Origin of the sequence: Pontibacter aydingkolensis (assembly GCF_019443125.1) — a bacterium.
GTDB lineage: Bacteria > Bacteroidota > Bacteroidia > Cytophagales > Hymenobacteraceae > Pontibacter > Pontibacter aydingkolensis.
In genome coordinates this window covers 346,030-401,411 of the sequence record NZ_JAHYXK010000002.1, presented here as the reverse complement: position 1 = coordinate 401,411, position 55,382 = coordinate 346,030, and the positions used below count along the sequence as shown (strand labels likewise).

Here is a 55,382-nt window from a genome sequence, read left to right as displayed (position 1 = left end):
TTGTAGATGATCGAGTAGGTATGGTGACACCGCGTATGATCTGTATGATCATTAATGAAGCCTTTTATACGTTGCAGGAGAAAACAGCCGGCGTTCAGGATATTGATCTGGGCATGAAGCTGGGTACAAATTATCCGAAGGGGCCTTTTGAATGGGCCAGCCAGATTGGAATTGCCAATGTGTATAAAGTACTGCAGGCTGTTTACGAGGATACGAAAGAAGAAAGGTATAAAATCTGCCCCTTGCTTAAAACAACATATTTGAAAGTTGAGGAAGTAGCATAAACTACAGAGAAATAAAAAAGGGAGCCATTTGGCTCCCTTTTCTTTTATACATATCAGCTATTACTCTACTGTAACAGACTTTGCCAGGTTACGTGGCTGATCTACGTTACAACCGCGCATTACTGCAATATGGTACGATAGCAACTGCAATGGAATAACAGACAGAAGCGGCATCAGGTGCTCACTTGTTTCTGGTATCTCAATCACATAGTCGGCCATAGAAGGAATTGTGGTATCGCCCTCGGTTACAATAGCAATTACCTTACCCTTACGGGCTTTTACCTCCTGCACATTCGATACAATTTTATCGTAAGAGCTGTCTTTTGTGGCAATTACCACAACCGGCATCTGCTCATCGATCAATGCAATCGGGCCGTGCTTCATTTCTGCGGCAGGGTAGCCTTCAGCGTGTATATAAGATATCTCTTTTAATTTAAGAGCTCCCTCTAGTGCAACCGGGAAGTTATACCCACGGCCCAGATACAAGAAGTTGGTAGCATCTTTAAATATCTCAGATATCTCTACAATTTGATTATCCAGCTTAAGGGCCTTTTCAACTTTAGCAGGTATACTTTCCAACTCTGCCATCAACTGGTGTAACTTGGTGGTTTCTAAAGTGCCGCGCTTTGTGCCAAGTATCATTGCAATAAGCGTAAGCACTGTAACCTGCGCTGTAAAGGCTTTTGTACTTGCTACTCCAATCTCAGGACCAGCGTGGGTATAGGCGCCCGCATCAGTAGCACGTGCAATAGAAGAACCTACTACATTACAGATGCCAAAAATTGTAGCGCCCTTAGACTTTGCAAGTTCTAATGCAGCCAAAGTATCTGCTGTTTCACCTGACTGCGAGATTGCAACAACAATATCTTTTTCTGTTATGATCGGGTTACGGTAACGGAATTCAGAAGCATACTCTACCTCAACCGGAATGCGGGCCAGGTCTTCAATCAGATACTCAGCTACAAGGCCGGCATGCCACGATGTACCACATGCTACAATTATAATACGATCAGCATTAGCAAACTTATTTTCATACTCACGCACGCCGCTCATCATCATGTGATTGCTTTCTGCAACCAGACGGCCACGCATGCTGTCAAGTATAGAGCGAGGCTGCTCGTAAATCTCTTTCAGCATAAAGTGCTCGTATCCGCCCTTTTCGATAGACTCAAGCTCCATCTCCAGGCGTTGCACATAAGGTGTTTGTTTTACGTCCTCTTTTGTGCGTATTTCCAGTTCACCATCCTTAATAACTACCAGCTCATAATCGTTTACATAGATCACATCGTTGGTGTATTCAATAATTGGGGTGGCATCAGAGGCTAAAAAATACTCTCCCTTACCTACGCCCACTACCAATGGGCTACCTTTTCTGGCTGCTATAAGCTGGTTAGGGCTATCTTTAGCTAGAACAACAATAGCATAAGCTCCTACAACTTCATGCATAGCCAGGCGCACTGCCTCTGGCATAGTGCAGTTGTTGTTCACTCTGATATCCTCAATCAGGTTTATAAAAACCTCAGAGTCTGTATCCGATTTAAAAGTATGGCCTTTCTCCTGTAGCAGGGTTTTAAGCGCTGCATAGTTCTCAATAATACCGTTGTGGATTATAGCGATATTGCCGGAGCTGGAATAGTGGGGATGCGCATTTTTGTCATTCGGCTCGCCGTGCGTAGCCCAGCGTGTATGGCCCATGCCAATATTACCATGGGTATCTTTATCGGCTAGGAATTCCTCCAGGTCAGTTACTTTCCCTTTTTTCTTATAAATGCTCAGGTCGCCGTTCATTAAGGCAACTCCGGCACTATCGTACCCGCGGTACTCTAATCTTTTCAGTCCTTTAATTATAACGGGGCAAGCCTCTCTGTGGCCCACGTATGCTACAATTCCACACATGCTCTTTAGATATTTTAAATAAAATAGGTACCCCGTAAAGGTACCTATCAGGATATTAATAAATAAGTTATTTACTTCAATTTTGAATAGTATACTACCAACTGCACCTTGTTATTATCTGTATTCGTGATAATAGTTCTATAAGGTCTGATTTCTGGAGTAATAGAATTGCCGCCTTGTGAAGGAACCACAGTTGCTGTAGCTAACAATAAGCCTGTATTTGGCTTCTTGTCTAGCAGCATTGCCTGGAAGTATGATGTAATATTAAGGGTATACCTGCTGCGCTTAGCGTCATAGAATAGTGCCGCCGGAAAATTAGTGCCGTTTAACTGCCCAACTCCATTTTGTTGTACAGCTATAGCGCTACCGTTCACATCTTTTAAAATGCGGTTTGTACTATTAGTTTGATATGCAACAAGTTGTGGCGGTGCCGGAAGTACAGAAGTAGAGTTTGCCTTTATAGGTAAAATTAACTCAGCACGGTTAATAATAATAGAGCCGGTTGCTTCTTTAAATTTCTGTAGGTATGGCAGTGTAAGCTTAGTAACAAGCTGCGTATTGTTCTGGATGTAACTTTCCTTGCCATTTTCTTCAGTTGCCGGCAGAAAATCTCCAGCCTGGTTTAACGATTCTACTACGGTACCAGCGCGATTGCCTTCAAAGTTTGTGAAGTAGCTAACAGCTGGGCTTTGCGCAAATCTGAAAATGTGCTTCTTCTTGTTAGTGCCGTTCCTGTAGTGCATCACAATTTTAGAACTATCCGCGGCCAGGTTAAGTGCCAGAATACTAGATGGAGCTCCTTCCGGTGCAATAGCCAGACCTTTAAAGAAAGCCTCAAAATTATCCTGCGATTTAAGAGGGCTTTGGCCCGACTGAGCTACGAACTCATCGATCAGGCTTTGCGGAAGCTTGATTTTAACCAGCCTTTTTGCTGCAGTAGAGTCTACATCAAACTGCTTTTTCTTTTCGTAAAGCAAAGGCACCAATGTAGCAGAGCCAAGTGGGGTTGCCTCTTTTGCCAGTGTTGTACTTGTAAAGTAAGACGCTTTTTCCTGGAAGCCTTCCGTTAAACGGAAAACATTGAGTTTCAGGGGCTGAGTTTTGTTGCCGTAGATAAAGCTATAATCCAGTGTCAGCACAAGAGAGTCAACTTGCGGGTTTTCACCGAAGCTAAGATCAGAGCCATTAAGGGCAACTTCTGTATAAGTAGTAGCCTTTAATGTGCCTAATACAGGGTCCGACAAAATGCCTGCTTGAGCAGGAGTAGTCTTAAACGATAGTATAGAGTCGGTTAAAAGTACCGTTCCTGTATTAATAGTAATCGTATCTGTAAAATCTGTGCCTATCTGGTTTTCATCCTGCAGGTCAATTCCAATGTCTGTAGGGTCGTCGCAAGATGCAAGGGTGGCAATAGAAAAGAAGAATAATAGAAATCTTCTAACGGCTGAGTTCATTATACAGGTTGTAGTAAGAGTCTAAAAGGGTATCGTCGGCGCTAACGGTGCTAATGCTTTTGGTTTGCATATAGTCGTTAAACAGCGCGTTTATATTTTCGCTAAAGTTCTCATTTGTCTTGATAACAGAGTCAGCGTACTCCATACCAATTTTAATAAAGCTGTCCAGATCCGTAGACTTTAGATGCTCCTGCATACTTTCGTCAATATCCAGCATTTTAACTTTCTCTAACAGGTCTCCCTCAAACTTATGCTTATAATCGTGGTTGTACACTGTAAACATCGACTTTGAATCCTTAAAAATAGGGTCCTTCTTATAAGTCGATTTCAGGTACATTGGTATTAAGCCTGTCATCCAGTCGTTGCAATGCACAATGTCCGGTGCCCAGCCAAGTTTCTTCACTGTTTCCAGCACGCCCTTGCAGAAGAAGATCGCGCGCTCGTCGTTGTCTTGATGAAACTTGTTGTTCTTGTCAACAAAAACGGACTTTCTGTGAAAATAGTCTTCGTTGTCGATAAAATATACTTGCAGTTTAGCATTCGGAATAGATGCCACCTTGATAATCAGCGGTTTCTCGTCGTCGCCAACAGCAATATTTATACCTGACAGGCGTACTACTTCGTGCAAACGGTTTTTACGCTCGTTTATTAAGCCAAAACGCGGAACAAAAATACGGATCTCCATTCCTCGCTCCTGCATTCCCTGTGGTAACGTTTGTAAAAATTCGGCTACTTTAGTGGTTTGTAAGAAAGGATTAATCTCTGTGGCGGCGTAAAGAATTCGCAATTTTGACATGAATAGTAAGTTAAAAATTAATAAGCAACAGTAATGGGACGTGCAAAATTAGTATTTTTTATTCTAATTTTCAATTTTATGCGTTATAACTTACATTTGCCGGCCTTAACAAGACATACCAGGCATTCAGATTAAATGGAAGTTATAAAGCAGGTTAGCACCATCCGCGAAAAAATGCAGGCCCTGAGGTGTAGCGGCAAGCGTATAGGCTTTGTGCCCACCATGGGAGCATTGCATGAGGGGCACCTGCAGCTGCTTCGCGCTTCTGCCAGAGAAAACGACATAACAGTTTGCAGCATTTTTGTAAACCCCACCCAGTTTAATAACCCAAACGACTATAAACTGTATCCCCGTACTTCAGAGCAGGATATCCGATTACTACAGTCTGTTAACTGCGATTACCTTTTTCTGCCTGATGCACAGGAAGTATACACACAACAGTCGCTTTTGAAGTTTAGTTTCGGAGAGCTGGAGACGGTGATGGAGGGCGAGCACCGTCCGGGGCATTTTAACGGTGTGGCTACTATCGTGAGCAAGCTTTTCCACTACACATTACCCCATAAAGCATACTTTGGTCAAAAAGACCTGCAGCAGGTTGCCATAGTACGGCAATTGGTGCAGGCGCTGAGTTTTGATCTTGAGTTGGTATGTTACCCAACTGTGCGGGAGGAAAGTGGTTTAGCTATGTCGTCGCGGAACGAACGCTTGAGTAGCGAGCAGCGCCAAATTGCGGCGGACTTGTATAAAGCCCTGAAGATGGCAGCAGCCATGTTGCCTGAAAAGCCGGTGCAAAGTGTAAAAAAAGAGGTGGCCGACTATCTGAAAAGTAGAGACCAAATAGAACTGGAGTATTTTGAAGTGGCAGACCCCGCGACACTGCAGCCTGTGCAAGATGTTAAAAATGCAAAAGAAGTAGCGTTATGCCTTGCTGCCCAGGTTGGTCCGGTGCGACTTATCGATAACCTGCTGGTGAATTTAAACGAAGAGTAGGTTGTTGACTAAGGTGTGGAAAGGCTGCTTATACTTTGATAGTTAATCTGCGGGCAATTGTCTAACTTTGCGCTTTATTACAAGATACACCATGTATATTGAGGTTTTAAAATCCAAAATCCACCGTTGTAAGGTAACACAGGCCGAACTGCATTATGTTGGCAGCATCACTATTGACGAAGACCTGATGGACGCCGCAAACGTGGTGGAGAATGAGAAAGTACAGATCGTTAACATCAACAACGGCGAGCGTTTTGAAACTTATGTGATCAAAGGCGAGCGCGGAACCGGCACAGTTTGCTTAAATGGTCCGGCGGCGCGAAAGGTGCAGGTAGGCGATATCGTAATTGTTATTTCTTACTGCAGTATCAAATTCGAAGACGCTAAAACTCACACGCCTACACTAGTTTTCCCGGATCAGCACAACCGCCTGGTGTAAACCCCTCGCATGAAACAGCTGCTCTCTTTTCTGAAATACGCGCTGCTGCTGGGTGTATCCGCATTTCTGATGTGGTATGCACTAAAAGAGCTTGATTTTCAGAAAATGTGGGCCGAGCTGAAGAATACTAACTATGTTTGGATCGGTGTTTCGCTGCTGATGGGTATAGCTGCCTACATGAGCCGTGCTTTCCGGTGGCATATGCAGATAATGCCAACAGGCTATAATCCATCGCTATTGCATACCTATCGTGCTATGATGGTGGGCTACCTGGCCAACCTGGTGCTTCCGCGAATGGGGGAGGTGGTTCGCTGCAGCGTCCTGAAGCGTTCTGATAATGTGCCTGTCAATACAGGATTTGGAACGGTGATCGCTGAGCGTCTGATCGACATGGTCATGCTGCTGCTGGCCATTGGCATCACATTTTTGGTTGAGTTTAACCGTATCCGCGATTTCTTCCTGGGCCTTTTTACAGATAAGTATACCGGTCTGGAGCATGCCATGAACTCTCTTTATTGGGTGTTCTGGGTTTTATTGGGCGCGGCCGCAGTTATACTTTTCATTTTGCTGCGCTACCTTAGCCGCCTGCGTAAGAATGCATACTTTAAAAAAGTGGTTAGCTTTGTAAAAGGTATGCTGAAAGGCGTTTTCAGTATAACTAAGCTCGATAACCAAGTTGCGTTTTGGGGACACACGGTTTTTGTGTGGCTGATGTACTACGGCATGAGTATGGTAGTTTTCTTTGCTTTGCCTGCTACAAGCGATCTTGGTTGGGGAGCTGGTTTATCAGTGTTGGTGATAGGTAGTTTGGGTATGGCCGCGCCGGTACAAGGCGGAATAGGCGTATACCATTTGTTAGTGCAGGCAACATTGCTGCTGTACGGTGTGCCCAAAGAAGCCGGTATGGCTTATGCTTTGCTGGCGCATACTTCACAAACACTTTTGGTCGTTATAATGGGGGTGCTTAGTTTTGTAGCAAGTATGCTGCACCGGCCGCAACACACGATGGCAGAAGAAAACACATCAATCCATGAATTCAAGCGATAAGATATTTACGCTGCCTCAGTTACAGGAGCAGTTAGAAGCATGGCGCGCGCAGGGCCAGAAAATTGTTTTCACGAACGGCTGCTTCGATCTGCTGCACCTAGGCCACGTAGATTACCTTGAAAAAGCACGACAACTTGGCGATAAACTGGTACTCGGGCTTAACACGGATGCATCAATCAGCCGTATAAAAGGGCCAAGCCGTCCGTTACAGGACGAAATGTCACGTGCGCGGGTAATGGCATCTCTTTTGTTTGTGGATGCAGTAGTGCTCTTTAACGACGACACTCCATTAGAACTGATCAAAGCTGTGCAGCCGGATATACTGGTAAAAGGTGATGACTATGCAGTGGAGCAGATCGTGGGCCATGAGGTAGTAGTGGCTAAAGGCGGAAAGGTAAAAACAGTTCCGCTTGTTAAAGGTTACTCTACTACAAACATTGTAAGTAAAATAGAAAATCAAATTAACGAAAATAGATAATTATGATCTGGATAATAATGATTGCCATGATGCTTGCAAGTTGGCTTGTAAGTTGGCGGTTAAAAAGCAAGTTTAAAGAATATTCCCAAACTCCTTTGAGCTCGGGGCTTAGCGGCCGCGAGGTGGCAGAAATGATGCTGCGCGACAATGGCATTACAGATGTAAAAGTAATGTCGGTTGCAGGTCGGTTAACTGACCATTATAACCCAACTGACAAAACTGTTAACCTAAGCGAGTATGTGTACGAAGCGCGTAGCGCCGCCGCAGCAGCTGTAGCAGCCCACGAATGCGGCCACGCCGTGCAACATGCCAAGGCGTATGCATTCCTGAAATTCCGTTCGGCTATGGTGCCAGCATTAAGTATAGCTTCGCGCTACATGCAGTGGATTTTACTTATTGGTATCTTTATGATACAGTCTACGCCTGTGCCTTTGGCGATTGGTGTGGCCTTGTTCGGTTTAACTACTATCTTCAGTTTTGTAACGCTGCCGGTAGAGTTTGATGCCAGTAAGCGTGCATTGGCTTGGATAGATCAGCGCGGTATTGTAACCACACAAGAGCATGGTATGGCAAAGGATGCATTAAAGTGGGCTGCCTTAACCTATGTAGTGGCTGCGCTTGGCTCACTGGCAACGCTGCTTTATTACGTCTCTATACTAATGGGTCGCCGCGACTAAAATGTTAGCAAGAAATATAATATAAGTATAAACGCCGTCTGCACATGTGCAGACGGCGTTTATTATTTAAATAGGCTTATAATAAGTATAGGTAAGCAGATAAAGTATAAAAATAATCGGCTAGCATAACAATTAATGTTATACTGGGTTGATTTAATTGCACTGTATTTCATAGTTTTGTACCCGTAAAATAATTGTTTCAACAGAATCCTTTATATACACAAGTATGAATTTTCAATTAACAGAAGAGCATCTGGCAGTACAGGCTGCTGCACGTGAGTTTGCACAGACAGAGTTGTTGCCGGGCGTTATTGAGCGCGACGAGCACCAGAAATTCCCTGCTGAGCAAATCAAGAAAATGGGCGAGCTTGGCTTTATGGGTATGATGGTAGACCCGAAGTATAACGGCGGCGGCATGGACACCATCTCTTATGTACTGGCCATGGAAGAAATCTCCAAAGTAGATGCTTCTGCTTCTGTTGTAATGTCTGTTAACAACTCGCTAGTTTGCTGGGGCCTGGAGAAGTATGGCACTGAAGAGCAAAAGCAGAAATATTTAACAAAGCTTGCTACAGGTGAGATCATCGGAGCGTTCTGTTTGTCTGAGCCGGAAGCTGGTTCTGATGCAACATCGCAGCGTACCACCGCTGAAGACAAAGGCGATTACTACCTGCTGAACGGCACAAAGAACTGGATCACAAACGGAAGCACAGCATCTGTATACCTGGTAATAGCGCAGACTGATCCTGAGAAGAAGCACCGTGGTATTAACGCCTTGATCGTGGAGCGTGGCATGGAAGGTTTTGAGATAGGCCCCAAAGAAAACAAGCTGGGTATCCGTGGCTCTGATACGCACTCTTTGATGTTTACAGATGTTAAAGTACCAAAAGAGAACCGCATCGGCGAAGACGGCTTCGGCTTTAAGTTCGCGATGTCTACGTTGGCAGGAGGTCGTATCGGTATCGCGTCGCAGGCACTCGGTATTGCTTCTGGCGCTTACGAACTGGCTGTGAAATACTCTAAAGAGCGTAAAGCGTTTGGTGTAGAGATTGCGAAGCACCAGGCTATACAGTTTAAGCTGGCTGACATGGCTACCAACATTGAGGCTGCCCGTCTGCTTTGTCTTCAGGCTGCACATGATAAAGACACGCATTCCGATTATGGTAAGTCTGGCGCTATGGCGAAGCTTTTTGCATCAAAAGTGGCGATGGAAACAACAGTAGAGGCGGTACAAGTTCACGGCGGTTACGGTTTCGTGAAAGAGTACCATGTAGAGCGTTTGATGCGCGATGCAAAAATTACACAAATTTACGAAGGTACTTCTGAGATACAGAAAATAGTAATTTCAAGAGAACTGCTTAAGTGAAAATAGCCTTAAAACATTGTCTCCATGCTGTTTAAGCTAAGAATAGTGTTTCTCTAATTAAAATTTATTTTTTAAATTTATTTTGAATTTTATAAAGATTAATCTTAGCTTTAGGCCATAATTAAAGGGTTTATAGTATAAAAGTTAGTTGGTAACACACATGGAAGATTACAATAAGATTATTGAATCGCTTGGGGTGCGGTTCATTAAAGCAAAGAATCTGGTGTTGCAGCAGCCATTTACGGTTCGCAACGCTTACGATGTAGGCAATAACTTGATCCTGCTTCATAAAGGTAGCATCTTCTTTGGGGACGAAGAGCAAATGGTTGAAGAGGGAGAGCTGTTGTTTATACCTGGTGGCCGCAGCACGAAAGTAGCTTACGGACCTGCCGGGGAAGGAAAGACGATCTCTAACGATGACTTGATCACGAACAAAGAGAAGTTCTTCAAAAATAACAACGATCTTGATCTGATCGGTGATGCAGAGGAGAGCCATAGCTTTGTGAGCTTTGAGGCAAAGGTATTTGACTCGGTTAACTTCTTCGCGTCATTGGATCTGCCGGCATTCCTTATCTCTAACAACAACAAGCTGGCCAATTTGGTTATCAAAGTTGTAGAGGAGAGCATGCAGGAGCTGCCAGGTAAAGAGCGTCTGATCAATATCTACACCGAGAATATCGTGGTAGAGATCGTTCGTCATATCCTGCGCAACAGAATGTTTGTGGAGCAGCTGGCAACAAACAGCACATACTTCAAGGACCCTCGCCTTATAGACCTGTTCAACTACATCAAGGAGAATTTGGGCGGCGATCTGTCTAACAAAGTGCTTTCTAACGTGGCAAACGTGTCTGAGGATTATGTTGGCCAGTACTTTAAAATGCTGACGGGCATTAACCCGCAGGATTACATCGAGTACCAGCGTATGGAGCGTGCTGTGTTCTTACTTAGAACTACTAAGAAGAGCATCCGCGAGATTGGTAAAGAAGTTGGTTACAAAGATACCGCTTACTTCTGCCGTCGCTTTAAGATGATGTTTGGTATACCTGCCGGTAAAATGCGTCGTCGCGAATCAGCGATGAACATCTAAGGCAACGTTATACGAAGCGATAAGATTAGAAACCTCGGCCAAAAAGCCGGGGTTTTTTTCTATGTGATTACCGACTACAATCACATCAGCGCCGGCATCCAATGCAATTTTTGCCTTTGCTGTAGTATCTATACCGCCACCAACAATTACCGGCGCTTCCACGGCCTCACAAACTGCTGCAATCATCTCTGCTGATATAGGTTGTTGCGCTCCGCTGCCCCCATCCAGATACATATACTGCAAACCCAGCATTTCGCCGGCCAGGGCAGTGCAGGCAGCAATGGCTGGCTTATCGTAAGGCAAAGGGGTGGTGCCGCTCATGTAAGAGGCTGTAGTCTGGCGCCCGGTATCAACAAGCATATAGCCCGTAGGGTAAATATCTAACTGACTTGCTTTAAGTATAGGCGCCGAGATAACATGCTGGCCTATCAGGTACTCCGGGTTGCGACCGGATATAAGCGACAATAGTAAAATGCCGTCGGCTTGCTTATCTATGTGCAGGCTGTTGCTCGGGAAAAGTATAACCGGTATATCACTATGCTCTTTTATAAGACGGATAATACCGGTTTGGTTTTGGGAGGTGATCAGGCTGCCTCCTACAAAAAAGAAATCAACCTGATGGGTTTCGCTTAGAGATAGCAAGTTCAGGCAGGAGGCCTCGTTGAGGTTGTCCGGGTCGAGCAGTACAGCAAAATGCTTCCTGCCTGTTTTATGCTTAAGTGGGCGAAGGTTTTTAAACAGCATCCTCTTTTGGAACAATAATCTCAGTTGTCTCTACTACAGTAACCTCTTCTACAGGGGCTGCTGCAATATCGTCATTTTCAGAGATACTATTCAGATGGTCGCTAACCTTTTTCGTGATATACATCATTAATAAAGCCGCCGCTTGCGAGGTGATGACCTTTACCACATTAGAATCCAAAAAGCTTTTAGATTGCTTGTTGGATATGTGGTCTGCCTGGTCTTGCATAGGCTCGTTAAAGAAGCCATAGCCTTCTTGGTGCTGAGAAGCAGCATCGCGCTCTGGCATTACAGGAATGCCAGCCGAATCGTAGGTTCTGGACTGTTTTACTGCTTTCCCTTTTTTAGTTTTTTTTTTATCGCCGCCGCTTACCATGCGCTTCAGCAAGTAGCCAGCTAAAAGCACTCCACCGGCAACAGCCACTTTCTTACCGATTTCCTGGCTTTGTGTCTTAATGTTGTCCACATCGCCCAATAGTGCGTGCCTGTACTCTTCTTTTTGCCGTTCTAAAAAGTCCCGCTCGTTATCAAACAACGGGTTGGTTAGTTCGCTCATATGCTTTTTTCTCTTTTATCAGATTTATAGATCGTGTTATCCAAAGACTTATCGGCCATGTCCTGAAAAACTTTTTTATCCAGGCCAACCACTAGTACTACCAACAGTATAATATAAATAAGCGCTACAATGCCGAAGCCCCAAAATGAGCTGTCAAGCAGGTGATTAAGCAAAAGACCCAAAAAAATACTTACAAAAATAACGCACATCAGCCCAACAAAACCCAGCAGGATAGCATGTATTGTATTTACCAGTGCAGCTTTTAGTTTTTCTTGTATTTCTAATCGTATGATATCTATACGGGTATCAATATAACCCATCAGATTATCGATGAGATTAGTGCTTTTTTCGCGTGTGCCGTTCTCAGGAATAGTCATAGTTTTAAAGTGCTTTTTTGTTGCTTTTACTGTATACGTGGGTAAACTTAAAAATTTACGCCGAGTATAGCCGATTAAAAGTGTAGTACGGAATTTGATGTATATTGTCCGTTTTTAGTTAAATTTAACATCAATCTTTTTTAAGATCCTGTCTGTTTGGAGCGTAACTACTATAGCATTTTAGGCATAAGCCCTACAGCCACCATGCAAGAGGTAAAGGCTGCTTATAAGCGCCTTGCTATAAAATACCACCCTGATAAAAATCAGGGCAATGTGCTGGCTGAGGAAATGTTCAAACAAATAAACGCCGCTTACCAAACCCTCTCTAACCCGAATAAAAGAGCACGTTACGATCTGCGCCTGCAATATATGCGTGAGCGCCAGCGTGTACTGCACCAGCAGCAAGCCTATCAGGCAGACCCGCGCTATTACCAGACACGACCACCAGCCGGCGTTTCGGAGCGTTACTACCGCCCCATTAATCGCGAAAGCTATAAATTCTCCCGCAAAGATTGGTACATAACTATAGCCTTTATAGCAGGGTTGCTTACGTTTAGTCTTCTGCTAAAAGTTGTTATGGACTATGTAACAGGTGAAGATAAGTATAAAACTGCTTTAACCTATATAGCGGATGGAAGATATAGCAGCGCACACCGCCTCTTGTCTGATGCCATACATTTTATGCCTGAAAATGCCGATGCCTACGAAGCCCGCGCCATGATAGAGCTGGATGTCTACGAAAATTACCCGGCAGCCTTGCACGATCTGAACAAGGCACTAAAGCTGCGTGATAGCCCATCAGCGCAGGTGTACTTTATGCGGGGGCGCAGTTATCAGCAATTGGAGCAGTACCAGCAGGCTGAAAAAGACCTGACCAGGGCGCTGGAGCTAAACAAGAATTTGTGGAGTGCCTACCTGGCTCGTGGTGAAGTACGCCTTTTCTTTTTGAGTAAGTATGAAGATGCGATCTCAGATCTTACAGTATATCTTAAAAATAACAAACCCGGCAGCGAAAAGTGGATAGCTGCTCTTACTTACAGGGGCTTTGGTTATTCCAGGCTGAAAGATTTTTATGCTGCAGAGCAAGATTACCGGATGGCATTTGAACTGGATAAGCAAAATGGCCGTGTGCTATACTTGCTGGGCCGTAACGAAGTAGAGCAAATGAAGTCAGACTCGGCGTGCACTCACTTCTACCAGGCTTACCAGTTAGGGTATTCTGCAGCTATTTTTGAGATGCGGATGAACTGCCAGGAAATGTTGCCAAACTAAAATACTATAGCTATCCGGTGTGCATCTTTAATCCGGAATTAAAGTATAAAGCGATTGTTGCTTAGTGCAGCGTTGATGGTTTCGGAACAGGAGCCTGCTAAAACAAAAAACCCTCACCGTTGTTTTAGTGAGGGTTTCCAGTGGTGATGATTGGAATCGAACCAACGACACAAGGATTTTCAGTCCTTTGCTTAAAATGTTGGTTTCAAGCTGAATAAAGCACATTTGCAGGATTCATTTTTAGGGTTCTTAATATTCCGAAGCAGGTTTGCCATACACAGAGTTATACACATAGCTATACATATTTTTAGCATTATGCCGCAGTGGTGTCGCGGGATTCGGCTACACTCGCTAAAAAACAAGCGAGAATATGACCACAAAAGCTTACCTAAGAAAGCCCAACTCCAAAGGGCTTAGCCCCATTTCCATCTGGTACACACATCGGCACAAATGGTTTGCCGTTTCAGTAGGGATTTCTGTAGAACCCGACCACTTTGACAAGGAGACTGGAAGAGTAAAAAGGACACACGACTCTTACAGTCTTATGAATGCTGCTATAGAACAGGTGAAGACGAGATTGATGAATCACGCCTTAAAGCTACTCATCAATGGGGTAGACCCTTCTGTGGAAGCCGTAAGCAAGCTGTATGGAGGCAAAGTCTTGTCTACTGAGTTAGATGCTGTCAATGAGATAAAGCGCGACACACAAGCCCATACGCCCCCAATTACAACTACTAAATTCGACTTCCATAAGATACTCGAAATCTACTCTAAAGGGAATCAGGACATAAGTGTTAACACCACCAAGCAGTACAACCTGCTACGAAACAACCTCCTGAAGTTTGAAGAAAAGAAATCATACCCTTTGAGTTTTGAAGGCATGGACGATGATTTCTTTGAAGCCTATTCTGATTTCTTATTATTCGATTTAGACTACTATAATAACAGTTGGCATAAAAGTGTCGGCCTGCTGAAGGGCTTTCTTAATTGGGCACAGGACAAGCACTCTGTTAGTACAGTCAATCCAAGGTGCAGCAGGTGGAAGTCTTACAATGAAGAGAAAGACATCATTTACCTGAACCTAGAAGAACTAGACAAGCTTTACACTTTTAATTGGGATGATGTCAAAAGGAAGTACGTCGATTTGTTTGTGCTGGCCTGTGATACAGGATTCAGGATTTCCGACTTGTTTAGGAGTCGCCTGTGGCGTTTAGAGGATGGAATGATTTATACCACTACCAAGAAAACAAAAGGCGCTGCGAAAGTCCCAATCACGCCTAGGATAGCAGAAATACTGAAGCGATATGACTCAGACATGCGGGTGGCTTCTGAACAGAAGGCGAACAAGTACATCAAGGAGTGCATTGATGAAATAGGGCTGAATAATGATGTTACCATCTTAAGGTATAAGCGGAAAAAAGAATTTGAATCCGTGCGCAAACGTTGCGACCTGGTTACGTTGCATTGTGGCCGACGGTCATTTATATCCAACTGCTTTGCTAGGGGCTTCACCGAAACCGAGATTCTTGAAATGATAGGTTCAAAAGACTTAAGGACCATGAAGCGCTACCTGAAAATCGAGACTGAGAAGCTTGTAAGCAGGATGGCATCATAATTTGGAATATAGAAATAAAGTTATAGATTAAATAAAGTGACTGACGTATTTATGTTAAAATCGGTTAACTTGCCCAAAATATAGACTTGAAAATGATAGACGAAGAACTAGTATCAATTGATGATGCCGCCAAGATTTTAAATATAACTAGGCAGACGGTTTCTAAATATATAAAGGACAATAAGTTAAATGCTGTTAAATTGAACAAGAATTATAGGATTGCAAGTGCAGACCTAGAAAGCTTCATTAACTCCGGTGCCACCAATCACCCAATAGAAATTCCTGCCAAAAGGAAAGGAAGAAACTGCACATTAGAGTACGAAGGGAAAGTCGCCGAAACGCATGTGCTTGCAACCCCTGCGGCAGGCAGATTAGAATTGGTAAGAAATGAAATTGCGGTAGACTATAACAACTTTTATTTCGGGGACAACTTGAAGGTGCTTCCCCTTCTCTTGGAGAGGTATAGGGGGAGGGTTGATTTAATCTATATTGACCCGCCGTTCGGGACCGGGCAGAATTTTGCTGACATAGATAACGACCATGCTTACAGCGATAAATTAGTTGATAAAGATTTCTTAGAGTTCATCAGGGTTAGGTTGATACTGCTTCGCGAGTTTCTTTCTGAACAGGGCAGTATCTACCTGCACATCGATAAGAAAATCGGGCATTACGTGAAAATAATAATGGATGAAGTCTTCGGTTACAAAAACTTTATCAACGACATCACCCGAATAAAATGTAACCCTAAGAACTTCGCGAGGAATGCTTATGGCAATTACTCAGATATGATACTTTTCTATGCAAAGAATACAGAGAAGGTATTATGGAATGATGTAAAGGAACCACTAAGCGCTGATAAGCTTAAAGAACTTTTCCCTAAGAAGCATAAAATCTATGGGGCATATACGACGCACCCGCTTCATGCACCAGGTGAAACTAAAGACGGTGATTCAGGCCGTGAGTGGATGGGTATGATGCCGCCTAAAGGCAGGCATTGGAGACACAGCAGAGAAGAACTGACCAAGCTGGAAATGCAGGGCCTGATTGAGTGGTCTGACAAAGGCAATCCTAGAAAGATGGTGTTTGCTAAGGACCACGTAGGAAGCAAAGTGCAGGACGTTTGGGAGTTTAAGGATAAGGGCATGTCCTTTGTTACATACCCTACCCAAAAGAATCACGACTTGCTGAAGCGTATAATCTTGAATTCATCGAACCCAAACAGCATTGTCATGGACTGCTTCTCGGGGTCGGGCGGAACCTTGACGGTAGCAGCCGAATTAAAGAGAAAGTGGATTGGTATTGACCAGTCTGAAAAGTCTTTGGAGGTTGTACAAAGCAACCTCCAAAGTAAAAAGATACCTTATAACCTTTACAGATTTGTTGCAAGCCTATAGGCTTGCAACAAAATCCCCTAGTAGAAGTGCACTCATTATGCCGTAAGATGAATCTTTCACCTTTTTGTGCATTTTGTTGTTGGCTTCAATCCAAACTACACCATCTAGAACTGCAATACTAACAGCTTTTATTGCCTTTGCATTATCAACTAAGTTGTAGGCGTCGTTGAACTGTGCATTTTGGTGTCCGCCGAAGTCAGTTAAGAATTTAGACTCACCAATTACGTAGGTATTATCTTTCTTCAGGATAAAGTCCAGTCCCTTCTCAATCTTATAGTTTAGGTGTGTTTCAGCGAATGCAAGCAAAGCTGCATCTGAACCCTGCAAGCCAACTATACCTGTTGTTGAAGCAAGTACACCATGTTCGTCAAGCATCTGTACCCAAGTTTGGGTGTTAAGCCAGTTTCTGAACATAGGACCAATCTGACGGTTAGTCTCTTTTGGCTTGCTGCATTCAGCCATCATTGCATCAAAGCCCATGATGTAAAGACGCTGTGCCAAGCGGTTAATGGTTGCTGGGTTTCTCTTGATAGAAGGTTTGCAGCGTTTCAGATAAGCTACATAGCTGTCTTTTAGCGGGAATAATGGCAATGAAAGCAATTCTGTGATTAAACCTTCAGAGTCCTTTTTGTCAAAAAGGGTTTTTAATTTCTTAACCTTTGCGTCCGCTATCTCCCTCTCAGTTTCGGGATTCATTGGATATATAGCAAGCAGGTTATCCAGGTATCCGTCGGCACCGGCCAGCTTAATGCTTTTATCGACCCAAGGGTTTGTTTTCGTAGTGCTTGATACTACTTGGTTTTTGGTATTTGTCATCTATACAATTTTAAAATTCAACATATCCTTATATAGGAATATTGCTGCAAAATTAAAGAATTGTACAGTGTAATCCAATTAGACTGATTCTAATTAACGCTGGCGTAAAATGAGTTGACGATTATTCGATGATTAGGGCTTCTGTACTGCGCCCAGTCTACCGGTAAGTAGTTCATATTAGATTAAAGTACGGACGCGATATGGGTCTCCTGTGGACTCCAAGGGATAAAAAAAGAGGGACTAATTAGTCTCTCTTTCTCATTTGTACCATTCCTGTGTAAATGGCTTCGTGTAAATCGTCTAATGTGATGTGCTGTAGCCTTAAAGTGCCTTTAGCATGCCTTTGAAAGTGTCCTTGTTGGTGTAGGTGCATTATTACATAGTAGAAGTATCTCGGCACTAAGAACTCCCTGTTAACTTTAACACCGTAGTATTCTTTGGAATATTCGTCTGTTGGCTGTCCTACTGTCTTTTCCGCACCTTTTCTTTTAATGTAGAAGTCAGCATCAGGCATACCAAGCCTGATGGTAACCAGCCCCTGAAGCTTGTTCATGGCTAGTCAAGTTGTGGCTTGTGGACTTCGATAAAGGCGTGTAGGGCTAACTCGTAGATGTCTTCATCATTACGGTGGCACCAAACAAAGCATAACTCTAAGATTGATTCTAAGTAGTCCGATTCGTCTAAGGTGAAAGTGATGCCGCCATCTTGGTTCACATAATCATAAAAGGGATTATCAGGATGGAAACTTAAATCAAGGTCATTTATCAGATACACAAAAAAAGCAGAGATGTCTTCCCTGCTGTTGATGCTAAACTCTTTCATCTTCATTAGTATGTGATTAGAAGTTGAAGTGGGTAGCACTTGTCTTGATGAATCTCTATGATGAGTTCTTCAGAAGTGGTGTAGTTGATAACTCTATCGCCTTTGTGGTTAGTGAGGTGCATTAAAGCATTAGCTATTCTGCCTACTTGTTGGGGATTTGGTTTGTGGTGGAGTTCATAGGTGATGTAAATACAGCCTTTGGAGTGATAGCCTACAGTATCAGGGGTTACATCATAAACTCTAGTAACAGCCTTTTCAATTTGTTCAGCGGTAAAGCGTAGCGTTTCTATTGGCTGTTTCATCATTTTAAGAAGGAATTCCTGTTGCTTTTTCATTTGCATTTTTCTAAGTGGTTATTGAATAACTCGAGTATAGCAAGTGCGGAATTCCCATGACATCTTTTTGCTAATTATTTTAGCAAAGGCAATAAAAAAGCCTACCTCTTTTGGAGATAGGCTTTGTAAAGTGGGGGAGGGTAAGTTAAGCTGTTTCTAAAGCAGCTTCTTTAGTAAGCTGAAACTTGTAGTTGCGCATTGCTTTGTAAATGATGATTACGCCACCATCAAAAGAGTCAAAGCTTACTTGTCTGTACTCACCAACTTTCTCACCTAGCCAAGCAGAAAGCACTCTTCCCTGTGTTGCAGCAACGAAAGTAAAACCTGCTTTAACTCTGAACTGAATAATCAAGTCCCTGTTGTCATTGGTAAGGAAAGCTAAATCATATTTCAGTTCAGGATAAGCAGCGAATACATTTTTGAATGTAGCAGCATTTACTTGTGTGGTCGTGATGTTCTTAGCCATTGTCTTATCGTTTATGTGTTTATAATTAAATGATAAGCGAGTGTAAGAGTAACCGACGAAACCGCTGCGGACTTTTGCTAATTATTTTAGAAATATTTTTTTCAGGTATTAAAAAAGCCCCTCGCTAAAGGGGCTTTCTGTTATTCCGTGAAGTACTTTCTTGCTGCTTCTGTTTCTTCTGCTGTTAACTCAGCTTGCACACTTGGGTAATCTCTTGACACTACTAAATTTGCTGTAGAACCTTGTAAAGCTTCAAGTACCATTTTCTTTGTATCTTCTTTAGATGCTGGTATCGGCTGTACTTGTACTTGCTGTACTTGTAAGCGGTGTTGTATTTCCATTACGGCATGATACATCTCTTCAAAAAGGCTTGGTTCATCATTTATATTAACCAGGCGCTTATGAGGGTTGTCTTGAAGATACTCTTCTATAGTAAAGTATTTCTTTCTTTCAGCTTTCTCTTTCTCTATGCGCTTATTGCTTCTGTATTCATCAATCCACATTAGCAAAGGAATTGCTAAGGCAAATGCACCTACTGTAGCTAATGCTACGATTACTAATTCTAAAAATGTGATTTCCATTATTTGTTATCCTCTTCGGATTTTGGCCCCATGTCAGGGGTATTTAATTTAAGTTGTTTGCTTAAAGCTTTCGCTTCTGTTATCAGGAGTTCAGTCTCAATCTCCTTTAGTGTCTCTTCAGGTAACTCGAAGTCTTCACTTGGTTCGATGGTAAACTCTCTCAACTTGCCATCGATTTCTAGTTGTACCTTCATTTCGTTTCATCCTCAGTTACTGCTTTAAATAAGCCATACAATAATGAAAGCTTCACTGAAATCCAGAATAGAGTAGGGTTGTAGTTATAGAAGTCCTTGTAGACAAAGTAAAGCCCAATTAAACAGGCTATTGCTATGATAAATTTTATTAATGGCATCAAAGTATTGTAGTGATTAGTCTTACTAGGTTTAAAGCAGCTAGTACTGCTACAACCAGGAACACGCGTCCCCAGGTTGTTTTTGTGGCTGTCTGCCAGAGTGTAGGTGTCTTTTTCATTCGTTGTTGTTTTGATTTATACTATATAGTTCGTCCGAAGTCCTGCATTTTGCGTTTTTGAGAATTATTTTCGACTTTTTTTCTATGGACAAGATTAAGCTGAGAGACTACAGGCAGAAAAATGCTACCAGGTTATTTATGATAGGCGGTAAGGTGAGTGAGGATATGTACCCGAAGAAAAAGGAGATTCGCTTGGCAATGGCCGGTAGACCTTTTGAGTTTGTTTATGAAGGACCTGTGTCCAGGGCGAAGCCATTCCAGGTAAAGCTGTGGATTGAACAGGCACCAAAAGAGGATAACTATACAGGGCATGGTTACATGGACTACTTTAACCCAACCAGCAGGTTCGGCCTAGATGTGATGCAATCTTTCGAGTCCGCCTGCAAGTTTTACGAGAAAGAGTTTGGTTACTACCCCCAGCAGATACTTTTGGTGCGAGTATAGATACCAGATGCCTATTGCTTTAAATTTTTTTAGAAATTTTTTTATATTAATATTTTACGATTAGTATAATTATAAAATACATATTTCAAAAAATATAAAATTTAAGAAAGCTGCAAATATGCTTTGTGTAGGCTGATAATGCGGTCTTTTCATAGTCGGACCGTTAAGTTGTATATAATGTATAGGGGCGCTTTAATTGTACTCATGCTAGAATCGAGACCTTTGGAAATGGTGAATTATCTGTCTTACTTTGCCTCCGTTAAGTCGATACGTTGTTTGAAATATTGGAATAGAGAATTGGTGATGGGCGCGCCGTGTCCAGTCGTGAAAGGACACGGATAAAAAGTAAATAATAGACGTAAAAAGATGTTTAACTTTTAAGTAACCGATAATATGGAAGACGAAATACAAGAAGAGTGGTCCGATATTCCTGGTTACGACGGAAAGTACCAGGTGTCGAATTTAGGCAGAGTGAAAAGCCTTAAAGGTAAAAAAGAACGGATTCTGAAACCGCAGCGAACGACAACCTATAATACAGTCAACTTAAGTATCAATGGTAAGCACCAAACCGCCTATGTACATAGAATGGTGGCGGAAGCATTTGTGCCGAATCCAGATAATTTAAAGTTTGTGAGGTTTAATACTGACAACGGAGACTGTCGTGCTAGTAATTTGAAGTGGGCGTATTCTCAGTCGTGGGAAAAGGTGGACTATGAAACTTACATGACGCAACTTGATGAGGACATAGCCAGAATACAGGCCGAAACCAAGAGATATGACGAGAGAATAGCTGTTAATAAACAGACTAGACTATTGCATCAAAAAGCGTTAAAAGAACAAGAGAAGCATGATAAGGCCGAAGCTAAACTACAGCAGAAACTCGACAAAGAAGCTGCTAAAACTGCTGCTAAAAAGGAAAAGCTTCGGCTGGCAGAGTCAGCAAAGCAGATACGTTTAGAACTCGCTAAGAAGAGGGGTAAACTCAAATAGGAGGGACAACTGCGTCCTTTCTATTCCATTAGTAAAACCACACGATTTTACTGGTAAGTGCAAAAAATCTTCGGAAAATCCGAGGAAGGGATAACTATGCCCAATTTTTTAAGAAATCAACCAACCTTTTAACTATTAATAAAATGAACACATTATTACAAACACCAAACACAATTAAGCCATACACTGGCAGAACTATTGAGGTTAAAGTAGACCTAGAAAGCGAATATTATTATAGTCAATGTGAGTATCGACCATTTGACCATACTAAATATCGTAAAGGCTTATCAGTTGAGGTTAACGGAAGAACCTTTGCTTCCTTGAAACACCTTAAAGATTACTCAAATTACCTCCTTACTAATTCTAATAGCGGTAACTGGGTAGGGGTTAGACTTAATAAAATTGCTACAAACCACTTCAAGGGCTTATTCAAATTAGCAAATGTGGAAGTAGATAGTTTTAAAGACCTTGTCTTATGGAAAGCAGAATGGCCTGCAATGCCTAGGCGTATTGGCAGCTGGTCCGGTGTGATGTTTATCAGGGAAAACTTACCCGATATGCAAGTATTTACTGTGGAAGGGCTGATTACTGCAATATCTAACATACTGCACCCTTTCGCGCCGTCAAAGATACAAGGCATGATTCAGCACCTTAAGAGGTGGAGTAATTTGCCCAAGGAGTACACCGAGGAACAAATTCTTCGGGTGATGAAAGGTGAACCTGAAGAAGTTGTTTTCAAGGGCCAAGAAATGTACGATTGGCATGGTGAAAGGGTGGCAAAATACTATCAAGAAAACGGTTACGAGGCAGTTTATGACGGCGAGTTCTTTATGAGTATGAAAAAGAAGTCTTCAGATGTAGACGAACCGCTTCCATTCTAAAAACCAAAACTGACTAATCTGTATGAGGGGATATTGCTGCCGGTGGCCGAGACGCCACAAAAAATAGCATATCCCCTTATACCTTAACTTTAAACTTAACAAGATGAATAATTTAGAAAACGAAATCTGGCGAGATATACCAGGTTTTAATGGACGTTACCAAGTATCAAACTTAGGGCGGGTGAAAAGCCTGAAAAAAGGTAAAGAACTAATCAGAAAGATATACCAAAACAATGTATACCTCTTTAAAGAAAGGAGTATTAATTACAATGTTCCAAGGCTAGTAGCTGATGCGTTTATACCTAACCCCAATAATTTACCAGACATCATTCACATTTCAGGTGATGTAAAAGACAACAGGGCAGAAAACTTGCAAAGAGTTTTATTGCCACCGGTAACCACTTTGCCTGCGCATGCTATTAAAAATCTATTAGGGCCAAAATGGGGAACTACTTCTAAATATAAAGGTGTAACTCATTATCCTCAAAATAATCGATGGTTAACTACGATTAGCGTGTACGTACCAGATGGTAAAAAAGGGTATAAACAAGTTAACAAGAACCTGGGAGTTTACATAAATGAAGAGGATGCTGCCAAAGCGTATGACAACGCTTTAGCTGAACTAGGTTTTAGTCCAGTCAATAGAGTAGCCTAAATCCAAAATTGGGGATTTTGTATGACAGGGCTATGGACACCGCCGTCCCAAACGCCACAAAAAATGACCTTCCGCTTACACTGCCATAACACAGGTCGCACAGGCAGAATTGTACTCTTGCTTTTGTACTTTCTTGATGAGGTGGCTAAAACTGGCCGAAATAGCGCCATATAGTACAAATTAGGGGAATAGTCCTGCCCTGTTACGCCCCATAACTGCCATTATGTTAGGTAGAAACCACATTTACCCGAATAGTACAGTAATATGCGCAGTTATGTGGGTATTGTGCAGTAGTTTGGCTTAAATAGCTGTATTACTAGCAGTTAGGTAGTCGGAATGTAGTGTACATATGAGGAGTTACCCATATGTTCATACGTATTACTATGCCCACATTACTACCAAAATGCTTGTTTAGACGCAACCGGGGCACATTTCTGTAGCTTCGCCGCTGCTGGTGCCCCTGTCTGCGCTACTATATAGGTGGGTTATTGATGGGTTTTATGGATGTTTATCTGAGGTTTTGCACCTATCAATCAGTGTATCGGCATAAGTAATGTAGACATCTAATTACATACTTACTACTCTTTACTCTCCTACATATTCAGTGTATCGGCATAAGTAAGGCAAGCCTTCCTCTTGAGGTAATGAACGCTTATTTATTACTGCTTATCTACAAATAATCTGTAGGGAGAGGGATTCTTGTGCATATATAATGTCATAGTAATTCAGACTTTCTTGTCCTCTTGTGATATAAGAAGCGAATCACTCTCAAAAAATATTACTACCACAATGTTTAACACAGATGAACAACTACAATTCTGCATACCTAGCAATGTAAATGTTAGGCAATTATTAGTTGATGCTGGCAAGAATGTACGCTACATTAACTGCAACATAGACAAGTATCATTGGTTCTTCAATGCTTTGTTTGTGCGTTCCACTCTTAATAAGAAGTATCAGCAGGGCGATTATATTCCGATGAATACTGAACTGATGGTGTCTGTCCTGGGTGCCAGATATGTTGCCGACATCAAGAAGCTATTATCTGACGCTGGCATCATTGAGACTAATGAGGTACTTACAACTGAGGGTGGCAAGCATAATCTTAGGGGCAGGGAATCTATCGGCTACAGGCTGACTGAAGCTTACCAGGTACGGCACGTGAAGGTGTTGGAGGATTCTGACTCTACGTTTATACAGAACCTGAAGCAGGGACCGTCTAATGCTATCAAGAACATGGATTTCGTGACCCGTACCAGCACTTATCACTTAAATGACTTAGGTATCTACAAGGATGATGCGGATGCTTACATTGAGTCCTGGTACGCCCAGAACCTAGCTGTTGAGAATCCTTTGCTTAAGAAGGAACTTGACAAGGACAACAGGAAACGCACTAAGGAAGCTAACCGGCTTAAGAAAGCAGGGAAGCCTACCACGCTGAAGACGAAGACTTACAAGGAGATGCTGGAGGATAAGCGCCAGGCATACTTGCAGCAGGTGGACGCCATTTACAGAAAGGCGTGGTTGCCGATGAGAGACAACAAGGGCAGAAGGCTGCACACTTTCATCTCTAATATGTGGAAGGGTTTGCGCCAGTTTCTGTACTACAAGCCGAATCCTTCTTTGCAGCTGGTTGGACTTGACTGTTCAAACTCGCAGCCGTTTACGCTGGTGAAGATTATACTGGACTACTTCGAGGGTATTGACGAGATGCCAGCCGATGCGGAACACTACATCCACCTGGTTAGCAGCGGCGAGTTGTACAAGTACCTGTGGCTTGAGATGGGCAGGTGCATAGCCGAAGCTGAGTTCCAGGCGTTCAAGACGGACTTATTCGCTTTGGTATTCTACAGTTCAAACCAGTCGGGCTACTTCTCCAGGGAAGCGGAAACTTTCAGGCAGCGCTTCCCGACCGTGTACCAGATTATCATGAGTGAGAAGAAGTACCAGTACCAGCAGCTTAGCGTGGAAATGCAAAGGGTGGAGACAGAAGCGGTGCTTGATGGCGCACTTACTTACCTGTTCCAGAAACACCCTGACACTTTCTTTGCAAGCATCCACGATTCTGTGCTTTGCCCTGATTTTATGCAGGAAGAGGTTAGAGAGGTGATGCTTGCATATTACACTAAAGTGGTTGGCGTTACGCCGCACATCAAACCGGCAGAGAACATCAACACACTGAAGAATGACAACCAGGGAGACGAACTGAGACGCCTTTATGTGGCTTGGTTCTCTTCCATACTGAAAGATGAATTAATGGCAAATGCCGCTTAAAAATTTAAAAAGACAACCAAATGGAAAACCCTAAAGAATTAACAGAAGAGAGATTATTCTACGCCCCTGAAGAGGATGTTAAAATCGTTTACATCGATAAATTCGGTAACACGGAATACGGCCCGTATGATACTTACGAGGACATGATGGAAGCTGAGTTGGAGAGGATAATGGATGAAGACGATGACTAAATAAAAATGAAAACCTGGCGGGATCCCGCCAGGTTTTCAAGACTTTCACTCAGTATCGCAGTATAATATTACGCGAGTCATTGAGAGATTTGCTTTATGTTTCTAACAGGACGGGTTTTTAGATGTGGTAGTCTTTTCCTGTCCTGTTTTTTTCTTTTTTAAACCCTTGCCAAACCCATAATGAGAATAACATTATAGTTATGTATCCGATTGAGAAGAAAGAGAGTGCGTAAGTATAAAATTGTCGTTTAGCGTGCAACGACCAAAGATGGTCGTATTCACCTTTACTCACAGGGTCATTTGGGAAATAATATGACATGAATTGAGTGTCATAATTTTCAAATTTAATTGTGTAATAACTTGTCATTATTAGGAGTGGAATCGCAATGATAAAGAATACTCCAACAATAAGTCTCTTAACCCCTGGATTTACGCCATTGAAGAATAGGCCAATTGCTGATTTAGTCATGGTCAATAACATTATATAAAATATTGTCGAAGTCAAATATACTAATTTGGCAATAACAAATATACAACTATTGCTTTTGCAAATAATATAAGAAACAACTACTTAAGCCTTAATACAACCGCAATCACCGCTAAAAGTATAAGGCCGGTTATCACCAGGTAACGGACTATAATGTCCATTGCCCTTTCAAACCAGGATTCCTTTACTTCCAGTACCACCTTCTCTGTCTTGGTTACAGTCGTGTGCTTCTCCTGAAGCACAACGGTAGTGTCTATCGGTTCGCTGATGGCTTCAATCTCGAAGCTGTTATCATCGGACTTCCTCACCTTGTACTTCACTTTATTACCTTGCTTCTCCGCAAGCACTTCCCCAGGCTTTGCCGCATTAAACTTGCTGTTGAACTCGCTTATATCTTCCTTGCCTTTAGCGGTGTCGCCTTTTATGATGATGTCTACCGGCCTGTTGTATACTACAGTAGTTGAATCAGTAGTGGAATAGCTTTCCTTTACTTTAGCCGTCTTACAGCCAACTGCCAGCATAACCAGCAGCAGCAAAGCAAGCTTACTTAGTTTCCGCTTCATTCTCAGGTTCTCCTTTATTCTCTTCTTTTAGGTGTGGTGTTGTCTTTGATTTGAAGTAGGCTGGTACGATTCTGTCCAGGTCCAAAAGCCATTTTAGATGCTTGTACATCTTCTCTGGTATCAGCTTGGAATCTGCTTGGTGTAGGTTCTCGAATATGCTGAAGAAATAAGTTACCATGAAGCCACCTATCAGAAATTCAGGTAACATCAACCAGGCAATCAGCGGCATCGCCAGAGACATATGGTAGGCGATGGCAATTACAATCATCGTGAAGAAGATGTTAATCAGCATGCGCTGAAAGGTGAAGCTGTTAAAGGTGCCATTCTTGATTGTCTTATAGACACCGCTGGCCCAGTCGAATAGCATTATGACCGCCAGCAGAAGCACTGCCGCTTTGGAAGAGTAGATGAACCCTGCGACCTTTAGTATTACTGAGATAACACCGCCCAGGAAATTAAGGAACGGTGTTTTGAAACCCATCAGGGTAGTGGCGAAATCACCAACTGACATGAACCCGAAAAGGAATTTCCGGTTCTTATTATGTTTGTTCACTTCATAGCTGTTGTTTTTATGTTTGGCTGGGCCAATGGGTATTAAGGTATAACTGGTTGGTCACCCTTTATTATTGGGTTGTGTGTGATGTAGCCGTTGCCGCAGTACACGTCATATTCTTCTACATCAATCTTGTAAACTGGCCGTTTAATCATCAGCACCTCAATTGATGTGATTTCCTCGGTCGTGCCATCGACTTTTACCAGCGCATCACCTACCGCCACATCACGCGATTGCTTGAACCTGTATGCGCCGTCACTGTAAACAAAATGTGCGTGGTCGGCTGTTGATTGTAAAGCACCTGAGTTGAAATCATAGATGCCGACCACCGGAAATTCCTCTATACTTTTGATTTTGGCCGTTACTGGTGCGTGTTGCAGTTCAGCAACGTTCCAGTTCTTCACATATTCCAGTGATTCATTGTCCTTATCCAGTGTAGCTATATCATAACTTTCCAGTTCATCACCTACCACCAGATGTTCAATCATCTTTTCTGTTCCATCTGCCATTTTCACCATCGTACCTGCTACCAAACACGTGCCTTCAGATGAACATTGGAAACCGTTTTCCATCTGATAATAACCGCATTGCCCGTCGTGATAATAGTCAATACCTGAATAGTTTGTCCAACTTCCACAATCAGAATGTGAGTAAGTCCCATAAACAGGGCAAGAGTTATGCGTATAACCCCTGAAATCCAACAGTGAATTACCTATAAGATTAGAGTAAGCGAAAAGGTATGTTAAACTGTATGCACCCGAAGCGTAATACTTAAAAATCTCATAGTGTACATCTCGCATAGAAATTGCACCGTAACCTAATCCCATTATTTACTTTCTCCTTTCAGTAGGTTGATTTCATTTTTCAGTTCTTCTATCATCTGCTGTTGTTCCTGTACAGCCTTTGTCAACATCACTGTTATTCTTGAATAGTCAAGTGATAAAGTATCAACACCTACCACGATATTCGGTTCGATGGCTTGCACTTCTTGTGCGATGAATCCTACCTCGTTTTTTGATTCCTTGTCTGTTCTGTCATAAACAGCTGGTTTCAACTGCATCACCTTTGCGATACCAGATTCATATTCTCTGATATTAGTTTTAAGACGCGCATCTGAGTTAGCAGTTACGTTACCAGTAGCAACCACATCGCCTTCTACTCTGATGGATTTGGCGAAATAGAAACCACCCGATTTAGTTGTATTGAAATCAAAGTAAATACCACCGCCAGCGGCAAAAGTACCAACTCCGTTACTTACAGATAAAGTACCTGATGCTGTAATACTTCCACCTGCATTAATATTCCCATGTAATGAGTAATGACCGTATCTGGCATCAAACACGTGTCTGGTTGTATTATCCAATGTACAATGTAAACCTATACCGTTCCAGCTTGCGATTTTGATGTTATGTGCAGCATAAGAAGCAGCATCACCGTTACCTGTCCATACACCACAATTACCATAGGTAGTTGAAGTATCAAAACTTGAAGATTGGAATCTACCATTTGTAGCAACGATACCACCAGCAGGTTTAATGTTGATATTACCACCAGTATAACTTTCTATATCAACGTTGTGATTTGTACTTCTCTTAATTGATAAAAACTGTGCAGTGTCTGAATGCAGGTGTAAACCGCTACCAGTACCTATATTTCTGATGTTCAGGTTCTCATTGAAACTTGCACCACCCGTACCAGTGATAGAAGCTATACTGGTATTATTACTGTTCCATATATCCAACAGGTTAGCAGTTTGTGATGCTGCTGCTTTGATAACCAAACCCTTGACGTCTGCCGCAGGCACAGGCATTACCACCGACATCTCACCCAGTAAACCAACATTTGATAATGCGTTATCAACCACATTACTCATTCTCCTGCCTGCAAGCTGCAAAGCGTTCCAGGACTGTATAACTGATTGACCGGCAGAAACCTCCCTGATGGAGAAACCGTCTGTACCAATTACATAGGAGTGAGACTTCAGTATATTACCAACTGTTGCGCCTTGGGTGAATGTCGCAGAGTTTGCTGATAATACACCTGATACTGTTGTTGCACCTAACGTAGTCGCACCGTTCACCTGAAGTTCAGCCAACTCCACTTTACCTGTTGATGCTGCCCTTTGAACTACTGTTCCTGCAGTCGGCAGAACCGATGGTATGATACCGTCCAGTTTTGTCTTGTCTGTACTTGACATCAGACCGTTTACAGAAGTCGTAGCCACTGATGTTGATGCCTTACCGTTAAGCTGTGTCTGGATTGCTGATGTAACACCTGCTACGTAGCCAAGCTGTGTGGACGTAACCGTTGATGCTGCTAGGTTCCCGGTTGCATCGGAAATAATTGCCCTGGATGCTGTGAAAGTTGGCGATGCGCCACCCGTTGAGATAGTAACGTTGCCGTTCGCATCAGGCAAGTTTCCGTTAACACTTTTAACCATATCGGTATGAGTGTGCGTACTTGCCGCCTTACTGTTTAGCTGTGTCTGAATAGCAGAAGTAACACCTGATACGTATCCCAATTCAGTTGAAGTAACAGCCGAATAGGAAACCTTACCGTTAGCGTCGCTTATCAATGCCCGGTTCGTAGTAAGGTTGTTTGATGTTATGGTAGTGGCTGCACCTGTTATAGTTGCCTGGTAGCCGCTGTGTGAGTGTGTTATGTTAGCCTTGCCGTTTAGCGCATCAGACAAGCCGGTAACGTCGGAGATACTATGTGTATGTACAAGAGACGCCATCTTTGCCACCTCTCTTTGAATTTCGTAGTGTGTATGTGACGAACTCCAAACCGTATTTTCATAGTAGTCATCATCATTGATGCTTGGGATGGTCAGCGAAGCAATTTTCTTCTTCACCCATCCCACGTTTGGAATCAAAACATCATCAGCAGAATCTAATGAATCAAACTCTGATTCGACATTAGTAGAATTATAACAAATGGATTTATTGAATATTAGATGCCCGTTCACATACAACGCTTCATCTGGTATGGAATCTATATCTATGTTGTTTAACCTAACCTTTCTGTTAATGATATTAGTCAATACTTCACGTACCGCAGCAGGTGTTATTTTGCCATTAGTGTTATCATAAATGGCATCTGCCATTAGTTGTAGTAGTGCATCTTTCGTCATTTTAGAGTAATAATTTTTTTCTAAGGTTATTATTGGAATCCATCATGGAATCCATCACTGAATGCACCAACAGGTTTAATACTGTATGAACCACCAGTGGTAATATCTTCTGTGATGTACATTTCACCAGCATATTTAATCTGGTGTCCCAAGTTTAGTTGTGTCTCAAAGGTCAACCCGTTGTTTATCAAGATGTCCATTACATCTTCCATGTTACCAGTCAGCATACAGACTATGTCGAAAACACTCTGTTCCGCTTTTACTCGGTATACTTTAACTGTTGACGGTGTAAGCACCGGTGCGTCGCCATCGCCGTTGCCTGAGTTGATATATGGAAGTGCTACTGGATTGGTAGACACCAAAGATGAACCTGTGGTAATGCGAGTCTTGCCTAGGTGCTTTACTATGTAGTTATCCTGTACACCGTATGTTATGGAAGCGGGTAGGGTAGAATCAAATTCCAGACTGTTCAGCACCAACAAGTCAATAACACCTTCCATTGTCCCGTAGGTGGTGAGTGCTACATCATAGATGGTTTGGTTTGAACTTGTGTTAAATGATTCTTGTGACATCCCATTCGATTTCCATTTTTTCTAAGTCGCCTACTGTTACCTCTTTAACCTTGTAACCGTCCGACTGTAGTTGAATCTGTATTTCGCTTTTCAGTTCCTGCTGCATCCCTGCGGATTTCAGGTAAGACTGCAAGCCTACGCCCACAAAAGGGAATTCCTTGTACCAGCCTTTATGTGAAATCAGAATGTCCCACACGTGCTGGTTATCGGAATCACCGGCAACCAGGTCACCGTTGACTATCGCCAAATCACCGTCTTCGTTCAGTAAAAAATCCTGTGCTTGCATATTAGTATAAATGGGGTTTTAGCGGTGTGTTTAGGAAAGATTGCCTGTCCCTGTACCAGTTTGTGCCGCAGCAGTTCCGGTAGTCGCCACAGTAACCGTCACCGTAGCAGACTTGATGTAGTTGTCAATGATGGTAGCCAACTCCCTTGCGAAATCCTGGTTAGCCTGTTGTGGATTTTCGGTCCTCTTGCTTAGGTCTGTCAACAGGTTCAGTACCTGCATTTCCAGTGTTTGTTTTACCAGTGCCATTACTCTTTTAATAGTTTGTTTAGTCTGGTCTTGAGATTTGTGAAGTCCATCGCATTGATGGGCGTACCAGATGGGCCCATAGCGGTTGTTACCGTCATTCTTCCTATAGCATCAAAGAAGTCAGAAAGGATGGCTTTGAGGGATTCATTCTCTGTCTGGATGGTATACAGTTCGGCAGTCTCAACCATAGACACAAAAGCATTCGTTTCATTCAGGTAGCTTACCAGTACTTTAGAACCCACCTTAGGCGTAACCACAAAGCCTTTGCCTTCACCAGCACTCAGCCTTACATCAAATAATTCCAGGTCTTCCCTCAGCAGTAGCACGTCGCAGGTGTTGCCATTCACAGCAGTTACCTCTGCTATAGAACTGTAGTACTCCTTGTTGTTTGCCAGGCGCTGTATTGCATTCTGTATGTTCATCTATGGGTTAGGATATTTTTTGGGCCAGCGTTACCTGCTGCCTGAAGCCGTTGTTACCGAAAGTGGTCGTAACTGCCTTTACTATGTAAGTGCCGTTTCTCTCAGGGTATTGCCAGTCAACCAGCTTGGCCGCATCGCCGTGTCTGACGCGAGGGTTTCCGAAAGTGGTGAAGTCGCCTTCAAAGCCGCTGTACTTGTACTTGCTGATGCTGTTATCAGCCAGCACTTTCAGGTCTTTCGCAGAAAGGTTATAAGCAAAGATGTCGCGGGACTCTCCGTCTGCGTCGCCTGTCTCATACTCAATCTTCTGGTTCTTGTCGTCAATGCTGGTGGCTTTGATTTTAATCTTTCTGTCCTCAGCTGATAAGTATTCCAGGGAGTCGTCTATAATTTGCTGCTGAAATACGAATTCCTTTTCCAGGCGGTAGCTTGTGGTATTCTTGGTGTTGTAGGCCATGCCCACGTACAATTCACCGTCCCTGAAGAAGCTGTTAATGCCGTAAGTCTTCTTAAGTTCCTCTAACACTTGCACACCCGTAGCCTTCTTGATGATGAACTGGCCTAGCTGTACGTCCATTGTTATATTGACTTTGAATTTCTCGTCAATCTTTTCCATTAAGAAATCAACCAGTTCTTTCAGGCTTACCTTTTTGAAGCTTTTGTTGTAGGTAACTTTCTTGAACAGGTACATCGCATCCTCGCAGACAATCTCAAGTGGTGTTTGCGTACTTACCTTTGTCACATAGCCGGTGAAGGTTTTCTGGTTTTTGAAGTCGTAACCCAGGTTAACTTCCACTTTGTCGCCTATCTTGAAGATGGTGTTGTTGCTGCCCTGGATAATCGGCTTGCCCTGCCACTGGATTTTAGTTGGCATCCTGATGGTACACTTGTCAGTGAAGTTCTCATAACTGGACTCTATCTCTACCTCGGATACATAATTGATTTCATGCTGGCCTATCTTTATCAGATTAGTTAATCGTTTCATTCAACTTGTTAGAGTTTTAATTCCAGCGGTTCGTCGCTTAGTGCGTTGAAGCTGAATAGCTGCGTGTTGGTGTAGCCTTCACGGGATGGGAAAGAGTCTGATGTCACCACCAGGTTGTAGATGCTGAAGAGGGAAAGCAATTCTGATTCTACTTTGATAGCAATAGGGGCATGCAGAATGTTGTTGAGTGTTCTTACTTCCTCGGCAGGAAAGCCTTTGCCTTTAGAAACTATAGCACCGCTGATGGTAACTTCATAATCACCATTAGATATGTATTCCTTCACAGTACCATGCATACCGTTAATGGCAGTCTGTACGATATTCTTTGAAGATGAAATTTCCACAAGCACCGTGTCCAGTAATATTTCATCACCAGGGACTGTTACTTTTTCCCATTTACTGGTTCTTAAATCATACTTTTCAATCTCATAGTCCGGTAGTACCAGCTTCACGGTAGTAATTAGTTGCCTGCCCAGAAAAGCTGAGGTATCGCCAAAAGCTTTCTCATACAGCGCTGGTTTTACATATGCGTTAGCGAAAGTAGTAGTGACCAGTTCCAGCTTGTTTGTCTGTAGTTGCTGGTATGTCTTAGGTAGTTGATAATCTCTTTCCATTCCTGTTAATTATAATTTGCTGACAGGTCGGACACTGCGCCTGTTAATGCTTCCAACACCATCTTCCTGATGTTTTCTTTCGACTCGTTGATGTTGGTGTTGTAGTTCTCGAAGCGTTCAATAAGCTTGTCAATCCTGATGTCGATGGTGGTGCTTTTTGAACCGGAAGCTGAACCGATAGCCGATTCCAGTTTCTTGTCTGCACTGGCAGAAGCAGCCGCCTTTGAAGCTTTTGAATTAGTAGCATCACTTACTTCGTCTGCTATGGTTGAAGTCGATTTCTCGTCTGCCCACATATCAACTGTCATTGGGGCTTCCCAGTCTTTCTTCATCCTGGCTTGTTGTTCGGCTATTTCCTCATTGCTTTTATAGATACCATCACCAATGGAAGCTGCACCTTTTTTAACCTGGTCCCAATCAGTATTGAACACGCCAGCAATCATATCACCTATACCACCAAAGATTTTGGTAGCCATAGTAGCGATGTCCTCGAAAGCATACTTGAAAGTGAGGTAAAGGAATTTAACTGCCTTCTGAATCCATTCTGTTCTCTTGTACCAGTCTGCAAAGGCCTTGATAATCTTAAAGACACTTGTGTAAACTGTAGCAAGGACAGTCGCGAACATTTTGATGATAGGGGATACCAACTTGATTACCGTAGCGATACCATTAAATACAGATTTAAGCATCTCGCTACTATCACCTGTCATGCCCATTTCTTTTCGGATTTGCACGAAGGCGTCTTTGATGGGTTTAAACGCGTCCATCAGTGGCTTGAACATAGAACCAAGCCTTTTCTTATTGGTGTTGATGAAGGTCATTAAAGTATTGCCTGCGTCAACTATAGACCCCATCATTGGAAGCATCATTTCACCTAAGCCTGAACCCAGGTTCTGTACCATACCCATTAATGATGATAGCCTGCCGCCAAAAGTCTTTGACTGCTTCTCCATCAAGTCGCCCCACTTACCGGACTTACCGCCCAGTTCGTCAAATGACTTCTCAAGCATAGCAAAGGAGATTTTACCTTCGCTACCCATCTTTTTAACCTGGTCAGTACTTACACCCATCTGTTTTGCCAGGGACTCATATACCGGAATACCGGCTTCTGTCAGCTGGTTCAGGTCTTCTGCCTGGATAATGCCAGCCAGCTTATTCTTACCGTAAATGGTTACAAGTTCATTGAAGTCTTTGCCAGTTGCAGATGAGATATTTCCCAGCGTGGAAAGTATGGGTTTCAGGTTCTCGGCTTCTATACCGAAAGCCAATAAGGACTGGCCTGCCTTTAGTACTTGTGCGTCGTCAAATGGTGTAGCAATAGCGAACTTCTGTAACTCCTTTATGACAGCGTTGCCTTTCTCAGCAGAACCGGTAAAGGTCTCAAACCTTACCCGCGTCTGTTCCATCTCCATACCCATCTGCCCAACCTTATAGATGGCTGCGCCTAAACCAGCTACTACACCGGCAATAGACAAGCCCATCATACTAAAGCCAGCGCCCAATACATTGACACCTTTAGATGCCGATGCGGTAGTACCTCGCATCCTGCCTACTGAGTTATTCAGTTGCTGAACACTCCTGTTTGCACGCTGCATCGGTGAGGTGAATTTATCTTTGAGTGATATTACATATTCAACTATGTTAGCCATTTACACTGTGTTATTTGACAGTATAAAGGCCCGTTTACAGGTGTGTTTTAAATGAAAAAGGGTAGCTATTTCTAACTACCCTTTCCAAAGCTTAAGATGCCTTGCTTGTCTAATACCCACCTTAATTCCTGCCACAACTCAATAAATTCATCAGGTTCTAAATCGTCTGGATTGATTTTATAATGGAAGCGAATCAACGCCTTTATTTGCCTGAAGTAATCCTTATCACTTAATGTTTGTCCTAATTTTTTTTTATAACGATGTTATAGCTTTCGATATAAGATGATAATATCATTGCCGCCGATGCCAATACTTCCGCATCATTGTTTAACTCGTCTCCTTCTAAGAAGCATTCAAGCACCATAACTTCACCTAATGTAAAGGGGTTGTCAACGCCTTTTGTAAGCATTGTAAACAGCTTCTTTTTCACCTGGACACTTGGCTTCTCAAAATGTGCAAGTAAGGTGTTACCGTTTGTATCGGTTGCTTCAATACTGAATGCTGCATTGATGCCTTCAGGTGTGTCTACTAATTTTGCCGCGTTGAAAGTAACAACTTCCATTAGGCGTGTTGTTGCCGCATAAAGCGCCTCTTCATCAGCAAAAAGATTATCGCCACTTACTAGGTTATTCTTGATGAATTGTTCCGCTAACGGGAAGTAATCATCAGTACCGATAGTAAGGTGTATTTTCTTTCTCTCTTCAATGCTTCCTTTCTTGATGATGGTGTTGTACTCTTTACCGTTGTTGTCTGTAACAGTCAGGGTAAATGTACCTGCTAATTCTTGTGTGTTTTTCATTTCCTGGTATTCCAATTTTATATACCAGTATAAAGGAGAAAGGGAATCCTGTCTTTCAGGATTCCCTTTCTTTGATAGGTGGTGATAATTACCAATCTATATGAGATACTATAAGTTCTAATTCTGTTTCAATCAACGTATCACCCGTCTTGATGTCACGACCGTTAGTCATGAATTCCACGTTTCTAAGCTTGTGAGTAGCCGTACCTGAATTATCAGGTTTTGCATAACTAACTATAATTGAAAACGGCGGTATGTCCTGCAAACGTCTGTTTGGGGCTGCGGCTGTCAATGCTTCAATTTCTGATGCGTGCAAGGTAATAGAAGCTGTTGCTTCGTATGCACCCTGGGAACGCGATACTGGCATGCTGCCTGCACCACGGTTGTTAGTTTTCTCCTGCTTATCTGAATAGTTGATAGCAGAGATACGTGTAACGGGTATGCCAGCTACGATAAAAGTTATCTTTGACCAGCTATACTCTAATCCATTTATTAACATTATTCTGTTCCTCTATTTTGATTTATTTTAGTGCGTAGCCTATGTTTACTACAATCTTTCTGGCAACACCTAGCGGAACAAGGGACAATGAAATCTCCAGTTTAGAAGACGCCAGTACGTTCTGGTCCGGGTTGATAAGAACCGTGAAAGAAGATAGTTCGCCAGCAAATTGAAGTGATTCAAGCGCCTGTGTAGCAAGTAACTCGAACTTAGCTATAGTGTCCTCAGACAGTTTGCCGGCAGATAATGTAAGCGGAGACATCAGTTCAGGCAGTAGCATGGTTCTTACGCCCATGATAGCCTTGTTGATGGTTCTTACATTTTCGATGGTAGAGTAGTCTGAAGTAGCCGCGTCAGATGTCAATGAGTCAGCGAAGTATGTACCAGCGATACCAGTATACTTTCTTGCTACCAGATAACCTTTATCTTTCAGGTCAGACAAAGCAGCGTCAGTTAAAGCGTTTACTTTATCGCCAGTTGCGATAGCAGGTTCTTCCATTTCAATACCGTCAGAAAGGTTGAATTTTCTAATCCAGCCGATGCTTTCAGATACTTTTGCTTTAGAAACTGTACCAAGTGCCAGTCCAACGTTTGCTACGCTAGCAGACTTACCGTCAGAAGCCAGTACAGTAGTTACATAAGGGGCCGTAGCAATAGCTGACGGAAGTGTTGCAGTAGTCAGGGTTGAGAATTTCGCACCATACAGTATAGATACCGGCTTGAATGAAGCATACAAACCTTCTGCGATAGTATTCAGGGTAGTAATCTGTGCTGCAGCGAACACCGAAGCGTCAGCCACAACACCTACTAATTTAATTTCACCATTAGAGTAGTTTACCAGCGAAGTAACTTCAACGAAGTTGTAAGTAGAAGCTGGTACAGCGTTGATGCTGATGTAAAGTTTACCCGAGGTGTTACCTCTAAAGAATTCCTTTACCTGGTAATGAATTGAACCGAAGAGTGCCGAGGTGATACCTAGCGCTTCTGCTTCCGCTACTGAATAGACAATCTTAATTCTTTCAGTAGTAGAGAAGCCAGTTGGCAGTGCAGCAGAATAAAATACTATACCAGCAACACCGTCTGCGCTTTGCAGTCTACGACCCAAACCATTTCCATTCTTTACAAATGTTATATCATTTAATGCCATGATTTATCTGTTTTGTTTTTTGTTTGGTTGTAAAAAAGGCCAACCAATAATTGTAATTGATTGGCCTTGATTACTCTGTTATGTTGCCTGATTAAACAGACTGGACAAGTGCTACAACACCTTTATTGTCAGCGCGAAGCTTAGAGAAACCAGCCCACTGGATGGCACTTAGGATAGAACCGTAGTACACAGGGTTGTTTTCATCATAAAGCATTTCAGTAGCGCCCATAGCTTTTGCTACAGCAGAGGGATGGTATGCAATACAAGCTAGGTTATCGGTACCAACACCAGCAGCACCGAAGTCCTTCGGTGTACCATCGGTCGCATAAACTGCAACAAATGGACGGATGCTGATGTCAAAACCGAATAGCTTCAATACAACACCAGTTTCTAGCGCGTTGTTAGCGAAACCATTGTAAGCAGAATTAAGCATGTTGTCTTGTGCTAGAAGCTGATAGAACATATCAGTCTGCATAATTAGCTTTCTGCCATTCTTTGGCATGCCCTGCTTATCAAGCACTTGGGCAAGCTTCATGATGTCAGCAGTAGTAACTGCTTTACGGTTGGTAGAAACACCTTCAGCAAGTGCCGTGTTAGTAGCAGTACCTGAAGTGGTTACTTTTGTGATAGCACCTTTTGCGTATTCTTTTAGGGCTTCGTTACCCATTCTCTCTGCAAGGGTACGGAAACCTTCACCTAGGATAGACTGACGCTTGTCGTAAGAAATCTGTGCAGTCTCTAGGTCAGTAATTCTTACTGGGCTAATAGTAAACTGGCGAATGTCGTAAGTTAATTCGCTGTCAGTTCTTTGTAGCACACCTGCAGGAAGTACAGTACGGTCAACTTGTATGTCTATTACCGAACCAGCCTGTGGTACGTGTACTGTACGGTTCACGATATAAGCATCGTGGTTAGTTACTGTAGCTAAAAATGGAGAGTCCATTTTTATAGCTTCTTGGATGTCGGCAATCCAAAGTTCTTTGTTTAATGCCATAATTGTTAGCTTCTTTTTTTTGGTTTTTTTGTGTGGCTTTTCACCGCAGCTAACAGTATAAAGGGGTGCTGAAAATTTGTCTTTTTCTTAGTTATGGCATAAGCGCAAATAAAAAAGCCTGACCAGGACGGTCAGGCTTTCCAGCACTTAGGAAAGGAAAATATATAAAATTTGTGCCGGTTATAGGGTAGGGTAAACGCCGTACTCTCTCTTGTACATTTCCTTGAATATCTCTGGCGTTTCGTTCAGTATTCTTTCGAGTTCAGCAGGGTTTTCCTTTTCAAGCTGACGGAAAGTTTTCTCTGTAGGAATTGCATTAGCAGCAGTAGACTTATTCACGATGTCCATGATGTCAACAGATGCCTTGTTTACTACGATGTTATCTAAGGCCTTTTTAGCGCCGTCGAAATCAATCTTGATGAAGTTTACCCAGGTATCTTTTACATCGGCTGTAATCTTACCTGCTTCCAGGGCAGAGTTTATAACAGCCATTTCTTTAGCTTCTTTCTCTGCTTTCAGACGGTTATTTTCTTTCTCAACCAGTTCATTAGCAACTTTTTCCTGTTCAGCAAGCTTTGCCGTAAGTACTTCGTTTGCCTTTGCAAGTTCTTCCAGCTTCGCTTTCAGTTCATCAGCAGACTCTTCAGCTACCGCTTCTTCTTTAGGTTCTTCTACCTTTGCTTCTTCGGGTTCCGCTATTACCTCTTCAGTTACAGCTTCTTCATTTATTACCTCAGGAGTCTCTACAACTACCTCAGCGTTTTCAATTACAGTTTCTTCAACTTTAGGTTCTTCCATTACTTTGATGTCGATTTTATTATAGATGTTCACCAATTCTTCCAGAGAAGTATTTCGGGCATCCTGTGTTATAGTGTGATTTGTCGCTACGATTTCATCCACAAATCCTGCGTCTATGGCTTCCTGTGCCGTGAAGAAAGTTTCCTTTGCCATCAGCTGTTCCATGTAGGATTTGTTGATGCCAGGTCTTGTGTTGAAAATAGCTATCAGTGATTGGTTGAATTTCTCAATCACAGCAGGATTATCTATGCCGCCTACTGAATGTATCATCAGTAAACCGTAATTAACAATCCTTACAGTCTTACCAGCCATTGCAATCACACCTGCCATACTGCCTGCCATACCAGCTATGTAAGTAGTGGTGTTCATTGGAGTAGTAAGCAATGCGTCTACTATGTCGTAACCAGCAAGCACCGAACCGCCGCCAGAGTTGATTCTGATTTCCAGGTTCTCTACTCCCAGTTTTTCCAGGTATTTGATTTCATTCACGAACTGGACAGTATCAACCTCAAGACCAATTGTACCTTTCAGCAGCATTACTGCAGATTCCATTGACTCGTCTATGTGTGTATATCTTAATTCCATATCAGTATAAAGACTTCTCCCAGGTTTGTTTATTGTTCAGCTATGAAGCTTATACCGTCCAAAGTCCACACGCCTGCTTCTGCAGTATACATCATTACCCTACCGTCAGCGGCAACAGTACCAGAAGTATTAATCGTTTTGAATGCCATATCCTGTGATGGTCTGTAACCAGCCGGTAAAGTAAATGAGGTATAACCACCACCAGTAGAAACTGAAATTGACATTTGCCCGCGCAAGAATACGATGCCGTCAGAAGTCTTCTTATACTGTGCAGGTTTTGAACCGGAACCGAAATTGGTAGTACCTGCATTATATGTGGCGTTTTGCCAGGCTTCGTTTGTCTTGGTAAGCTTTGTGTTGATGCTATTCGTCAGCGCAGCTACCTCAGAAGTAATCCGGTTGTTTAAGCTGGTATCTCCGTTGGTTCTGTCTGTTATCTCCTGTGTAATTCTACCATCGACATAAGAAGTGATGCTGTACTTTAAAGTCTTTTCAGGCATCGGGTTAAACTTAATCACGCCGTTACCAGATGTCGAGGTATTGCAGATAGCTTTTCTTTGTGTTATGGTGTCCTTTGAAAAACCGTCTTTGTAGATGCGTGGTGATTTTACAACAGTACCTGCCTTAACATAGCAAGGGAAACTGCCAGTATAACCGTCGAACTTCATCACCTGACTGTCGACGAATACCACACCTGCGCCTATTGCAATATTAAAGCCGTTAAAAGACACATCACAGCCGCTGATAACAAAAGCATCGTTTATGCCTGCGCAAAGTGAGTTTAACGCTTCGTGTAATTCATCCTGAATCATCAGGAAGTCTTCTGATGTAATTGGAACACCGCCTGATGGCAGCGGTGAAATAAATTTCTTATTCATTCATCTGTAATAGTTTTTTTAAGGCCAGTTAGTAGCCTTTCATCAGATAGGTGGTACCGGCTATTTTATACTTCTTCACCGTAGCTTCTATCTGTGGTGCTTTTGTCGCCAGCATCGAAGGGTAGTTTACCACGAAGTCATAATCAGCTTCGTATTCTTCTTCGTTATAGCTGTACATAGGTAATGCTTCATCGACTGTGTACAGGTAAACCGGCTGTTCTTCGTGTGTCCGGTAGAAATAATTATTCTCCAGGTCTGAAGCACCGGCATCAATGTAAACTCTGTTCTGGTAGTTGCCAGCATTGAACAAGTCGTTCAGCAGCTTTGAGAACAACAGCACCTGGGCGTTCCATTTGGTTCTCCTGGTAATATCAGGATAGTAGGTGCCGCTAATCCAGTCATTCAATGCCTGCACTGGTGCCGACAACACTTTTAAGAATGCTACAATAAGCGGCATTCTTTTAGTAGGCGGCAACAGACTTTGAATGATGTTTATAAAATTCAGCTTCTTCATCTTATCCCTCGAATGGTTTCATTGTGATAGTATCATCCAATGTGTAAGAGGTTGTATTCTCGCTTAGTACATAACCTGCATAAGACTCATACACCCTTTCATGCGCTGTAGCGCTGTTAATATCATCCGTGTGCATCCTGCACTTGATTTCAAATATCTGCACATCCTGCACGCCTTCTACTGCCTGTATCGCGTCCTGTAGTTTTGATACATAGACGTTACCGCTGAAGTCGATAGAAGCAAAGTAGCTGTTGATTGCATTTACAACATTCTCTTTTACAGTCTCAGGCAGGAAAGCAGGGTTGTAGTAGATGTCACCGTAAACACTTATTCTGTCAGCGTCCAGCGAAGTAAGTATAAGCTTGGTGCCTGCCATCTTTATCTGGTTCAGGTAAGACCTCAGACCAGACATCTCATTGTCTGTCAGCCTTGTTAAGCCGCCCGTACCGTTATCTTTCGCAACCTTCACCAGTACGTTTCTATTCAGGTTATTCTCTTTTACTGAACACCTGGTGATTATCTTCTTGGTGTCGTCAATGGTATTATATTGTACCGTGTCACCAATAACAGACAAGGTTGAACCGTGCTGGTATTCCAGGGCTTTGCGTTGCAGCCACTTGTTTGTGCCTACGTTGGCCTCTTCCGCTATCTTCTCTAAGTCGACTTTGAACAACTCCCAGGTTCTTTCATGGAAATGGGTAGCCACCGCGAAGCAGTATGCGAACAGTCTATACAAAGCAGTCTTTGAACTGGAATTAAGCGATGCTAACTCAGGTTCAGAATTCTTAGCGTCTAGTATTTGGTTGAAAATTTCTTCTATTGAACGTGCCATTTATACCGTTTTCTTTGACAGTATAAATGGCCTTTCAATCTGTTGTTTTTATTGGTATGGCGCTTCAGTACTCCAGGTGGTACCGTAAATGATGCCGTCATTACCTTTGACGTCTTTAGCGTCGTAATACAGCGGGTACTGTGCTATCAAGTCAGGAGTATCAGGATTGAACACCTGATATTTAAAAGTATTGATTTCGCTTAGCGACAATGCTTTTGACCAGAACTGCACATTACATAAGTTTCCTTCTAATGAACGAGGGTCACCGTCTGAGAACCTGCCCATCCTGAAAGCCCGGTTATGTAGTTCAGCATAACCCTCTTGTGCGTAGCTGGCCTGTTCAACCCCGTCAAAATACCTTCTAATTGTAATACCGTCATAAGTTAAACACAAGTGGTACCATACATCATTCAGCATATATGGTACCGGTGCAGTGTACGTCCTTTGGGTTGGTGTGTTTATACTATAAAATGGCCTGCTACCGTATATTCTCATATACGTTCCGCTAGAGTTTGAAAGGAATATCTGGTCTTTCGCTATGTTCGTCGATTTTACCCAAGCCATCATTGTAAACTGCGCCTGGTTCGGCATTATGTTAGTGGCTGAGATATAATCATTTTCGCCTGTACCGTAGAAGGCGCTGCCTTTTCTTTGCCATAGCAAAGAACTGCCCTTACATACCTTTTGGATGGAATTACTACCCAGTCTTACGTCTTTAACTCCCGCTATCATTGTATGAAGTAGATTGTATTTGCGTCTTTCGTAGCAATAGCGTCGTACTGCGCTTGTGTGCCTACCCACATCTTACTTACCGTCTGAGGTGAACCCGTTGATGTAACTGTACCCGTTGGTAGGGCTGTGGTATCAATATTACCGTAGAACTTTCCGGTGTGGTCTATTCTTGCAACCACATTGCTGCCCTTTATGAACTGGTGCAGGTCCCCTGCATTTGACGTAGAAGTACTTACATTAATTGATTTTGCAGCGACATTCGCCGTAATAGAGGTACTCAACTCAACACCTGTGTCAGTAAAAGCAACACTTGAGTAAAGGTTATTCTTCCTATTTAAAATCTTGTCTACATTCAAGTCGCCGTACACCTCACCGCCGCCTGCAGATAGTGCACCTACAGAATCCCAGGGCGCTGCGCCTGCCGAATACCTGGCACCGAAATGTGTAAGGTACACCCTACCGTTAGCAGGCACTATGAACTCGTTGATGGTGATGCGTATACCAGTAGCGTACAAATAAGAACCTGGATAACCGGCAGCATGCGTAACCCCGTCGTTGTTCCAGCTTAATATAGTAAAGGGGAATGTAGTTGTGTCGTTTGTCCTGTCCAATACAGGCACCCAAGCCTGCGGGCCAGTGCTACCGCCATCAGTATAGCAGTACATCTCAACCTTCCAATTCTTGAAACCGCCTCCGCTGCCGCCGTCCCTCCAACCCAGGAAATAAGGCCTGAAGTCTACAGTGGTAGCGATAGTTGGGAACCCTGTAATCTCTATGACCATCGGGCACTTAGTGTTAGGTTCCAGGAAAGAGTACGCTGCGTTGGTACGGCCATTGAACAGCTGCCCCACCATAGACGAGTTGGTCGGAACCCCGTTTTCCGTCATTGTAACATTGAACCTCTTGTCTGCAAAGCTAAGCCAGTTACTGTGGCCGGAAGACATCAACATACCTCTCGTAAACCCTGCTGCGCTTAAATCTCCGCCTACTGTTACGTTGCTTGTGAAGGTGTTGGCTTCGTTCTTCTTTGCGATGTTAGTAGATAGCCTTGAGTCACTGACAGTACCTGTGGTAAGGTTAGATGCGTTCTTGAAAGCCGTATCCGCCTCAGTCTTGGTGTAGTGGGTAGTAGGCAGGTTGTTTACCGTAGTGAAATGTGTCTTACTCATCCTACCGTCAACTGTAGTCGAAGCCATAGGAACGGAGTTGTTGCCTATGTCAACCCAGGAAGTGCCGTTGTACCTGTAGTCCTTGCCATCGGCGTTGACAGTCACAGTCCAGCCTTGCAGTGGACTTGGGTAGGTTGTGGCAAGCTGTGCGTATGTGTCAACGCTGCCCCGCCAGTCCAGATTAGTTGTGATAGCAATTATCTTGTTGTCAACGTCAGCCTGTGTGTAGTAAATATCGTTGTGGTTGTGGTCTACATCAGCCTTGGAAGAAAGGTCTACATTCTGCAAATCGGTTTTCAATGCGTACTCTGGGTGAGTGTGTACAGTATCAGCCTTCAACGCCAAACCAGTAGACAGTTCGTCGTCTGTAACCAAGTTTGGGTGTATGTGGTCTACATCAGCCTTAGAGGATAAATCAATAGTATTTAAATCCGTTTTAAGTGCATATTCGTCGTGCGTATGATTTACCTCAGAGTACTCGGGGAATGTATAAGTATTGTTTCTATCTAGGTAGAAAACCGTTTCTCCCTGTACTATCTTAGCTGGTTCATCTTGTACCGGAACGATTACCGACTTTTCAGTCTCTGTAATCATCAGGTCTACCATTACTTCTGCTGTGTCAGCAGGTGTCTCAGGCGTCAGGTAGTGTATGAAGTCCATTTTGAATTCAGCAACATACACGTATACATTGGTGAAATTCGTATCAGGTTCTTCGCCCACTCTTTCAAGGGGATAAAAGTTCACTCCGTCTGAATACCTGTTTAGTGCCCTGTTAACATTTTCACGTACAGTAAAGCCGATTTCAGGTGAACTATTATAGTCTTCCGTAACGATATGGAATTTAACAGAAGCTTTACCATACTGGTTTAGATGGTTCTTGTGTCCGTACTCAATATTACTGAACTCAATCAACACTGACGGTAAGTATAGGGTGTCAGAACCTTTCTCCATGTTCTGTACCTGGTTATTGAATAGTCTTACATCTTGCACCTCAGGCACTTTGGTTAGGATGTGCTGTTTCAGCGCTTCATATATTAATTTCATTTAGCGTTTAAAAATTTTGTCAAGTTCTTTCTTGATGATTGATTCCACCTGTTTGTTCAGCTTGTTGGATTCGTAGACCATTTCCCTTTGTGGTAGGGTATCGGTGCCGTTCTGGTGGTATTCCGCGTAAGGCGCTGTAATCGCTATCTTGACTCTCTCAAACCTCTGGGAAGTGATTTTCATGGAGTCTCTGAGGTAGCCTGTTTCCACAAGCATCTTCCGGTTAACCTTTAACTTCCGTTCTTTCCACTTCACAAAGCCGTCTTTATCCGTACCCTGCTTCTGGAACTGTACTTTGAAGAATAGGAGGGAATGCTGTGCTACCTTCGTGGTAACTTCTCTCTTGAATTCACCGCTTAGTTGACTCAGTATCTTGTCGAAATCGAAATCGCCATTCTGTGTTAAGCCTATCATAGCAGTATAAAGGCCACAGTCAGGTGTTGTTTGGGCATAAAAAAAGGCGGTAACTATTACCACCTTTCTTCTGTCATGCTTGTATTCTCCGCGTATTCCTTCAGTAGCTTCACAGTCTCGTCAGGCAGGTCCTGGAAGTAGCTGTGGTACTCTCCGAATATCTGTTGTGTCTTGCCACAATTGAAGTTGAATTCTCCTTTGTAGGTTTCCCGGTTCTTCTCTTTGGATATACCCAGTCTTTTTGCATCTCCTTCTGTTAACTGTCTTACTGTGCAGCGACAATTGAAGCCGTTAGTAGGGTAGTGGGTATTCCACCAGGCGTGGTCAACAGGTAGAATTTTTCTGTCCCACTGCTGGTGCTGGTGGCGTACATTGCCATCGTCCCTTGTGATGTATTGCAGGTAAGGGAATGTCTCTTTCTCCGCATCAATCTTCTGCCAATAAGATACCAATCTCGCTTGTTCTACTGCTGTGTTGTATTCAGCTTTCAGCCAATGACGGTTGTAGTTAAGGGAAATCTTCAGGGCCTCACGTTCAAATTCGTCGTAGTCCTTAATCTTATTCTTACCAACTAGTAAGGCAGCTATGTCGCGTTGCTGCTTGTGTGTCTTGAATAAGCTGAAGATTCTGACGTTCTTCTGCAACGCTTCCACCACTTTTTCATCGCTGCTGTACTTGTAGACGTAATTCTGCTTTACTGCCTTATTCAGGTGGTCGTAGGTGCTGTTGAAAACATTTACATCAAACATTTCAGTAGGCTTGCCCTTCGCTTCAAATATCCGCTTAAACCAGTCAGTAAGTGATGGCATCAGGAATGTAAAGAAGCTGTCGCTGTCATTATCTACTATGTAGCCACTGTAACAGGTATACTCGCCGTTTACAGTGGCGAGTCCTTTTTTACGGTGTCTTCCGGTGCCGCAGTAACTTTTGGTTTGGTGGCTGGTATACCGAATTCATCCAGAATAAAGATGTCAGGCACCTCGTAACCTAGCGTCAGAAGTTTGTCCGTCATCTCAAATTTGTCTTTCAGGGAAACGTGTTCCGTATTGTCAAACTTGAAAGTATAGCCTTTCAGAGGGAAGCCCATTTCAATCATTCGAGGTATCAGCAAATCATTGATGGTGAATTCCACAAAACGTGCATCTGCCTCAATCAGGGTGTAGAAGGTATTCTGGTGTACGTTTGCCTGGGAGTATGAACCGCCTTCATCAGTGGTCATTGTCTGGCCTACGATAGCCTTACTGATAGCAGCGTCCAGGTAAGCCAGGAACTGTTCAAATACTTCGCCTGACTTACCGCTTGATTCGTGAATATCAATACTGTCGTCCTTGTCAAACACGCCATAAGCAGCTGTACCCATATTTTTCAGCATGTTCATCATTTCCCTAGCTGAAGACTGGTTGTTACCCATTTTACCTATTCTGATAGGCACACCAAATAACTCTGTATATTGGGCGAAAGCCGCCATTGCCATTTTCTTGTACAGCAACAAGTCTGCGACTTTCATCAGCAATCCTAAGTCTTTCTTGTCCTTGGTTACCGGAACACACCATAGTCTGGTGCCATCAGCTGTATAGGAAACACCTTCCGTAGCGGAAGGATATTTTACAGCAATGCCGAATTCAGGTTTTACATACCGCCTGTCTACTACCTGTATCTCGGTAAACTTACCGTCTTCCACCGGACCTAGCTGAATAAGCGAGTGCCCGTAGAAAATAGAGTCAAGCGTATGTTCCATGAACTTATAGAACCAGGCAGTCTGGAAAAGCTTTGTCTTATCAAGTTCTTCCTTGCCTGTCTTGACGTTGACCAGTTTAAAGTTTTTGCTTGTTACTTTATTCTTCCTGGAATTGATAACAGATGTAAGGTGTGCATCCGTCAGGATGTTCTCGTAAATGTTGTACAGCAGGTCGCGGGTAGGGTTTATAGTAGATTCAGCCATTGCCAATGCAGACTTCAGCGTAGCCATATCCTGCTTTGACCTGGTAATTGACATCTCATTTATTTTGCCCATCAAATCGGCTTTGCCTGGTTGCGGCTTGCTGAAAAGATTAGTTACCGTACTTTTGAATTGGTTATATATTTCCACTTTTATTTCAAGGATTTTTTAGACTAGTATCTGAACTGTGGTTGCGAACCCCATTGCAGCGATGTAGTTGCGTCGTTCTGCAATAGTGGTAGGTCAGGTATGATTGAACCCCGCATCACCAGCTTAAGCCAGTCAATGGCCTGTTCGTACCTTGCCAGTCTTGCTTCAGGAAGTTGTCTCGGTGCTACTCTCGCGTGTATGTGGTATAGTGCAATGTCTACACAATACATCACTATCTGTGAGTTTCTGGCTTCGCCTACTGTAGAAAAAATGGCAGCTACATCAAACTTAGTTTTCAGGTATGATTGCACCTCCTGTACCGCTGCGAGAACTACCGCGTCAAGCAGTGTTGGATTGTTATCCAGAATCTGGGTTAAGTTCTCTGCCTTAATGGCCGCATCAAAATCGCTTTGGGTTAGAAAAATCATGTTCAGTCTATTCTTTTATAGCAGTATAAATTGAATAGACTGAGTTTGTCTTTTGCTTTAGAAAGCATACCTACTGCTGATTTCGTGGTAGCCCAGTTCGTAAGTAAAGGCCCTTTTGCCTCGCTGGAAGATGTCAAACTCAACTGCAAACAAAACGGTAGTCAGGTAGTCAAAAGCGTCCGAGAAGTGGCCGTAGCGTTCCCAGGACTGGCCTGTGTTACGGTCCTTTACCTTTGACTTGTCCTTACCTGTATTTGATTGCTTCTGGAATGAGAGGTCTTCAATTAGCTTCTTACACTTCTTGTTGATGATGATGTTCAGCCCTTGGTAATTACTTTCAAAGATGGAGTTGATGAAAAGGCCACGCTGCTGTACAGATGGGTGCTTTGACTGAACCCTGTCAATAGGGTAGAACTCTAGCAACTCTTCCTTAATGATGGTATAGTTGTTGAATCCTGCGTTAGTGGTCGTTCCTTGATTCTTACCACTTGGGTCACCGCAGTAAGTTATACCTGCTGTGTGGCCTGAATACCTGCGCTTGAATTCCTGTACTATATGAAGCGTGTTGTTATTCGGGTAGGGTAGGTGTACTTCGTCCACAATCCTGAGTTCTCTGCCATCATCCGAAAGCTGTGAGACCAGTAAAGACACAGAAGGCAGCACGTTAAAGTCCCAGCTAAGGTAGATATGCTTATCCGGGTCATAATCGGCTTCACCATTGTCACGGACGTGCTTGTCTAAGTCAAACTGGTTATAGAAGAGTCCGGATGTGTCTGGCGTGCCCCATTCTCCCAATGCGTATACCTGGTAGTAGTGCTTACTCTTCTTCATCTCCTTTTCAAGCACTTCTCTACTGTCCTTGTCCAGGAAGGCATTGTTAAGGAAGGTGGTTTCTACTAAATCCGCTTTAGGATTTCTTACATCAAAGAAATACTTCTTAATCCACAAGTCTTCTGAGACTGGGTTGAAAGCAAGTATAATCTGCTTGTAGTTCGGGTTCCTGTCACGAAGTCGAAGGTCAAGTTGCATGAAGTCATGTTCATCAATCTCGCTTGCCTCTTCAATCATTATGGAAGAGATACCTTTGATGGACTTCAGGCGTTCAACGTCGTCAAGACCTGCAAACAGGATTTCATTGCCGTTGAAGTTGTCCTTAATTCTTAATGGTTGGGAGTAAAAAGTAAAGCGGTAGTTAAGCCCCATCTCATTGATGTGGGTTTCAATATCTTTGTAGCAGGACTCTTTAAGGGTTGATGCTACTTTTCGTACTACCAGTATGCGTTGCTTCGGTTCACTCAGTACACGGAGTACTATTTTTAAAAATGCCCCGTTTGACTTGCCGCTTGAACCGCCGCCTTTAAGTACCAGGTATCTGGCTTTTGATGTAAGAACTTTATCTATTACCCATTGGTTAGTTTTGACCGTTATTTGTTTAGTATTTCCCATTCACTATGTGCTGTTTAGCAGTATAAATGGGCTTTGTGGGGATAGTCTATAAACAGGAAAAGGTGGCATTTGCCACCTTCAACTATTCTTCTGTTTCTTCTGGTTTATCGTCGTCTGCAAAAGGGTCTTCACCTGGGTTGTAACCCTTGATGATGATTTTTACAAACTTCAGGTTTTCAGGTATCTCTTTCTTTTCTTCCGTCTTCTTTGAAGCGGCATAAGGTAGTAGGTCCCGGATGATTGCCATCTTTTCCTTCTCTGAAACATCATCAGATTCCAATGCTTCTAAGGCAAGCCGTTTCAGTTTTTTATCAAGGACATCCCGTACATCTTCATTTAGCCCTTTCTTTTTGGTAGTAGCCCCCTTTGGTCGTCCTCCTTTATTTTTCTGAGGTTCTTCTGTTTCTTCTGCCATTACAATTTTCCTTTCTCCATTTTATTTTTCAGTTCCTGTCTAGCCATGTACAGCCTGTTCCTGACCATATGGAAACTGATGCCAAGTATTTTTGCTATCTGCTTATAGCTTTTTTTGTTGAGGTAGTGAAGCAGTACTGGTTCTCGCAGCGGTTCGTCAAGCTGATACACCAGTTTGACTATTTCTTTTGAGTCCTCTAACTCTTCCAGTTCATAGGCTTCTCTGTTGCTGAGTTCTTCACCTTCTGTTAGGAAATCGTCTGTTAATAAACCATCAGAGTAGTCTGATTCATCCGGGTTCAGGTAAAGGTGGACGAACTGGTTGGAATATTTTGTGTCTCTTTTCTGGTGTTCCTGATAGTTGTTTCTTAAAGCGCTATACAAGTAGCCTTTATATTTTTCGGGGCAGTCGTCAACTCTGCCGTACTTCAATATCGCATTGTAACAAGCAAAAAGGGTGTCTTGGTAGAAATCATCAAAGTCTGATGTCAGGTAGCTGTGATGCACTTTAAGCACTTTGTAAATCATGTGCTTCTTGATATTCTTATCCTCTCCGCATATACTTAGGAATTTGTCAGCTTTCTCTTGGTTAGTTAATTCGGTATTCAATTCATAGTGAGGGGAATTTTAGACACGAATAGCATCGTGTTAAAATATATATGTGCCGATTGACTTCCGTTTTTCATCAATCGGCACATTTTTACTTTTTTATGCGCTTAGCTTAAGCTGTTGCTGGAATCTGTTTGCGAAGCCAATAGTCTTGGATAGTATTTTCTTTTTCTGGTTTACCAGAGGAGGGAAGGTGTACATACTATTTAGGTCAGAGTAATGTACTGCGAATCTGTTTCCGTCGTCGCCCCATTTAGCGTTACCCTTACCGTAATTTTTGATGTGTCCCTTGCATAATTCTTCGCCAGTTAACCAGCCTACAAGCACAACTTTCTTGTACTGAAGTGAAATAGCAGCTTTCACATAGTATTTTGTTATTTGATTCTTGTTTTTCTTGTAGCAGTTTTCAATTAGATATTTACTCATTTCAGGATGGTCAATCCAGCAAGATTTAATGTCTACATCCGCGAAATCTTGATTGCCGTCGCCAAACTCAAGCAGTTCCATATTTGGCTGTAAACCTGCTTCTAATCCGTAAGCTAGTTCACCGAAGATGCCTATCATGTGAGACTTGTAATCGTCTTTCAGCCATTCGTGGTGTGGCTTGTTGTTGAAATCCTGAGTAGAATCTTTCACGCAGAATTCTTTGTAGCCTTTGGTACCTAACTTTTTGTTTACTCTTTCTGCGCCTATAAACTGGGCGTATCTCCAATAACCAGAGATGTCTACAAGTATCATCTTGTCAGCGTCAAATACGAAGTCGTCTGTCTTCAGTACTGGTGGTATTACAGCAGGTAAGTTTTCATTTAGGGTTTCGGTTGTTGTAGTGTTGTGGTACATCTTTTTAGTCTCGTACTTTTTTTAGATGTCGCTTTGCAGCAACATTTTATATCATTATGTATTTGACATTATCCTCTCCGTTTGACCATTTGTCTGAATATTTTCAAAATATTTTTAGTGTATCGGCATAATAGAAGAAAGGAGAAGCTAAGAAGGGATTAGTAGAAAGAGTGTATAATAAAGTAAGCGTACATTACTTATGCCGATACACTAAATAAAGGAGGCGAGAAGGATAAGAGATGTAAGCACACATTACTTATGCCGATACACTAATTGAGAGGAGTTTAAGCTAACTATAGTGTAAGAATACCAACCCCTTACTTATGCCGATACACTAATAGACTAACATCATCAGCGCCTTTATACTGTCAAATCTGACAGTGTAAATGAAATTATTTATCAAAAGGAACAAGTACCAGGACAAGCAAACCCTTGGTACAATGGATGTAGTAGATGCACAGAACAAAGTCGTATTCACCTGCTACACGCTAGAATTAGCAGACAAGAACAACCAGCCGCAGGTAAGCTGCATTCCTAAAGGGAAGTATAAAGTAAAGAAAAGAACCAGCAAGAAGTATGGACACCACTTCCACATTCAGGATGTGCAAGCCAGAAGCTACATTTTAATTCATCACGGTAATTATCACACAGATATATTAGGCTGTGTGCTGGTAGGTAAAAGTTTTTTAGACATCAATGGTGATGGCTATAAGGATGTAACTGAAAGTAAAAATACGATGAAGAAGCTGCTGAATTTGCTGCCTGAGGAGTTTGAACTGACTATTATTTAATGAATTAGGCAGAATCTAATAATATAATATTTACTCTGTTGCCATAGAGTAGTTTGCCATACATATTGCTATACACAAAATGGACTAAAACATAAAAAGGCCTCTTACGTTACATAAGAGGCCTTTTTTAATGTCTTACCAGTCCGAAGATATGGTAAAAAGTGGTGATGATTGGAATCGAACCAACGACACAAGGATTTTCAGTCCTTTGCTCTACCAACTGAGCTACATCACCAGCTCTTGTTGTGTCACCCTTTTCCGTAAGGGTATGCAAAAGTAGTAACTAACTTTTAAGTAGCAAACATTCTTGAGAAAAATATTTTAAAAAATTGCCCTTACATACGTTTTTCTCATTATTCTGCTATCTTTATATACCAAATAGTATGTATAACGAATAATTTGCCGTGATAGGAATAGAGAATATTATCTTTTTGATTGTGGCTGCCCTTGGCATTGGCCTGTTTGTGTGGCAGATACGCAAGATCCGGAAAAACGTGTTGCTGGGCCGCGATGTGGAACTGGCAGATAACCCTTCGGAGCGGATTAATAAGACATTGCTGGTGGCATTTGGGCAGCAGAAAATGTTTAAGCGTATGTTGCCAGCCGTACTGCACCTTTTTGTGTACGTGGGCTTTATTGTGATCAACATCGAAGTGCTTGAGATACTGATCGACGGTATTTTCGGTACACACCGTGTACTGGGTTTTGTAGGCCCATTGTATAGTGGCTTGATGGCCCTGAATGAAATACTGGCAGCACTGGTAATTATTGCCTGCGTGATGTTTCTGTGGAGACGTAATGTAACTAAAGTGCCTCGATTAGCGACTGGAGTGGAGATGCGAGCCTGGCCAAAAGTAGATGCCAATATTATTCTGGTTGTAGAGATCGTACTGATGCTGGCGCTGTTCGTGTTTAACATTGCTGACATGAAGCGCGTGTTGCTGGCAGGCGAGGAGGTTGTAGGGCTTTACCCCGTTAGCCAATTCTTTGTGGATATTTTTGGCGAAGACCCTGAGCAGCTTTACATTATTGCTAAAGTAGGATGGTGGTTCCACATATTAGGTATACTTGCCTTTATGAACTATCTGCCAAGCTCCAAGCACTTCCACATCATTATGGCCTTCCCGAATGTGTATTACTCTAAGCTGTTGCCAAAGGGTAAGTTTACGACTAACCCAGCCATTACACACGAGATAAAAGCCATGCTGGACCCAAGCTACCAGCCACCTGCCCCCGAGGTAGACGCAGAGGGCAACCCGGTAATGCAGCGCTTCGGGGCCAAAGACGTGGAAGACCTGACCTGGAAGCAACTGATGGACTCTTATACTTGTACCGAGTGTGGCCGCTGTACTTCTGTATGCCCGGCTAACTTAACAGGCAAACTGCTATCTCCGCGCAAGATCATCATGGATACCCGCGACAGGATGGAGGAGAAAGGGGAGCATCCAGCAATTTTTGCACCTAACCACTATAAAGAATTAGGAGTGGAGCGTGTAGAGACAACCGATGAGAAAACATTGCTTCGTGGCTACATTACTCCGGAGGAACTATGGGCCTGTACCACTTGCAACGCATGCGTTGAATCTTGCCCTGTAAATATAGACCAGGTTTCTACGATCATGGACCTGCGTCGCTACCTGGTGCTTGAAGAGTCTGCCGCGCCAGCCTCACTAAATGCTATGTTCACCAACATCGAAAATAATGGTGCGCCATGGGCATTCCCGGCATCAGATCGCTTTAACTGGGCCGATGAACTGTATGTGCCCTCTAAAAACTAGACAAAAGAATTTTTAGACATAGGACAAAAGACTTCAAGATACAGGACCCAAACAAAAAGTCCTTTGTCAATTGATCCTTTGTCGTTTACAAATAATCAGATGGAAGAGAATAAAAGATTAGTAAAAGTGCCGACCATGGCCGAGATGGCTGCAAATGGCGAGGAACCTGAAGTATTGTTTTGGGTTGGTTGTGCAGGTGCTTTCGACGACCGTTATAAAAGAGTAACACGCGCCTTCGTGCAAATACTGGAGCATGTAGGCGTAAAGTATGCTGTACTTGGCACAGAAGAAAGCTGTACCGGCGACCCGGCGAAGCGTGCCGGTAACGAATTCTTGTTCCAGATGCAGGCGCTTACCAACATTGAGGTATTAAATGCCTATAATGTAAAGACTATCGTTACTGCCTGTCCGCACTGCTTTAACACTATCAAAAACGAGTACCCTGATTTAGGTGGTAATTATGAAGTAATTCATCATTCCACATTTTTGCAGCAGCTGATAAACGAAGGCAGAGTAAAAGTACAGGGAGGTGAAGCCTTTAAAGGCAAGCGCATTACTTTCCATGACTCGTGCTATCTTGGCCGTGCCAACGATATTTACGAGGCCCCGCGCGAAGTACTGGCTGCCCTGGATGCCGACCTTGTAGAAATGAAGCGCAGCCGTGCCAATGGCCTTTGCTGCGGTGCCGGTGGTGCCCAGATGTTTAAAGAGCCTGAGCCGGGTAAAAAAGATGTTAATATAGAGAGAACAGAAGAGGCGCTGGCAACTCTTGGAGCCGGAAACGGTGTTATTGCCACAGCCTGCCCGTTTTGTATGGTTATGATGAACGATGGCGTTAAGAACAAGGAGCAGGAAGAAACCGTAAAGGTTTTTGACATAGCAGAACTTATCGCCCAAGCAGAGGGGCTTAGTAAATAAATTGCAACATTGTTAAATTGCTTAATTGTTGATTTACCAGTAATTGGAGTATACTTTTCGGCTGCCACACAGGATTACACAAAGTATAAGAGCTTGTCTCCTTAAGGAGTCAACATCAGTATCTTATGCTGATCTAACAATTTAACAATCAACAATTCAATAATTAACTATGTATATTCCGTTTGACGAATTGCCGCCGCATGCACGCCTGTGGATTTACCAGGCTAGCAGACCATTAACTGAGGCAGAGCAGACTGAAATAAAACCGCTTTTGCAACGTTTTGCTACTGAGTGGAGTAGTCACGGGAAAGGCCTTCAGGCTTCAGCCAGTTTACTTCACGATCGGTTCCTGGTGTTGGCTAATAATGAAGCCGAGACATCTGCCAGCGGATGCTCTATCGATGCATCTGTTCGCTTTGTGCGGGAGTTGGAGGAGCAGCTGGGAATATCTTTTTTTGATCGCTCTCAGTTAGCTTTTTTAAACAAAGGCGAGGTAGAGACAGTAGCCATGGGCGAACTGAAAAACAAAGTGGCTACTGGCGATATAAACGAGAATACTTTATACTTTGATACCTTAGTAAACAATTATGGAGAGTTACAGCAGGCATGGCCAAAGCCAGCCGGTAGTAGTTGGCTCTCCCGATACTTCTAATCCGGCAACATAACTATACTTGTTCATGCATCAAATGCTACAAATCAAGCCTCTGGCACATCAGCTAAGATTTATTAGTCTGTTTCTGCTGCTTGCCCTGCTGC

General features: G+C 42.9%; 65 protein-coding genes and 1 tRNA gene (2 of these 66 only partly in view). 22 read left to right on the top strand and 44 right to left on the bottom strand.

Annotated features, from left to right (window positions below):
• Positions 1 to 284 carry the 3' portion of a 3-hydroxyacyl-CoA dehydrogenase family protein gene (locus K0O23_RS04115; RefSeq protein ID WP_219876120.1) on the top strand. 397 nt of this gene lie to the left of the window's left edge, so only the last 284 of its 681 coding nucleotides appear in the window; its start codon lies beyond the left edge, outside the window; the stop codon is at positions 282 to 284.
• Between the two features lie 60 nt (positions 285 to 344).
• On the opposite strand, the gene glmS is transcribed toward K0O23_RS04115, so the two are convergent.
• From glmS to K0O23_RS04100, 3 genes are all read right to left on the bottom strand, one after another.
• Positions 345 to 2,180, bottom strand: coding sequence for a glutamine--fructose-6-phosphate transaminase (isomerizing) (glmS, locus tag K0O23_RS04110; RefSeq protein WP_219876119.1), 1,836 nt, complete (start codon positions 2,178 to 2,180; stop codon positions 345 to 347).
• A 71-nt stretch (positions 2,181 to 2,251) separates the two neighbouring features.
• Positions 2,252 to 3,634 carry a DUF4270 family protein gene (locus K0O23_RS04105; RefSeq protein WP_219876118.1) on the bottom strand — a complete coding sequence of 461 codons (1,383 nt, stop codon included), beginning with the start codon at positions 3,632 to 3,634 and terminating at the stop codon, positions 2,252 to 2,254.
• Positions 3,618 to 4,430 carry a glycogen/starch synthase gene (locus K0O23_RS04100; protein WP_219876117.1) on the bottom strand — a complete coding sequence of 271 codons (813 nt, stop codon included), beginning with the start codon at positions 4,428 to 4,430 and terminating at the stop codon, positions 3,618 to 3,620. Before K0O23_RS04100 ends, K0O23_RS04105 begins: the two co-directional genes overlap by 17 nt.
• 135 nt (positions 4,431 to 4,565) lie before the next feature.
• On the opposite strand from K0O23_RS04100, the gene panC reads away from it, so the two are divergent.
• The 7 genes from panC to K0O23_RS04065 all read left to right on the top strand — a co-directional run bounded on the left by panC (position 4,566) and on the right by K0O23_RS04065 (position 10,514).
• Positions 4,566 to 5,420 (top strand): pantoate--beta-alanine ligase, encoded by an 855-nt coding sequence (gene panC, locus K0O23_RS04095; RefSeq protein ID WP_219876116.1) that lies wholly within the window; start codon positions 4,566 to 4,568, stop codon positions 5,418 to 5,420.
• Between the two features lie 91 nt (positions 5,421 to 5,511).
• Positions 5,512 to 5,859, top strand: coding sequence for an aspartate 1-decarboxylase (gene panD / locus K0O23_RS04090; protein WP_219876115.1), 348 nt, complete (start codon positions 5,512 to 5,514; stop codon positions 5,857 to 5,859).
• 9 nt (positions 5,860 to 5,868) lie between these two features.
• Positions 5,869 to 6,906: a lysylphosphatidylglycerol synthase transmembrane domain-containing protein gene (locus K0O23_RS04085; RefSeq protein ID WP_219876114.1), complete on the top strand. Its 1,038-nt coding sequence runs from the start codon at positions 5,869 to 5,871 to the stop codon at positions 6,904 to 6,906.
• Positions 6,890 to 7,384, top strand: coding sequence for a D-glycero-beta-D-manno-heptose 1-phosphate adenylyltransferase (gene rfaE2 / locus K0O23_RS04080; RefSeq protein WP_219876113.1), 495 nt, complete (start codon positions 6,890 to 6,892; stop codon positions 7,382 to 7,384). The genes K0O23_RS04085 and rfaE2 overlap by 17 nt, the downstream gene beginning before the upstream one ends.
• Positions 7,385 to 7,386: 2 nt before the next feature.
• On the top strand, positions 7,387 to 8,061 hold the full coding sequence (locus tag K0O23_RS04075) for a zinc metallopeptidase (protein ID WP_246596907.1): 675 nt from the start codon (positions 7,387 to 7,389) through the stop codon (positions 8,059 to 8,061).
• Between the two features lie 226 nt (positions 8,062 to 8,287).
• Positions 8,288 to 9,427, top strand: coding sequence for an acyl-CoA dehydrogenase (locus K0O23_RS04070; RefSeq protein ID WP_219876112.1), 1,140 nt, complete (start codon positions 8,288 to 8,290; stop codon positions 9,425 to 9,427).
• A gap of 160 nt (positions 9,428 to 9,587) precedes the next feature.
• Positions 9,588 to 10,514, top strand: coding sequence for an AraC family transcriptional regulator (locus tag K0O23_RS04065; protein WP_219876111.1), 927 nt, complete (start codon positions 9,588 to 9,590; stop codon positions 10,512 to 10,514).
• On the opposite strand, the gene K0O23_RS04060 is transcribed toward K0O23_RS04065, so the two are convergent.
• From K0O23_RS04060 to K0O23_RS04050, 3 genes are read right to left on the bottom strand one after another with little or no spacing between them, the layout of a single operon-like run.
• A complete protein-coding gene (locus K0O23_RS04060) occupies positions 10,497 to 11,258 on the bottom strand; it encodes a geranylgeranylglyceryl/heptaprenylglyceryl phosphate synthase (RefSeq protein WP_219876110.1) in 762 nt (253 codons plus the stop codon). The two genes, K0O23_RS04065 and K0O23_RS04060, sit on opposite strands and share 18 nt — an antisense overlap.
• Positions 11,248 to 11,811, bottom strand: coding sequence for a hypothetical protein (locus tag K0O23_RS04055; RefSeq protein ID WP_219876109.1), 564 nt, complete (start codon positions 11,809 to 11,811; stop codon positions 11,248 to 11,250). Before K0O23_RS04055 ends, K0O23_RS04060 begins: the two co-directional genes overlap by 11 nt.
• Positions 11,808 to 12,188, bottom strand: coding sequence for a phage holin family protein (locus K0O23_RS04050; protein WP_219876108.1), 381 nt, complete (start codon positions 12,186 to 12,188; stop codon positions 11,808 to 11,810). The genes K0O23_RS04055 and K0O23_RS04050 overlap by 4 nt, the downstream gene beginning before the upstream one ends.
• A 156-nt stretch (positions 12,189 to 12,344) precedes the next feature.
• Here K0O23_RS04050 and K0O23_RS04045 point away from each other — a divergent pair, with 156 nt between their 5' ends.
• The 3 genes from K0O23_RS04045 (at position 12,345) to K0O23_RS04035 (ending at position 16,469) form a co-directional block, all read left to right on the top strand.
• Positions 12,345 to 13,460, top strand: coding sequence for a DnaJ domain-containing protein (locus tag K0O23_RS04045; RefSeq protein ID WP_219876107.1), 1,116 nt, complete (start codon positions 12,345 to 12,347; stop codon positions 13,458 to 13,460).
• A gap of 370 nt (positions 13,461 to 13,830) precedes the next feature.
• Positions 13,831 to 15,075 carry a tyrosine-type recombinase/integrase gene (locus tag K0O23_RS04040; RefSeq protein WP_219876106.1) on the top strand — a complete coding sequence of 415 codons (1,245 nt, stop codon included), beginning with the start codon at positions 13,831 to 13,833 and terminating at the stop codon, positions 15,073 to 15,075.
• Between the two features lie 92 nt (positions 15,076 to 15,167).
• Positions 15,168 to 16,469, top strand: a complete 1,302-nt coding sequence (locus K0O23_RS04035) for a DNA methyltransferase (protein WP_219876105.1) — start codon at positions 15,168 to 15,170, stop codon at positions 16,467 to 16,469.
• Here K0O23_RS04035 and K0O23_RS04030 read toward each other — a convergent pair.
• The 7 genes from K0O23_RS04030 to K0O23_RS04000 form a co-directional block, all read right to left on the bottom strand.
• The gene (locus tag K0O23_RS04030) at positions 16,464 to 17,285 is read right to left on the bottom strand and encodes a hypothetical protein (RefSeq protein ID WP_219876104.1); all 822 of its coding nucleotides are present in this window, start codon (positions 17,283 to 17,285) and stop codon (positions 16,464 to 16,466) included. The genes K0O23_RS04035 and K0O23_RS04030 overlap by 6 nt on opposite strands.
• A gap of 244 nt (positions 17,286 to 17,529) precedes the next feature.
• A complete protein-coding gene (locus K0O23_RS04025) occupies positions 17,530 to 17,838 on the bottom strand; it encodes a restriction endonuclease subunit S domain-containing protein (RefSeq protein ID WP_219876103.1) in 309 nt (102 codons plus the stop codon).
• Positions 17,839 to 17,840: 2 nt separating this feature from the next.
• On the bottom strand, positions 17,841 to 18,113 hold the full coding sequence (locus K0O23_RS04020) for a hypothetical protein (protein ID WP_219876102.1): 273 nt from the start codon (positions 18,111 to 18,113) through the stop codon (positions 17,841 to 17,843).
• A complete protein-coding gene (locus K0O23_RS04015; protein WP_219876101.1) occupies positions 18,113 to 18,442 on the bottom strand; it encodes a hypothetical protein in 330 nt (109 codons plus the stop codon). Before K0O23_RS04015 ends, K0O23_RS04020 begins: the two co-directional genes overlap by 1 nt.
• 145 nt (positions 18,443 to 18,587) lie before the next feature.
• On the bottom strand, positions 18,588 to 18,908 hold the full coding sequence (locus K0O23_RS04010; protein WP_219876100.1) for a hypothetical protein: 321 nt from the start codon (positions 18,906 to 18,908) through the stop codon (positions 18,588 to 18,590).
• Positions 18,909 to 19,048: 140 nt separating this feature from the next.
• Positions 19,049 to 19,489 (bottom strand): hypothetical protein, encoded by a 441-nt coding sequence (locus K0O23_RS04005; protein WP_219876099.1) that lies wholly within the window; start codon positions 19,487 to 19,489, stop codon positions 19,049 to 19,051.
• Entirely contained in the window at positions 19,489 to 19,683 is a 195-nt protein-coding gene (locus K0O23_RS04000; protein WP_219876098.1) for a hypothetical protein, read from the bottom strand. Before K0O23_RS04000 ends, K0O23_RS04005 begins: the two co-directional genes overlap by 1 nt.
• Positions 19,684 to 20,044: 361 nt before the next feature.
• Here K0O23_RS04000 and K0O23_RS03995 point away from each other — a divergent pair, with 361 nt between their 5' ends.
• The 6 genes from K0O23_RS03995 (at position 20,045) to K0O23_RS03970 (ending at position 25,395) form a co-directional block, all read left to right on the top strand.
• The gene (locus tag K0O23_RS03995) at positions 20,045 to 20,404 is read left to right on the top strand and encodes a hypothetical protein (RefSeq protein ID WP_219876097.1); all 360 of its coding nucleotides are present in this window, start codon (positions 20,045 to 20,047) and stop codon (positions 20,402 to 20,404) included.
• A gap of 393 nt (positions 20,405 to 20,797) precedes the next feature.
• The gene (locus K0O23_RS03990) at positions 20,798 to 21,394 is read left to right on the top strand and encodes an NUMOD4 domain-containing protein (RefSeq protein ID WP_219876096.1); all 597 of its coding nucleotides are present in this window, start codon (positions 20,798 to 20,800) and stop codon (positions 21,392 to 21,394) included.
• A 143-nt stretch (positions 21,395 to 21,537) separates the two neighbouring features.
• A complete protein-coding gene (locus K0O23_RS03985; RefSeq protein ID WP_219876095.1) occupies positions 21,538 to 22,275 on the top strand; it encodes a hypothetical protein in 738 nt (245 codons plus the stop codon).
• Positions 22,276 to 22,378: 103 nt separating this feature from the next.
• Positions 22,379 to 22,930 carry an NUMOD4 domain-containing protein gene (locus K0O23_RS03980; protein ID WP_219876094.1) on the top strand — a complete coding sequence of 184 codons (552 nt, stop codon included), beginning with the start codon at positions 22,379 to 22,381 and terminating at the stop codon, positions 22,928 to 22,930.
• Positions 22,931 to 23,719: 789 nt separating this feature from the next.
• Positions 23,720 to 25,204 carry a hypothetical protein gene (locus K0O23_RS03975; RefSeq protein WP_219876093.1) on the top strand — a complete coding sequence of 495 codons (1,485 nt, stop codon included), beginning with the start codon at positions 23,720 to 23,722 and terminating at the stop codon, positions 25,202 to 25,204.
• A gap of 20 nt (positions 25,205 to 25,224) precedes the next feature.
• Complete coding sequence (locus tag K0O23_RS03970) at positions 25,225 to 25,395, top strand: hypothetical protein (protein WP_219876092.1); 171 nt, start codon at positions 25,225 to 25,227, stop codon at positions 25,393 to 25,395.
• Between the two features lie 118 nt (positions 25,396 to 25,513).
• Here the strand turns inward: K0O23_RS03970 and K0O23_RS03965 are convergent, their stop codons facing one another.
• From K0O23_RS03965 to K0O23_RS03820, 30 genes are all read right to left on the bottom strand, one after another.
• Entirely contained in the window at positions 25,514 to 25,864 is a 351-nt protein-coding gene (locus tag K0O23_RS03965; protein ID WP_219876091.1) for a hypothetical protein, read from the bottom strand.
• Positions 25,865 to 25,962: 98 nt separating this feature from the next.
• Positions 25,963 to 26,445 (bottom strand): hypothetical protein, encoded by a 483-nt coding sequence (locus tag K0O23_RS03960; RefSeq protein WP_219876090.1) that lies wholly within the window; start codon positions 26,443 to 26,445, stop codon positions 25,963 to 25,965.
• Positions 26,426 to 26,998, bottom strand: coding sequence for a phage holin family protein (locus tag K0O23_RS03955; protein WP_219876089.1), 573 nt, complete (start codon positions 26,996 to 26,998; stop codon positions 26,426 to 26,428). The genes K0O23_RS03960 and K0O23_RS03955 overlap by 20 nt, the downstream gene beginning before the upstream one ends.
• 41 nt (positions 26,999 to 27,039) lie before the next feature.
• A complete protein-coding gene (locus K0O23_RS03950; protein WP_219876088.1) occupies positions 27,040 to 27,570 on the bottom strand; it encodes a Hint domain-containing protein in 531 nt (176 codons plus the stop codon).
• Between the two features lie 254 nt (positions 27,571 to 27,824).
• The gene (locus K0O23_RS03945) at positions 27,825 to 29,852 is read right to left on the bottom strand and encodes a tail fiber domain-containing protein (protein WP_219876087.1); all 2,028 of its coding nucleotides are present in this window, start codon (positions 29,850 to 29,852) and stop codon (positions 27,825 to 27,827) included.
• 308 nt (positions 29,853 to 30,160) lie between these two features.
• A complete protein-coding gene (locus tag K0O23_RS03940) occupies positions 30,161 to 30,703 on the bottom strand; it encodes a hypothetical protein (protein ID WP_219876086.1) in 543 nt (180 codons plus the stop codon).
• Entirely contained in the window at positions 30,684 to 30,989 is a 306-nt protein-coding gene (locus tag K0O23_RS03935) for a hypothetical protein (RefSeq protein WP_219876085.1), read from the bottom strand. Before K0O23_RS03935 ends, K0O23_RS03940 begins: the two co-directional genes overlap by 20 nt.
• Before the next feature lie 30 nt (positions 30,990 to 31,019).
• Positions 31,020 to 31,238, bottom strand: a complete 219-nt coding sequence (locus K0O23_RS03930) for a hypothetical protein (protein ID WP_219876084.1) — start codon at positions 31,236 to 31,238, stop codon at positions 31,020 to 31,022.
• Positions 31,238 to 31,660 carry a hypothetical protein gene (locus K0O23_RS03925; protein ID WP_219876083.1) on the bottom strand — a complete coding sequence of 141 codons (423 nt, stop codon included), beginning with the start codon at positions 31,658 to 31,660 and terminating at the stop codon, positions 31,238 to 31,240. Before K0O23_RS03925 ends, K0O23_RS03930 begins: the two co-directional genes overlap by 1 nt.
• A 7-nt stretch (positions 31,661 to 31,667) precedes the next feature.
• Complete coding sequence (locus K0O23_RS03920) at positions 31,668 to 32,645, bottom strand: hypothetical protein (RefSeq protein WP_219876082.1); 978 nt, start codon at positions 32,643 to 32,645, stop codon at positions 31,668 to 31,670.
• Between the two features lie 8 nt (positions 32,646 to 32,653).
• Positions 32,654 to 33,259, bottom strand: coding sequence for a DUF6046 domain-containing protein (locus tag K0O23_RS03915; RefSeq protein WP_219876081.1), 606 nt, complete (start codon positions 33,257 to 33,259; stop codon positions 32,654 to 32,656).
• A gap of 5 nt (positions 33,260 to 33,264) precedes the next feature.
• Positions 33,265 to 34,908 (bottom strand): tape measure protein, encoded by a 1,644-nt coding sequence (locus K0O23_RS03910; RefSeq protein WP_219876080.1) that lies wholly within the window; start codon positions 34,906 to 34,908, stop codon positions 33,265 to 33,267.
• A 241-nt stretch (positions 34,909 to 35,149) separates the two neighbouring features.
• Complete coding sequence (locus tag K0O23_RS03905; protein ID WP_219876079.1) at positions 35,150 to 35,707, bottom strand: hypothetical protein; 558 nt, start codon at positions 35,705 to 35,707, stop codon at positions 35,150 to 35,152.
• A gap of 88 nt (positions 35,708 to 35,795) precedes the next feature.
• Complete coding sequence (locus K0O23_RS03900) at positions 35,796 to 36,206, bottom strand: hypothetical protein (RefSeq protein ID WP_219876078.1); 411 nt, start codon at positions 36,204 to 36,206, stop codon at positions 35,796 to 35,798.
• Positions 36,207 to 36,228: 22 nt separating this feature from the next.
• Complete coding sequence (locus tag K0O23_RS03895; RefSeq protein WP_219876077.1) at positions 36,229 to 37,353, bottom strand: DUF2586 family protein; 1,125 nt, start codon at positions 37,351 to 37,353, stop codon at positions 36,229 to 36,231.
• A 91-nt stretch (positions 37,354 to 37,444) separates the two neighbouring features.
• Positions 37,445 to 38,347, bottom strand: coding sequence for a phage capsid protein (locus tag K0O23_RS03890; RefSeq protein ID WP_219876076.1), 903 nt, complete (start codon positions 38,345 to 38,347; stop codon positions 37,445 to 37,447).
• 180 nt (positions 38,348 to 38,527) lie between these two features.
• The gene (locus tag K0O23_RS03885) at positions 38,528 to 39,730 is read right to left on the bottom strand and encodes a Clp protease ClpP (protein ID WP_219876075.1); all 1,203 of its coding nucleotides are present in this window, start codon (positions 39,728 to 39,730) and stop codon (positions 38,528 to 38,530) included.
• A 29-nt stretch (positions 39,731 to 39,759) separates the two neighbouring features.
• The gene (locus K0O23_RS03880; RefSeq protein WP_219876074.1) at positions 39,760 to 40,608 is read right to left on the bottom strand and encodes a hypothetical protein; all 849 of its coding nucleotides are present in this window, start codon (positions 40,606 to 40,608) and stop codon (positions 39,760 to 39,762) included.
• Between the two features lie 28 nt (positions 40,609 to 40,636).
• The gene (locus K0O23_RS03875; protein WP_219876073.1) at positions 40,637 to 41,122 is read right to left on the bottom strand and encodes a hypothetical protein; all 486 of its coding nucleotides are present in this window, start codon (positions 41,120 to 41,122) and stop codon (positions 40,637 to 40,639) included.
• A 1-nt stretch (position 41,123) separates the two neighbouring features.
• Entirely contained in the window at positions 41,124 to 41,954 is an 831-nt protein-coding gene (locus tag K0O23_RS03870) for a hypothetical protein (RefSeq protein ID WP_219876072.1), read from the bottom strand.
• Positions 41,955 to 42,002: 48 nt separating this feature from the next.
• Positions 42,003 to 42,617, bottom strand: coding sequence for a LamG domain-containing protein (locus K0O23_RS03865; RefSeq protein WP_219876071.1), 615 nt, complete (start codon positions 42,615 to 42,617; stop codon positions 42,003 to 42,005).
• 65 nt (positions 42,618 to 42,682) lie between these two features.
• On the bottom strand, positions 42,683 to 44,899 hold the full coding sequence (locus tag K0O23_RS03860; RefSeq protein ID WP_219876070.1) for a phage upper tail fiber protein: 2,217 nt from the start codon (positions 44,897 to 44,899) through the stop codon (positions 42,683 to 42,685).
• Positions 44,900 to 45,313 carry a phage virion morphogenesis protein gene (locus K0O23_RS03855; RefSeq protein WP_219876069.1) on the bottom strand — a complete coding sequence of 138 codons (414 nt, stop codon included), beginning with the start codon at positions 45,311 to 45,313 and terminating at the stop codon, positions 44,900 to 44,902.
• Between the two features lie 56 nt (positions 45,314 to 45,369).
• Positions 45,370 to 46,122: a phage head morphogenesis protein gene (locus K0O23_RS03850; RefSeq protein ID WP_219876068.1), complete on the bottom strand. Its 753-nt coding sequence runs from the start codon at positions 46,120 to 46,122 to the stop codon at positions 45,370 to 45,372.
• A gap of 68 nt (positions 46,123 to 46,190) precedes the next feature.
• Positions 46,191 to 47,402: a phage portal protein family protein gene (locus tag K0O23_RS03845; RefSeq protein ID WP_219876067.1), complete on the bottom strand. Its 1,212-nt coding sequence runs from the start codon at positions 47,400 to 47,402 to the stop codon at positions 46,191 to 46,193.
• Positions 47,403 to 47,425: 23 nt separating this feature from the next.
• Positions 47,426 to 47,830, bottom strand: a complete 405-nt coding sequence (locus K0O23_RS03840; protein ID WP_219876066.1) for a phage protein Gp36 family protein — start codon at positions 47,828 to 47,830, stop codon at positions 47,426 to 47,428.
• Between the two features lie 57 nt (positions 47,831 to 47,887).
• Positions 47,888 to 49,276, bottom strand: a complete 1,389-nt coding sequence (locus tag K0O23_RS03835) for a PBSX family phage terminase large subunit (protein WP_219876065.1) — start codon at positions 49,274 to 49,276, stop codon at positions 47,888 to 47,890.
• Positions 49,277 to 49,358: 82 nt separating this feature from the next.
• Positions 49,359 to 49,691 carry a hypothetical protein gene (locus K0O23_RS03830; protein ID WP_219876064.1) on the bottom strand — a complete coding sequence of 111 codons (333 nt, stop codon included), beginning with the start codon at positions 49,689 to 49,691 and terminating at the stop codon, positions 49,359 to 49,361.
• Entirely contained in the window at positions 49,691 to 50,299 is a 609-nt protein-coding gene (locus K0O23_RS03825) for an RNA polymerase sigma factor (RefSeq protein ID WP_219876063.1), read from the bottom strand. The genes K0O23_RS03830 and K0O23_RS03825 overlap by 1 nt, the downstream gene beginning before the upstream one ends.
• A 99-nt stretch (positions 50,300 to 50,398) precedes the next feature.
• The gene (locus K0O23_RS03820; protein WP_219876062.1) at positions 50,399 to 51,139 is read right to left on the bottom strand and encodes a hypothetical protein; all 741 of its coding nucleotides are present in this window, start codon (positions 51,137 to 51,139) and stop codon (positions 50,399 to 50,401) included.
• 386 nt (positions 51,140 to 51,525) lie between these two features.
• Here K0O23_RS03820 and K0O23_RS03815 point away from each other — a divergent pair, with 386 nt between their 5' ends.
• The gene (locus K0O23_RS03815) at positions 51,526 to 51,930 is read left to right on the top strand and encodes a DUF5675 family protein (protein WP_219876061.1); all 405 of its coding nucleotides are present in this window, start codon (positions 51,526 to 51,528) and stop codon (positions 51,928 to 51,930) included.
• Positions 51,931 to 52,092: 162 nt separating this feature from the next.
• Here K0O23_RS03815 and K0O23_RS03810 read toward each other — a convergent pair.
• Positions 52,093 to 52,165 (bottom strand) — tRNA-Phe (locus K0O23_RS03810).
• Positions 52,166 to 52,334: 169 nt separating this feature from the next.
• Here K0O23_RS03810 and K0O23_RS03805 point away from each other — a divergent pair.
• From K0O23_RS03805 to K0O23_RS03790, 4 genes are all read left to right on the top strand, one after another.
• On the top strand, positions 52,335 to 53,708 hold the full coding sequence (locus K0O23_RS03805; protein WP_219876060.1) for a 4Fe-4S dicluster domain-containing protein: 1,374 nt from the start codon (positions 52,335 to 52,337) through the stop codon (positions 53,706 to 53,708).
• A gap of 99 nt (positions 53,709 to 53,807) precedes the next feature.
• Positions 53,808 to 54,626, top strand: a complete 819-nt coding sequence (locus tag K0O23_RS03800) for a (Fe-S)-binding protein (protein WP_246596905.1) — start codon at positions 53,808 to 53,810, stop codon at positions 54,624 to 54,626.
• A 169-nt stretch (positions 54,627 to 54,795) separates the two neighbouring features.
• On the top strand, positions 54,796 to 55,278 hold the full coding sequence (locus tag K0O23_RS03795; RefSeq protein WP_219876059.1) for a hypothetical protein: 483 nt from the start codon (positions 54,796 to 54,798) through the stop codon (positions 55,276 to 55,278).
• A gap of 34 nt (positions 55,279 to 55,312) precedes the next feature.
• Positions 55,313 to 55,382, top strand: partial view of an OmpA family protein gene (locus tag K0O23_RS03790; protein WP_246596904.1) — the beginning only. It continues 1,871 nt past the right edge of the window; the window shows 70 of its 1,941 coding nt (coding positions 1–70); the start codon lies at positions 55,313 to 55,315; the stop codon falls past the right edge of the window.

What these genes read in the sequence shown, in the direction of transcription:
- glmS (WP_219876119.1), bottom strand. Translation starts at nt 2,180, where the DNA reads ATGTGTGGAATTGTAGCATACGTGGGCCACAGAGAGGCTTGCCCCGTT.
- K0O23_RS04105 (WP_219876118.1), bottom strand. Translation starts at nt 3,634, where the DNA reads ATGAACTCAGCCGTTAGAAGATTTCTATTATTCTTCTTTTCTATTGCC.
- K0O23_RS04100 (WP_219876117.1), bottom strand. Translation starts at nt 4,430, where the DNA reads ATGTCAAAATTGCGAATTCTTTACGCCGCCACAGAGATTAATCCTTTC.
- panC (WP_219876116.1), top strand. Translation starts at nt 4,566, where the DNA reads ATGGAAGTTATAAAGCAGGTTAGCACCATCCGCGAAAAAATGCAGGCC.
- panD (WP_219876115.1), top strand. Translation starts at nt 5,512, where the DNA reads ATGTATATTGAGGTTTTAAAATCCAAAATCCACCGTTGTAAGGTAACA.
- K0O23_RS04085 (WP_219876114.1), top strand. Translation starts at nt 5,869, where the DNA reads ATGAAACAGCTGCTCTCTTTTCTGAAATACGCGCTGCTGCTGGGTGTA.
- rfaE2 (WP_219876113.1), top strand. Translation starts at nt 6,890, where the DNA reads ATGAATTCAAGCGATAAGATATTTACGCTGCCTCAGTTACAGGAGCAG.
- K0O23_RS04075 (WP_246596907.1), top strand. Translation starts at nt 7,387, where the DNA reads ATGATCTGGATAATAATGATTGCCATGATGCTTGCAAGTTGGCTTGTA.
- K0O23_RS04070 (WP_219876112.1), top strand. Translation starts at nt 8,288, where the DNA reads ATGAATTTTCAATTAACAGAAGAGCATCTGGCAGTACAGGCTGCTGCA.
- K0O23_RS04065 (WP_219876111.1), top strand. Translation starts at nt 9,588, where the DNA reads ATGGAAGATTACAATAAGATTATTGAATCGCTTGGGGTGCGGTTCATT.
- K0O23_RS04060 (WP_219876110.1), bottom strand. Translation starts at nt 11,258, where the DNA reads ATGCTGTTTAAAAACCTTCGCCCACTTAAGCATAAAACAGGCAGGAAG.
- K0O23_RS04055 (WP_219876109.1), bottom strand. Translation starts at nt 11,811, where the DNA reads ATGAGCGAACTAACCAACCCGTTGTTTGATAACGAGCGGGACTTTTTA.
- K0O23_RS04050 (WP_219876108.1), bottom strand. Translation starts at nt 12,188, where the DNA reads ATGACTATTCCTGAGAACGGCACACGCGAAAAAAGCACTAATCTCATC.
- K0O23_RS04040 (WP_219876106.1), top strand. Translation starts at nt 13,831, where the DNA reads ATGACCACAAAAGCTTACCTAAGAAAGCCCAACTCCAAAGGGCTTAGC.
- K0O23_RS04035 (WP_219876105.1), top strand. Translation starts at nt 15,168, where the DNA reads ATGATAGACGAAGAACTAGTATCAATTGATGATGCCGCCAAGATTTTA.
- K0O23_RS04030 (WP_219876104.1), bottom strand. Translation starts at nt 17,285, where the DNA reads ATGACAAATACCAAAAACCAAGTAGTATCAAGCACTACGAAAACAAAC.
- K0O23_RS04025 (WP_219876103.1), bottom strand. Translation starts at nt 17,838, where the DNA reads ATGAACAAGCTTCAGGGGCTGGTTACCATCAGGCTTGGTATGCCTGAT.
- K0O23_RS04020 (WP_219876102.1), bottom strand. Translation starts at nt 18,113, where the DNA reads ATGAAGATGAAAGAGTTTAGCATCAACAGCAGGGAAGACATCTCTGCT.
- K0O23_RS04015 (WP_219876101.1), bottom strand. Translation starts at nt 18,442, where the DNA reads ATGAAAAAGCAACAGGAATTCCTTCTTAAAATGATGAAACAGCCAATA.
- K0O23_RS04010 (WP_219876100.1), bottom strand. Translation starts at nt 18,908, where the DNA reads ATGGCTAAGAACATCACGACCACACAAGTAAATGCTGCTACATTCAAA.
- K0O23_RS04005 (WP_219876099.1), bottom strand. Translation starts at nt 19,489, where the DNA reads ATGGAAATCACATTTTTAGAATTAGTAATCGTAGCATTAGCTACAGTA.
- K0O23_RS04000 (WP_219876098.1), bottom strand. Translation starts at nt 19,683, where the DNA reads ATGAAGGTACAACTAGAAATCGATGGCAAGTTGAGAGAGTTTACCATC.
- K0O23_RS03995 (WP_219876097.1), top strand. Translation starts at nt 20,045, where the DNA reads ATGGACAAGATTAAGCTGAGAGACTACAGGCAGAAAAATGCTACCAGG.
- K0O23_RS03990 (WP_219876096.1), top strand. Translation starts at nt 20,798, where the DNA reads ATGGAAGACGAAATACAAGAAGAGTGGTCCGATATTCCTGGTTACGAC.
- K0O23_RS03985 (WP_219876095.1), top strand. Translation starts at nt 21,538, where the DNA reads ATGAACACATTATTACAAACACCAAACACAATTAAGCCATACACTGGC.
- K0O23_RS03980 (WP_219876094.1), top strand. Translation starts at nt 22,379, where the DNA reads ATGAATAATTTAGAAAACGAAATCTGGCGAGATATACCAGGTTTTAAT.
- K0O23_RS03975 (WP_219876093.1), top strand. Translation starts at nt 23,720, where the DNA reads ATGTTTAACACAGATGAACAACTACAATTCTGCATACCTAGCAATGTA.
- K0O23_RS03970 (WP_219876092.1), top strand. Translation starts at nt 25,225, where the DNA reads ATGGAAAACCCTAAAGAATTAACAGAAGAGAGATTATTCTACGCCCCT.
- K0O23_RS03965 (WP_219876091.1), bottom strand. Translation starts at nt 25,864, where the DNA reads ATGACTAAATCAGCAATTGGCCTATTCTTCAATGGCGTAAATCCAGGG.
- K0O23_RS03960 (WP_219876090.1), bottom strand. Translation starts at nt 26,445, where the DNA reads ATGAAGCGGAAACTAAGTAAGCTTGCTTTGCTGCTGCTGGTTATGCTG.
- K0O23_RS03950 (WP_219876088.1), bottom strand. Translation starts at nt 27,570, where the DNA reads ATGGAAAACGGTTTCCAATGTTCATCTGAAGGCACGTGTTTGGTAGCA.
- K0O23_RS03940 (WP_219876086.1), bottom strand. Translation starts at nt 30,703, where the DNA reads ATGTCACAAGAATCATTTAACACAAGTTCAAACCAAACCATCTATGAT.
- K0O23_RS03935 (WP_219876085.1), bottom strand. Translation starts at nt 30,989, where the DNA reads ATGCAAGCACAGGATTTTTTACTGAACGAAGACGGTGATTTGGCGATA.
- K0O23_RS03930 (WP_219876084.1), bottom strand. Translation starts at nt 31,238, where the DNA reads ATGGCACTGGTAAAACAAACACTGGAAATGCAGGTACTGAACCTGTTG.
- K0O23_RS03925 (WP_219876083.1), bottom strand. Translation starts at nt 31,660, where the DNA reads ATGAACATACAGAATGCAATACAGCGCCTGGCAAACAACAAGGAGTAC.
- K0O23_RS03920 (WP_219876082.1), bottom strand. Translation starts at nt 32,645, where the DNA reads ATGAAACGATTAACTAATCTGATAAAGATAGGCCAGCATGAAATCAAT.
- K0O23_RS03915 (WP_219876081.1), bottom strand. Translation starts at nt 33,259, where the DNA reads ATGGAAAGAGATTATCAACTACCTAAGACATACCAGCAACTACAGACA.
- K0O23_RS03910 (WP_219876080.1), bottom strand. Translation starts at nt 34,908, where the DNA reads ATGGCTAACATAGTTGAATATGTAATATCACTCAAAGATAAATTCACC.
- K0O23_RS03905 (WP_219876079.1), bottom strand. Translation starts at nt 35,707, where the DNA reads ATGAAAAACACACAAGAATTAGCAGGTACATTTACCCTGACTGTTACA.
- K0O23_RS03900 (WP_219876078.1), bottom strand. Translation starts at nt 36,206, where the DNA reads ATGTTAATAAATGGATTAGAGTATAGCTGGTCAAAGATAACTTTTATC.
- K0O23_RS03895 (WP_219876077.1), bottom strand. Translation starts at nt 37,353, where the DNA reads ATGGCATTAAATGATATAACATTTGTAAAGAATGGAAATGGTTTGGGT.
- K0O23_RS03890 (WP_219876076.1), bottom strand. Translation starts at nt 38,347, where the DNA reads ATGGCATTAAACAAAGAACTTTGGATTGCCGACATCCAAGAAGCTATA.
- K0O23_RS03885 (WP_219876075.1), bottom strand. Translation starts at nt 39,730, where the DNA reads ATGGAATTAAGATATACACACATAGACGAGTCAATGGAATCTGCAGTA.
- K0O23_RS03880 (WP_219876074.1), bottom strand. Translation starts at nt 40,608, where the DNA reads ATGAATAAGAAATTTATTTCACCGCTGCCATCAGGCGGTGTTCCAATT.
- K0O23_RS03875 (WP_219876073.1), bottom strand. Translation starts at nt 41,122, where the DNA reads ATGAAGAAGCTGAATTTTATAAACATCATTCAAAGTCTGTTGCCGCCT.
- K0O23_RS03870 (WP_219876072.1), bottom strand. Translation starts at nt 41,954, where the DNA reads ATGGCACGTTCAATAGAAGAAATTTTCAACCAAATACTAGACGCTAAG.
- K0O23_RS03860 (WP_219876070.1), bottom strand. Translation starts at nt 44,899, where the DNA reads ATGAAATTAATATATGAAGCGCTGAAACAGCACATCCTAACCAAAGTG.
- K0O23_RS03855 (WP_219876069.1), bottom strand. Translation starts at nt 45,313, where the DNA reads ATGATAGGCTTAACACAGAATGGCGATTTCGATTTCGACAAGATACTG.
- K0O23_RS03850 (WP_219876068.1), bottom strand. Translation starts at nt 46,122, where the DNA reads ATGCCATCACTTACTGACTGGTTTAAGCGGATATTTGAAGCGAAGGGC.
- K0O23_RS03840 (WP_219876066.1), bottom strand. Translation starts at nt 47,830, where the DNA reads ATGATTTTTCTAACCCAAAGCGATTTTGATGCGGCCATTAAGGCAGAG.
- K0O23_RS03835 (WP_219876065.1), bottom strand. Translation starts at nt 49,276, where the DNA reads ATGGGAAATACTAAACAAATAACGGTCAAAACTAACCAATGGGTAATA.
- K0O23_RS03830 (WP_219876064.1), bottom strand. Translation starts at nt 49,691, where the DNA reads ATGGCAGAAGAAACAGAAGAACCTCAGAAAAATAAAGGAGGACGACCA.
- K0O23_RS03820 (WP_219876062.1), bottom strand. Translation starts at nt 51,139, where the DNA reads ATGTACCACAACACTACAACAACCGAAACCCTAAATGAAAACTTACCT.
- K0O23_RS03815 (WP_219876061.1), top strand. Translation starts at nt 51,526, where the DNA reads ATGAAATTATTTATCAAAAGGAACAAGTACCAGGACAAGCAAACCCTT.
- K0O23_RS03800 (WP_246596905.1), top strand. Translation starts at nt 53,808, where the DNA reads ATGGAAGAGAATAAAAGATTAGTAAAAGTGCCGACCATGGCCGAGATG.
- K0O23_RS03795 (WP_219876059.1), top strand. Translation starts at nt 54,796, where the DNA reads ATGTATATTCCGTTTGACGAATTGCCGCCGCATGCACGCCTGTGGATT.